The 57,671-nt window shown below is 53.8% G+C and carries 43 protein-coding genes (1 of these 43 only partly in view); 28 read left to right on the top strand and 15 right to left on the bottom strand.

Going from position 1 to position 57,671, the window contains the following annotated elements; translation table 11 throughout:
• Positions 1-86: 86 nt before the first annotated feature.
• Complete coding sequence (gene trxB, locus Y71_RS18030; protein ID WP_007374127.1) at positions 87-1,052, bottom strand: thioredoxin-disulfide reductase; 966 nt, start codon at positions 1,050-1,052, stop codon at positions 87-89.
• A gap of 523 nt (positions 1,053-1,575) precedes the next feature.
• On the opposite strand from trxB, the gene lrp reads away from it, so the two are divergent.
• The 6 genes from lrp to Y71_RS17995 all read left to right on the top strand — a co-directional run bounded on the left by lrp (position 1,576) and on the right by Y71_RS17995 (position 10,960).
• Positions 1,576-2,070, top strand: coding sequence for a leucine-responsive transcriptional regulator Lrp (gene lrp / locus Y71_RS18020; RefSeq protein WP_000228469.1), 495 nt, complete (start codon positions 1,576-1,578; stop codon positions 2,068-2,070).
• A 120-nt stretch (positions 2,071-2,190) separates the two neighbouring features.
• Positions 2,191-5,976 carry a DNA translocase FtsK 4TM domain-containing protein gene (locus tag Y71_RS18015; protein WP_035943234.1) on the top strand — a complete coding sequence of 1,262 codons (3,786 nt, stop codon included), beginning with the start codon at positions 2,191-2,193 and terminating at the stop codon, positions 5,974-5,976.
• Positions 5,977-6,095: 119 nt separating this feature from the next.
• Entirely contained in the window at positions 6,096-6,707 is a 612-nt protein-coding gene (lolA, locus tag Y71_RS18010; RefSeq protein WP_007374129.1) for an outer membrane lipoprotein periplasmic chaperone LolA, read from the top strand.
• Between the two features lie 9 nt (positions 6,708-6,716).
• Positions 6,717-8,060, top strand: coding sequence for a replication-associated recombination protein RarA (gene rarA, locus Y71_RS18005; protein WP_007374130.1), 1,344 nt, complete (start codon positions 6,717-6,719; stop codon positions 8,058-8,060).
• A 96-nt stretch (positions 8,061-8,156) separates the two neighbouring features.
• On the top strand, positions 8,157-9,449 hold the full coding sequence (gene serS / locus Y71_RS18000) for a serine--tRNA ligase (protein WP_007374131.1): 1,293 nt from the start codon (positions 8,157-8,159) through the stop codon (positions 9,447-9,449).
• Between the two features lie 362 nt (positions 9,450-9,811).
• Positions 9,812-10,960: an MFS transporter gene (locus Y71_RS17995; RefSeq protein WP_007374132.1), complete on the top strand. Its 1,149-nt coding sequence runs from the start codon at positions 9,812-9,814 to the stop codon at positions 10,958-10,960.
• Positions 10,961-11,035: 75 nt separating this feature from the next.
• Here the strand turns inward: Y71_RS17995 and pflA are convergent, their stop codons facing one another.
• The 4 genes from pflA to ycaO form a co-directional block, all read right to left on the bottom strand.
• On the bottom strand, positions 11,036-11,776 hold the full coding sequence (gene pflA, locus Y71_RS17990) for a pyruvate formate lyase 1-activating protein (protein ID WP_007374133.1): 741 nt from the start codon (positions 11,774-11,776) through the stop codon (positions 11,036-11,038).
• A 318-nt stretch (positions 11,777-12,094) separates the two neighbouring features.
• Entirely contained in the window at positions 12,095-14,377 is a 2,283-nt protein-coding gene (gene pflB, locus Y71_RS17985) for a formate C-acetyltransferase (protein ID WP_007374134.1), read from the bottom strand.
• A 51-nt stretch (positions 14,378-14,428) separates the two neighbouring features.
• Entirely contained in the window at positions 14,429-15,286 is an 858-nt protein-coding gene (gene focA, locus Y71_RS17980) for a formate transporter FocA (protein WP_035943235.1), read from the bottom strand.
• A gap of 405 nt (positions 15,287-15,691) precedes the next feature.
• Entirely contained in the window at positions 15,692-17,452 is a 1,761-nt protein-coding gene (gene ycaO, locus Y71_RS17975) for a 30S ribosomal protein S12 methylthiotransferase accessory factor YcaO (protein WP_007374136.1), read from the bottom strand.
• A gap of 138 nt (positions 17,453-17,590) precedes the next feature.
• Here ycaO and Y71_RS17970 point away from each other — a divergent pair, with 138 nt between their 5' ends.
• From Y71_RS17970 to Y71_RS17910, 13 genes are all read left to right on the top strand, one after another.
• On the top strand, positions 17,591-18,283 hold the full coding sequence (locus Y71_RS17970; protein WP_007374137.1) for a DUF421 domain-containing protein: 693 nt from the start codon (positions 17,591-17,593) through the stop codon (positions 18,281-18,283).
• 162 nt (positions 18,284-18,445) lie between these two features.
• On the top strand, positions 18,446-19,534 hold the full coding sequence (gene serC / locus Y71_RS17965) for a 3-phosphoserine/phosphohydroxythreonine transaminase (protein ID WP_007374138.1): 1,089 nt from the start codon (positions 18,446-18,448) through the stop codon (positions 19,532-19,534).
• A gap of 68 nt (positions 19,535-19,602) precedes the next feature.
• Positions 19,603-20,886 carry a 3-phosphoshikimate 1-carboxyvinyltransferase gene (gene aroA / locus Y71_RS17960; protein WP_007374139.1) on the top strand — a complete coding sequence of 428 codons (1,284 nt, stop codon included), beginning with the start codon at positions 19,603-19,605 and terminating at the stop codon, positions 20,884-20,886.
• A 167-nt stretch (positions 20,887-21,053) separates the two neighbouring features.
• Positions 21,054-21,737, top strand: a complete 684-nt coding sequence (gene cmk, locus Y71_RS17955; RefSeq protein WP_007374140.1) for a (d)CMP kinase — start codon at positions 21,054-21,056, stop codon at positions 21,735-21,737.
• 113 nt (positions 21,738-21,850) lie between these two features.
• Entirely contained in the window at positions 21,851-23,524 is a 1,674-nt protein-coding gene (rpsA, locus tag Y71_RS17950) for a 30S ribosomal protein S1 (protein WP_007374141.1), read from the top strand.
• Between the two features lie 182 nt (positions 23,525-23,706).
• The gene (gene ihfB / locus Y71_RS17945) at positions 23,707-23,991 is read left to right on the top strand and encodes an integration host factor subunit beta (protein ID WP_007374142.1); all 285 of its coding nucleotides are present in this window, start codon (positions 23,707-23,709) and stop codon (positions 23,989-23,991) included.
• Between the two features lie 214 nt (positions 23,992-24,205).
• The gene (locus tag Y71_RS17940; protein ID WP_007374143.1) at positions 24,206-26,467 is read left to right on the top strand and encodes a ComEC family protein; all 2,262 of its coding nucleotides are present in this window, start codon (positions 24,206-24,208) and stop codon (positions 26,465-26,467) included.
• A gap of 36 nt (positions 26,468-26,503) precedes the next feature.
• Positions 26,504-28,252, top strand: a complete 1,749-nt coding sequence (gene msbA, locus Y71_RS17935) for a lipid A ABC transporter ATP-binding protein/permease MsbA (RefSeq protein WP_007374144.1) — start codon at positions 26,504-26,506, stop codon at positions 28,250-28,252.
• Positions 28,249-29,226 carry a tetraacyldisaccharide 4'-kinase gene (lpxK, locus tag Y71_RS17930; RefSeq protein ID WP_007374145.1) on the top strand — a complete coding sequence of 326 codons (978 nt, stop codon included), beginning with the start codon at positions 28,249-28,251 and terminating at the stop codon, positions 29,224-29,226. Before msbA ends, lpxK begins: the two co-directional genes overlap by 4 nt.
• Positions 29,227-29,271: 45 nt before the next feature.
• A complete protein-coding gene (locus Y71_RS17925) occupies positions 29,272-30,501 on the top strand; it encodes a winged helix-turn-helix domain-containing protein (protein ID WP_007374146.1) in 1,230 nt (409 codons plus the stop codon).
• A gap of 53 nt (positions 30,502-30,554) precedes the next feature.
• Positions 30,555-30,737, top strand: a complete 183-nt coding sequence (gene ycaR / locus Y71_RS17920; protein ID WP_007374147.1) for a protein YcaR — start codon at positions 30,555-30,557, stop codon at positions 30,735-30,737.
• The gene (kdsB, locus tag Y71_RS17915; protein ID WP_007374148.1) at positions 30,734-31,480 is read left to right on the top strand and encodes a 3-deoxy-manno-octulosonate cytidylyltransferase; all 747 of its coding nucleotides are present in this window, start codon (positions 30,734-30,736) and stop codon (positions 31,478-31,480) included. The genes ycaR and kdsB overlap by 4 nt, the downstream gene beginning before the upstream one ends.
• 135 nt (positions 31,481-31,615) lie before the next feature.
• Positions 31,616-32,509, top strand: a complete 894-nt coding sequence (locus Y71_RS17910) for a YcbJ family phosphotransferase (protein ID WP_007374149.1) — start codon at positions 31,616-31,618, stop codon at positions 32,507-32,509.
• Here the strand turns inward: Y71_RS17910 and elyC are convergent.
• A complete protein-coding gene (gene elyC, locus Y71_RS17905; RefSeq protein WP_007374150.1) occupies positions 32,486-33,265 on the bottom strand; it encodes an envelope biogenesis factor ElyC in 780 nt (259 codons plus the stop codon). The two genes, Y71_RS17910 and elyC, sit on opposite strands and share 24 nt — an antisense overlap.
• A gap of 118 nt (positions 33,266-33,383) precedes the next feature.
• Between elyC and cmoM the strand changes: the two genes are divergently transcribed.
• The 7 genes from cmoM to Y71_RS17865 all read left to right on the top strand — a co-directional run bounded on the left by cmoM (position 33,384) and on the right by Y71_RS17865 (position 44,020).
• The gene (gene cmoM, locus Y71_RS17900) at positions 33,384-34,178 is read left to right on the top strand and encodes a tRNA uridine 5-oxyacetic acid(34) methyltransferase CmoM (protein ID WP_007374151.1); all 795 of its coding nucleotides are present in this window, start codon (positions 33,384-33,386) and stop codon (positions 34,176-34,178) included.
• Positions 34,171-35,493, top strand: coding sequence for a chromosome partition protein MukF (gene mukF / locus Y71_RS17895; protein ID WP_007374152.1), 1,323 nt, complete (start codon positions 34,171-34,173; stop codon positions 35,491-35,493). Before cmoM ends, mukF begins: the two co-directional genes overlap by 8 nt.
• Positions 35,474-36,178, top strand: coding sequence for a chromosome partition protein MukE (gene mukE / locus Y71_RS17890; protein ID WP_007374153.1), 705 nt, complete (start codon positions 35,474-35,476; stop codon positions 36,176-36,178). The genes mukF and mukE overlap by 20 nt, the downstream gene beginning before the upstream one ends.
• Positions 36,178-40,626 carry a chromosome partition protein MukB gene (gene mukB / locus Y71_RS17885; RefSeq protein WP_007374154.1) on the top strand — a complete coding sequence of 1,483 codons (4,449 nt, stop codon included), beginning with the start codon at positions 36,178-36,180 and terminating at the stop codon, positions 40,624-40,626. Before mukE ends, mukB begins: the two co-directional genes overlap by 1 nt.
• 184 nt (positions 40,627-40,810) lie before the next feature.
• The gene (ldtD, locus tag Y71_RS17880) at positions 40,811-42,619 is read left to right on the top strand and encodes a L,D-transpeptidase (protein WP_007374156.1); all 1,809 of its coding nucleotides are present in this window, start codon (positions 40,811-40,813) and stop codon (positions 42,617-42,619) included.
• Positions 42,620-42,807: 188 nt separating this feature from the next.
• On the top strand, positions 42,808-43,356 hold the full coding sequence (gene mepK / locus Y71_RS17870; RefSeq protein WP_007374157.1) for a peptidoglycan L,D-endopeptidase MepK: 549 nt from the start codon (positions 42,808-42,810) through the stop codon (positions 43,354-43,356).
• A 16-nt stretch (positions 43,357-43,372) separates the two neighbouring features.
• A complete protein-coding gene (locus tag Y71_RS17865; RefSeq protein ID WP_007374158.1) occupies positions 43,373-44,020 on the top strand; it encodes an MBL fold metallo-hydrolase in 648 nt (215 codons plus the stop codon).
• 45 nt (positions 44,021-44,065) lie between these two features.
• On the opposite strand, the gene Y71_RS17860 is transcribed toward Y71_RS17865, so the two are convergent.
• The 4 genes from Y71_RS17860 to pncB form a co-directional block, all read right to left on the bottom strand.
• On the bottom strand, positions 44,066-45,256 hold the full coding sequence (locus Y71_RS17860; RefSeq protein WP_007374159.1) for an amino acid aminotransferase: 1,191 nt from the start codon (positions 45,254-45,256) through the stop codon (positions 44,066-44,068).
• Positions 45,257-45,443: 187 nt separating this feature from the next.
• Positions 45,444-46,550: a porin OmpF gene (gene ompF / locus Y71_RS17850; RefSeq protein ID WP_035885850.1), complete on the bottom strand. Its 1,107-nt coding sequence runs from the start codon at positions 46,548-46,550 to the stop codon at positions 45,444-45,446.
• 602 nt (positions 46,551-47,152) lie between these two features.
• Positions 47,153-48,553 carry an asparagine--tRNA ligase gene (gene asnS, locus Y71_RS17845; protein WP_007374162.1) on the bottom strand — a complete coding sequence of 467 codons (1,401 nt, stop codon included), beginning with the start codon at positions 48,551-48,553 and terminating at the stop codon, positions 47,153-47,155.
• A 161-nt stretch (positions 48,554-48,714) separates the two neighbouring features.
• On the bottom strand, positions 48,715-49,917 hold the full coding sequence (pncB, locus tag Y71_RS17840) for a nicotinate phosphoribosyltransferase (protein ID WP_007374163.1): 1,203 nt from the start codon (positions 49,915-49,917) through the stop codon (positions 48,715-48,717).
• A gap of 264 nt (positions 49,918-50,181) precedes the next feature.
• Here pncB and pepN point away from each other — a divergent pair, with 264 nt between their 5' ends.
• The gene (gene pepN / locus Y71_RS17835; RefSeq protein WP_007374164.1) at positions 50,182-52,794 is read left to right on the top strand and encodes an aminopeptidase N; all 2,613 of its coding nucleotides are present in this window, start codon (positions 50,182-50,184) and stop codon (positions 52,792-52,794) included.
• A gap of 149 nt (positions 52,795-52,943) precedes the next feature.
• Here the strand turns inward: pepN and ssuB are convergent, their stop codons facing one another.
• Genes ssuB through ssuE form a run of 5 tightly spaced genes read right to left on the bottom strand, consistent with a single transcriptional unit; the run spans position 52,944 to position 57,182 of the window.
• A complete protein-coding gene (gene ssuB, locus Y71_RS17830; protein WP_007374166.1) occupies positions 52,944-53,720 on the bottom strand; it encodes an aliphatic sulfonates ABC transporter ATP-binding protein in 777 nt (258 codons plus the stop codon).
• The gene (ssuC, locus tag Y71_RS17825) at positions 53,717-54,505 is read right to left on the bottom strand and encodes an aliphatic sulfonate ABC transporter permease SsuC (RefSeq protein WP_007374167.1); all 789 of its coding nucleotides are present in this window, start codon (positions 54,503-54,505) and stop codon (positions 53,717-53,719) included. Before ssuC ends, ssuB begins: the two co-directional genes overlap by 4 nt.
• A 7-nt stretch (positions 54,506-54,512) precedes the next feature.
• On the bottom strand, positions 54,513-55,658 hold the full coding sequence (gene ssuD, locus Y71_RS17820; RefSeq protein ID WP_007374168.1) for an FMNH2-dependent alkanesulfonate monooxygenase: 1,146 nt from the start codon (positions 55,656-55,658) through the stop codon (positions 54,513-54,515).
• Positions 55,655-56,614 carry a sulfonate ABC transporter substrate-binding protein gene (locus tag Y71_RS17815; protein ID WP_007374169.1) on the bottom strand — a complete coding sequence of 320 codons (960 nt, stop codon included), beginning with the start codon at positions 56,612-56,614 and terminating at the stop codon, positions 55,655-55,657. The genes ssuD and Y71_RS17815 overlap by 4 nt, the downstream gene beginning before the upstream one ends.
• Positions 56,607-57,182 carry an NADPH-dependent FMN reductase gene (gene ssuE / locus Y71_RS17810; protein ID WP_007374170.1) on the bottom strand — a complete coding sequence of 192 codons (576 nt, stop codon included), beginning with the start codon at positions 57,180-57,182 and terminating at the stop codon, positions 56,607-56,609. The genes Y71_RS17815 and ssuE overlap by 8 nt, the downstream gene beginning before the upstream one ends.
• A gap of 247 nt (positions 57,183-57,429) precedes the next feature.
• On the opposite strand from ssuE, the gene pyrD reads away from it, so the two are divergent.
• Positions 57,430-57,671 carry the beginning of a quinone-dependent dihydroorotate dehydrogenase gene (gene pyrD / locus Y71_RS17800; protein WP_007374172.1) on the top strand. It continues 769 nt past the right edge of the window, so only the first 242 of its 1,011 coding nucleotides appear in the window; it begins with the start codon at positions 57,430-57,432; its stop codon lies beyond the right edge, outside the window.

The raw sequence follows: 57,671 nt of genomic DNA, 5'->3' as shown, positions 1-57,671 counted from the left end.
TTTTTAGCTTGCGCAATGTTACATCGGGGCAAAAATAAAGGCGACTTATAGTCGCCTTTTTTACCTTTGTTACTGACTTGTAAAGATTATTTACTTTCAGCCAGCCCATCGAGATAGCGTTCCGCATCCAGAGCCGCCATACAGCCCGTGCCCGCAGAAGTGATCGCCTGACGGTAGATATGATCCATAACATCACCAGCGGCAAAGACGCCCGGAACGCTGGTTTGCGTGGCGTTACCGTGAATACCGGACTGCACCTTGATGTAGCCATTTTCCAGCGCCAGTTGACCTTCGAAGATGCTGGTATTTGGGCTGTGGCCGATAGCCACAAACAGCCCCGCAACGTCCAGTGACTCCACGTTGTCTGCATTTTGCGTATCACGCAGACGCAGACCCGTGACGCCCATCTGATCGCCGGTGACTTCTTCCAGAGTGCGATGAGTATGCAGCACAATATTACCGCTCTCTACTTTATCCATCAGACGCTTAATGAGGATTTTTTCCGCACGGAAAGTATCGCGACGATGGATCAGATGCACTTCAGAGGCGATGTTGGCCAGATATAGCGCTTCTTCAACGGCAGTATTGCCGCCGCCAATCACCGCCACTTTCTGATTGCGGTAAAAGAAACCGTCGCAGGTTGCGCAGGCGGAAACGCCGCGACCTTTAAACGCTTCTTCCGAAGCCAGCCCCAGGTAACGCGCAGACGCGCCAGTCGCGATGATAAGCGCATCGCAAGTATATTCGCCGCTATCGCCAGTCAGGCGGAAAGGACGGTTTTGCAAATCAACGCTGTGGATGTGATCAAAAATGATTTCAGTATCAAATTTGGTGGCATGCTCATGCATGCGTTCCATCAGCAGCGGCCCGGTCAGATCGTGCGGGTCGCCCGGCCAGTTTTCCACTTCAGTGGTGGTGGTGAGCTGGCCGCCTTTTTCCATCCCGGTAATCAGCACTGGCTGCAGGTTTGCGCGTGCAGCATAGACCGCAGCGGTATAACCGGCAGGGCCTGAACCAAGGATGAGCAGCTTACTGTGTTTGGCCGTACCCATGAGATCCTCGTTGTTGTTTGGCAGACATTGAGCTGAATTGTAGGGAATTTAGCGTCGTAAAAAAAGGGCGCGCCAGTTTTGTTAACGATATGTGTAATAGAAATGACCGATGACGTGGGGGGATTTAGGCCAGAAATATAATAATTTCTACTGAAAATCGGCCTGTTATAAGGTGATAAAGTGAGGATTAGAGAGTGGTGTTGATGAATATCTGGCATGTTGTACTAAAAAAAGATGTTTTGCTTTGACAATCCCCTGCGCATTTGCGAAAACATCAAAAGAAGAAAAAAGCAGTGTTTCGCGCGTGATGCAAACTTACGCACGTAAATGCCATTTTTTACCGGGCTAGTGAAATCTACGCATGGCGTGGACAGACGCCATTCGTGATATCGATAGCTGCCTTTGGCAACGGTCTTCTTAATATTGCCTCCGCAATGCCGTAACGCGACGGGCAAAGACTCTGAACAGTGAAGTGCACAGGGTCAAGACAGGAGTAGGGAAGGAATACAGAGAGACAATAATAATGGTAGATAGCAAGAAGCGCCCAGGCAAAGATCTCGACCGCATTGATCGTAATATTCTGAACGAACTGCAAAAAGATGGGCGTATTTCCAACGTCGAGCTTTCTAAACGAGTGGGACTTTCCCCGACGCCGTGCCTTGAGCGTGTGCGCAGGCTGGAAAGACAAGGATTTATTCAGGGCTATACCGCGCTGCTAAATCCGCATTATCTGGATGCATCACTTCTGGTATTTGTTGAGATTACTCTGAATCGTGGCGCGCCCGATGTGTTTGAACAATTCAACGCCGCTGTGCAAAAACTTGAAGAAATTCAAGAGTGTCATCTGGTTTCAGGCGACTTCGACTACCTGTTGAAGACGCGTGTACCGGATATGTCGGCCTACCGCAAACTGTTAGGGGAAACCCTGCTGCGTCTGCCGGGCGTAAACGACACCCGCACATATGTGGTGATGGAAGAAGTTAAACAGAGCAATCGTCTGGTAATTAAGACGCGCTAATACGGAACAGGTGCACAATCGCTGTTTTTTGATTACACTCCTGTTAATCCATACAGCAACAGTGCCGGGGAGACCCGGCGCTGTTGTCCGTTTTAGCATCAAGGACCTGGAGAGCCTGTCTTGAGCCAGGAATACACCGAAGACAAAGAAGTCACACTGACCAAGCTTAGCAGCGGGCGCCGACTCTTGGAGGCGTTGCTGATCCTCGTTTCACTTTCTGCCGTCTGGTTGATGGCAGCGCTCTTAAGTTTTAACCCGTCTGATCCTAGCTGGTCGCAAACGGCCTGGCATGAACCTATCCATAATCTGGGTGGTGTGCCCGGCGCATGGCTTGCCGATACGCTGTTTTTTATTTTTGGCGTTATGGCCTACACCATTCCGGTGATCATCATTGGCGGCTGCTGGTTTGCTTATCGTCACCGCGCCAGTGAAGATTACATCGATTACTTTGCCGTATCGCTGCGCATGATTGGTGCGCTGGCATTGATCCTGACCTCCTGCGGTCTGGCCGCGATTAATGCCGATGATATCTGGTATTTCGCCTCCGGCGGGGTGATTGGCAGTCTGCTAAGTACTACGCTGCAACCTCTGTTGCGCAGCAGCGGTGGTACGCTTGCGCTGCTCTGCATTTGGGCCGCCGGGTTGACCCTATTTACCGGCTGGTCGTGGGTCACCATCGCCGAGAAAATCGGCAGTGTCATCCTTAATATTCTGACCTTCGCCAGTAATCGTACCCGCCGCGATGACACCTGGGTTGATGATGACGAGTACGAAGACGATGAAGAGTACGAAGAGGAAAAACCGCGAGAGTCGCGCCGTGCTCGTATTCTTCGTGGCGCGCTGGCACGCCGTAAGCGCGTGGCTGAAAAATTTGTCAACCCGATGGGGCGTAAAACCGACGAAGCGCTGTTCTCCGGTAAGCGGATGGACGATGAAGAAGATGAGATCGCATACAGCGCTCGCGGTATGCCGGCGGATGCTGATGACGTCCTGTTCTCCGGGCATCGCGCTACGGAAGCTGAGCAGGAGTACGATCCACTGCTGAACGGACACAGCGTCACTGAACCGGTAGTGGCAGCCGCAGCAGCGACAACCGCCACTGTGCAGGCCTATGCGGCACCTGCTGAACCTTACGTCCCCGCAATGCAGCAAGATGTTGAATGGCCGTATGCGCAGGCACCAGCAACTCAGGTACCACCGCAAGCGCCTTATCAGCCAGAGCAGTATGTCGAAGCTGCTCAGGAGGTCCCGTATCATTCCCCTCAGCATGCACTCCCCGAGTGGCAGCAACCTGCCGCAGAAGCTGTATGGATGCCGGATGCACCGGTAGCGCCACTGCCGCCGGAAGAAGAGGTTTATGCTCAGCAACTGCAGGAACCGTTGCCATGGCAAAGCGAACCGCAAATCGCACCGGCTCCGGAACCGATAATCACGCCTGAACCTGCACCGGTCGTTGAAGAAGTAAAACAGACTCGTCCGCCGCTTTACTACTTTGAAGAAGTGGAAGAGAAGCGTGCGCGTGAGCGTGAACAACTTGCCGCCTGGTATCAGCCAATTCCGGAGCCTGTTGTTGATGAACCCGCAGCAAAACCTGCTGTTTTCTCTGCGCCATCGGTTGCCGCGGTTGATCCATCTGTTGCTCCTGTCGCGGCTGGTGTACAACAAGCTACGGGCCATGTCAGCCCCGCAGCGGCAGGCGCAGCGCCTGTCTTTAGCCTGGCTGCTGGTGGCGCGCCGCGTCCGCAGGTTAAAGAGGGGATTGGTCCGCAGTTGCCCCGCCCGAACCGTGTTCGTGTTCCGACGCGCCGCGAGCTGGCGTCTTACGGTATCAAATTGCCTTCCCAGCGCATGGCCGAAGAGCGCGCCCGCGAGGAAGAAGTGCGTCAGCATGATGACGATGAAGCCGATATGCTGCAGCAGAACGAACTGGCACGCCAGTTTGCCGCAACACAGCAAGATCGCTATGGAAATCAATTCCAGCACGATGCGCCACAGTTTCATCCGCAGCATCCGGTAATGAGCGAGGAAGAAGCGGAAGAAGCTGAGCTGGCCCGCCAGTTCGCAGCCTCTCAGCAACAGCGTTATTCGGGAGAGCAGTCAGCAGGCGCTCCGGCCTTTATGCCTGAGGATTTTGCGTTTTCACCAATGAAAACGCTGGTTGATGATCGTCCGCACGAACCGCTGTTTACGCCAGGCGTGATGCCAGAGCCGGAGCCGCCAGTACAGCAGCCGCAGCATTATCAACAACCGACGTCGCCGCACCAGCAGCCAGCACAGCCGCACTATCAGCCGCAGGTTCAACAGACGGTTCAGCAGCCCACTATGCCGCCACAGCATCAGGCTGCGCCACAGCAGCAAGAGAGCCTGATCCATCCTCTGCTGATGCGTAATGGCGACAGCCGACCGGTGCAGAAACCGACGACGCCGTTACCGTCACTGGATCTGCTGACGCAGCCGCCAGCGGAAGTCGAACCGGTTGATACCTTTGCGCTTGAGCAAATGGCGCGACTGGTCGAAGCGCGTCTGGCCGATTTCCGCATCAAAGCCGATGTGGTGAATTATTCGCCGGGGCCGGTAATTACCCGCTTTGAGCTGAATCTGGCACCGGGGGTGAAAGCCGCACGTATTTCCAACCTGTCCCGCGATCTGGCGCGTTCGCTTTCCACCGTTGCCGTGCGCGTGGTGGAAGTGATTCCCGGTAAGCCTTATGTTGGCCTGGAATTACCGAACAAGAAACGTCAGACCGTCTATCTGCGTGAAGTGCTGGACTGCGTGAAATTCAGGGAAAGCCCGTCGCCGCTGACCGTAGTGCTGGGTAAAGATATCGCTGGCGATCCGGTGATTGCCGATCTGGCGAAAATGCCGCACCTGCTGGTTGCCGGTACAACTGGCTCTGGTAAGTCGGTGGGCGTGAACGCCATGATCCTCAGCATGTTGTATAAAGCGACGCCGGAAGAGGTGCGCTTTATTATGATCGACCCGAAAATGCTCGAACTTTCGGTGTATGAAGGTATTCCGCATCTGCTGACCGAAGTGGTTACCGATATGAAAGACGCTGCCAATGCGTTGCGCTGGAGCGTCAACGAGATGGAGCGTCGCTATAAGTTAATGTCGGCGCTCGGCGTACGTAATCTGGCAGGCTACAACGAGAAAATTGCTGAAGCTGCCCGTATGGGGCGTCCGATCCCGGATCCGTACTGGAAACCGGGCGACAGTATGGATGCTCAGCATCCGGTGCTGGAAAAACTGCCGTATATCGTGGTGATGGTGGACGAATTTGCTGACCTGATGATGACCGTCGGCAAGAAAGTGGAAGAGCTGATTGCGCGCCTGGCGCAGAAAGCGCGTGCCGCAGGTATTCACCTGGTCCTGGCGACCCAGCGTCCGTCGGTTGACGTTATCACCGGTCTGATTAAAGCGAACATCCCGACGCGTATCGCCTTTACCGTATCGAGTAAGATTGATTCGCGTACCATCCTCGATCAGGGCGGTGCGGAATCTCTGCTTGGGATGGGCGATATGCTTTACTCCGGTCCAAACTCTACCTCCGCGCCGGTGCGTGTCCACGGGGCGTTCGTCCGTGACCAGGAAGTGCATGCTGTGGTGCAGGACTGGAAAGCGCGTGGTCGCCCGCAATATGTCGATGGCATTACGTCTGACAGCGAAAGTGAAGGTGGTGCAGGCGGAGGTTTTGACGGTGCGGAAGAGCTGGATCCGTTATTTGATCAGGCCGTTAACTTCGTGACCGAAAAACGCAAGGCATCTATTTCCGGCGTTCAGCGCCAGTTCCGCATTGGCTATAACCGTGCGGCGCGTATTATCGAGCAGATGGAAGCTCAGGGAATTGTCAGCGAACAGGGGCACAATGGTAACCGTGAGGTACTGGCGCCGCCGCCATTCGAGTGATTGCAATGCTGGGTAAATAAGTAAAAATTCAGTCTTTTCTTCTGTCTCTCTTTGTATTCGGTGCTTAGAGTGACAGAAGTATTCTCCCACGTCGGGAGTGACGTATTTGAGGAATAACGATGAAAAAAATCGCCGTGGCGTATGCGTTAATGGGCAGTTTGCTGGCCAGCAACGTATGGGCGGATGCTTCCAGCGACCTGAAAAGCCGTCTCGATAAAGTCAGCAGTTTCCATGCCAGTTTCACTCAAAAAGTGACGGATGGCAGCGGAGCTGCGGTACAGGAAGGTCAAGGGGATTTGTGGGTTAAGCGTCCGAATCTGTTCAACTGGCATATGACTCAGCCGGACGAAAGCGTGCTGGTTTCTGACGGGAAAACCCTGTGGTTCTACAACCCGTTTGTTGAACAGGCTACTGCGACCTGGCTGAAAGATGCCACCGGCAATACACCGTTTATGCTGATTGCCCGTAATCAGGCCAGTGACTGGCAGCAGTACAATATAGAGCAAAAGGGCGATGACTTTGTTCTGACCCCGAAAGGTAACAACGGTAATCTGAAGCAATTCACTATCAATGTTGGTCGCGATGGCACCATTCATCAGTTCAGTGCAATTGAACAGGACGATCAGCGCAGTAGCTATCAACTGAAATCACAGCAAAATGGCGCGGTCGATCCCGCTAAATTCACCTTTACCCCGCCGCAGGGCGTAACGGTTGACGATCAGCGTAAGTAAGAGGCGCGGATGAGCAATATGTCGCTCGATTTCTCCGACAATGCGTTTCAACCTCTGGCCGCCCGTATGCGGCCAGAAAATTTAGCGCAGTACATAGGTCAGCAGCACCTTCTGGCGGCGGGCAAACCTTTGCCGCGCGCCATTGAGGCAGGGCATCTGCACTCGATGATCCTCTGGGGACCGCCGGGTACGGGGAAAACGACGCTGGCGGAAGTGATTGCCCGTTATGCGAACGCGGATGTTGAGCGCATTTCTGCGGTGACGTCTGGCGTGAAAGAGATCCGTGAAGCCATCGAGCGCGCGCGGCAGAATCGCAATGCCGGGCGGCGTACCATTCTGTTTGTTGACGAAGTCCACCGTTTTAATAAAAGCCAGCAGGACGCATTTTTACCGCATATTGAAGACGGCACTATCACTTTTATCGGCGCAACAACCGAAAACCCCTCTTTTGAACTCAACTCAGCGTTGCTCTCTCGCGCGCGTGTTTATCTGTTGAAGTCTCTCACGACGGAAGATATTGAGCAGGTTTTGACGCAGGCGATGGAAGATAAAGCCCGTGGTTATGGCGGACAGGATATCGTTCTGCCGGATGAAACCCGACGGGCGATTGCTGAACTTGTTGGCGGCGATGCTCGACGGGCGCTTAACACGCTGGAAATGATGGCCGACATGGCAGAGCTGGATGATGCCGGCAAACGCGTATTGAAACCGACCTTGTTGACCGAGATTGCTGGCGAACGCAGCGCGCGCTTTGATAACAAAGGCGACCGTTTTTACGATTTAATTTCCGCATTGCATAAATCGGTACGCGGCAGTGCGCCGGATGCGGCACTTTACTGGTATGCGCGCATTATCACTGCCGGAGGCGATCCGTTGTACGTGGCGCGTCGCTGTCTGGCGATTGCTTCGGAAGATGTCGGCAATGCCGATCCGCGCGCCATGCAGGTGGCCATTTCCGCCTGGGATTGTTTTACACGCGTTGGCCCGGCGGAGGGGGAGCGTGCAATCGCACAGGCAATTGTCTACCTGGCCTGCGCGCCGAAGAGTAACGCGGTGTATACGGCGTTTAAAGCGGCACTTGCAGACGCACGCGATCGTCCGGATTTCGATGTGCCTGTGCACCTGCGTAATGCACCAACAAAATTGATGAAAGAGATGGGGTACGGCCAGGAGTATCGTTATGCGCACGACGAACCCAATGCCTACGCGGCTGGCGAGGAGTATTTTCCGCAGGAATTAGCACAAACGCGCTATTATCACCCCACCAACAGAGGTCTTGAGGGCAAGATTGGCGAAAAGCTCGCCTGGCTAGCCGAACAGGATCATAAAAGCCCTATAAAACGCTATCGCTAGTGCGGGCGTTGCGGTAAGGTTACCGCTGTACATTATATCGATCGCAGGCAGCGATCGACTTCTTCTTTTTTACAATACAACAAGCACAGGAAAAGCATGCTCGATCCCAATCTGCTGCGTACCGAGCCAGACGCAGTCGCTGAAAAACTGGCACGCCGGGGCTTTAAGCTGGATGTAGATAAATTACGCGCGCTCGAAGAGCGTCGTAAAGTTTTGCAGGTTAATACTGAGAACCTGCAAGCAGAGCGTAACTCACGATCGAAATCCATTGGCCAGGCGAAAGCACGCGGGGAAGACATCGAGCCATTACGCCTGGAAGTGAACAAGCTGGGTGAAGAACTTGACGCAGCGAAAGCCGAGCTGGAAACCCTGCTGGCTGAGATCCGCGAAATTGCGCTGACCATCCCGAACCTGCCTGACGATTGTGTCCCGACAGGGCGCGATGAGAACGATAACGTCGAAATCAGCCGCTGGGGTACACCGCGTCAATTTGATTTTGAAATCCGCGATCATGTTACGTTGGGTGAAATGCACAGCGGGCTGGATTTTGCGGCTGCTGTAAAACTGACCGGCTCCCGTTTCGTGGTGATGAAAGGGCAAATCGCCCGTATGCATCGCGCGCTGGCGCAGTTCATGCTGGATCTGCACACCGAGCAGCATGGCTACGCGGAAAACTACGTACCGTATCTGGTCAACCACGACACACTGTATGGTACCGGCCAGTTGCCGAAATTTGCTGGCGACCTGTTCCACACGCGTCCGCTGGAAGAAGAATCTGATAGCAGCAACTATGCGTTGATTCCGACGGCTGAAGTGCCGCTGACCAACCTGGTACGTGATGAGATCATCGACGAAGATGATCTGCCGATCAAAATGACCGCTCACACACCGTGCTTCCGTTCCGAAGCGGGGTCTTACGGTCGTGATACCCGTGGTTTGATTCGTATGCACCAGTTCGACAAAGTTGAAATGGTGCAGATTGTTCGTCCGGAAGAGTCAATGGACGCGCTGGAAGAGATGACTGGTCATGCTGAGAAAGTGTTGCAACTGCTCGGTCTGCCGTACCGCAAAATTCTGCTCTGTACTGGTGATATGGGTTTTGGCGCATGCAAAACCTATGATCTGGAAGTATGGGTTCCGGCGCAGAATACTTACCGTGAAATCTCTTCCTGCTCTAACGTATGGGATTTCCAGGCGCGTCGCATGCAGGCACGCTGCCGCAGCAAGTCCGATAAGAAAACCCGTCTGGTGCATACGCTGAACGGTTCTGGTCTGGCTGTTGGCCGTACGCTGGTTGCCGTGCTGGAAAACTACCAGCAAGCCGATGGTCGTATCGAAGTTCCTGAGGTACTGCGTCCGTATATGAACGGTCTTGAGTTCATCGGTTAATACTTCTTTAGTGTTCCTGAAAAGCGCCTGTTGGCGCTTTTTTTATGTCCCGTTGCTGAGTAATCCTCCATTAACCAGTTTTTCTATGATATATGCGGACCTGCTAATTACTCCCGGGCCGGCCGGGTGAAATGTGGTTTTCTACCATGAAATTTTTCTACTGATCTCTTTACTGCTTCTGTGGCTTAGTACAATAAAAACAATCAGATGAATATTACCTGAAGTATCTTGAATTGATGCGGGATAAGTTTTTCAAATCGACAAGGCGCAATTCATGTCAGCCCGCTAATTCTGTGGATTGACTTTGCTTTTGCCAATGGCATGATGCGCACGCAATCTGAACTTCCTCACGGTTTGAATCCATGTCCACCTATACCCGGCCGGTGCTGTTATTGCTCTGCGGCCTGATGCTGTTGACGCTGGCGATCGCGACGCTGAATACGCTCGTGCCGCTCTGGCTTGCCCACGAAAACTTACCCACCTGGCAGGTCGGTATGGTGGGTTCGTCTTATTTTACCGGTAATTTACTCGGCACTTTATTGACCGGGCGTCTTATCCGCCGCCTGGGTTTTAACCGCAGCTATTACATTGCCTCGCTGATTTTCGCTGCTGGCTGCGTTGGGCTGGGGCTGATGGTGGGCTTCTGGAGCTGGATGATTTGGCGTTTCATTGCCGGTGTGGGCTGCGCAATGATTTGGGTGGTGGTGGAAAGCGCATTAATGTGCAGTGGCACCTCCCGTAACCGTGGCCGCCTGCTGGCAGCTTACATGATGGTTTATTATGTAGGCACCGTGCTGGGTCAGGTGATTGTCAGCAAATTGCCGACGGATCTGATGAGCGTACTGCCTTTGATGACAGGGCTGGTGCTGGCGGCGATCCTGCCGCTGCTGTTTACCCGTATTGTTAATCAACAGAGCGAGGAGCAAGCCGCGACTTCAGTATGGCCGATGTTGCGCCTTCGCCAGGCGCGCCTGGGGGTAAATGGTTGCATTATCTCCGGGATTATTCTCGGCTCGTTGTATGGTCTGATGCCGCTCTATCTTTCACATCAGGGGATCAGTGATTCCGGCATCGGTTTCTGGATGGCGCTCATGGTGAGCTCAGGCATTATCGGACAGTGGCCCGTTGGCCGTCTGGCCGATCGTTTTGGCCGGTTGCTTGTACTGCGTGTGCAGGTCTTTGTTGTGATCATCGGCTGTATGGGAATGCTGAGTAATGCGGCGATGGCGCCGGCGCTGTTTGTGTTGGGAACGGCTGGTTTTACTCTTTACCCGGTGGCAATGGCGTGGGCGTGTGAGAAAGTGGAACACCATCAGTTGGTAGCCATGAATCAGGCTCTGCTGTTGAGCTACACCATTGGCAGCCTTCTGGGCCCGACGCTGACGGCGATGCTGATGCAAAGCTATTCAGACAGTCTGTTGTTTATCATGATTGCGGGCGTATCGTTTATCTATCTGGTGATGCTGATGCGTAAAGCAGGGCACCATCCTACTCCGGTTGCGCACGCCTGAGTGCATCGGCGGAGAAACAACCCGGCATAAAAAAGCCACAACGAGGTGTTGTGGCTTTTTTGCTTTTACTGCGGCTCAGTACATCACTTTATGGCCGTACTGCTCCAGAATGCCTTTGACACGTTCCATGGTCTCTTTTTTCGGTGGATGGACGCCATCAAGCTTGTACTCTTCGCCCATGGCGACCCATTTGTGTTTACCCAGCTCATGGTAAGGCAACAGTTCTATTTTCTCGACGTTGCCCATATCACGGGTAAATTCACCGAGGCGGTGCGCGGAGTCGTCATCGTCTGACCAGCCCGGAACGACCACGTAGCGGATCCAGACCTTAATATTTTTCTTCGCAAGGTACTGGGCAAACTCCAGCGTACGGTGGTTAGAAACGCCGACCAGATTCTGGTGAATCTCATCGTTCATCTGTTTCAAATCGAGCATGACCAGGTCGGTAACTTCCAGAAGTTCATCAATCACCGGATCGTAGCGGCGCACAAAGCCGTTGGTATCGAGGCAGGTATGAATCCCTTCTTTTTTACAAGCGCGGAACCAGTCGCGGACAAACTCCGCTTGCAGGATAGCCTCACCGCCGGACGCGGTTACGCCACCGCCGGATGCGTTCATAAAGTGACGATAAGTCACCACGTCGCTCATCAGATCTTCAACCGTGATCTCTTTACCACCGTGTGTATCCCAGGTATCGCGGTTATGACAATAGAGGCAGCGCATCAGGCAGCCCTGGAAGAAAGTAATGAAGCGGATGCCCGGGCCGTCGACCGTGCCACAGGATTCGAAAGAGTGGATGCGACCAATAACTGACATTGCGGTGTTTTCTCCAGATGCGGCCCATCCGGGCCTGTGTCTGCGCAATTTATTTCCTTTTGCGCTAAGTCTGTTTTGTCAGATATCCAGCAAGTATAGACGTCTGACAAAGCGGACTTGAGTATTAAAAAGGCCCCACTTACGTGGAGCCTTTATTGTACGCTTTTTACTTTGCGATTTCAGTCAATACCCTTCGTCTTTCAAGCTGTATCTTTGCTGGCTGTTTTCACTCACCCAACTCACTTGACTTCAGTAAGCTCATCGGGATTCGCTCTCTTACCGGCCTCAATGCAGCCCGAAAACTCTTGGGTAGCACCATTACATGGTTTGAGTGAAGGTACGAGTAATAACGTCCTGCTGCTGTTCTTTAGTCAGGGAGTTGAAGCGTACTGCGTAACCTGAAACACGGATGGTCAGCTGCGGATATTTTTCCGGGTTTTCCATCGCGTCGAGCAGCATTTCACGGTTCATCACGTTCACGTTCAGGTGCTGACCACCTTCGATGGACGCTTCGTGATGGAAGTAACCGTCCATCAGACCCGCGAGGTTGGTTTTACGCACTTCGTCGTCTTTACCCAGCGCATTCGGAACGATAGAGAAGGTGTAAGAAATACCATCTTTAGCGTAAGCGAACGGCAGTTTAGCAACGGAAGTCAGAGAGGCAACAGCACCTTTCTGGTCACGACCGTGCATCGGGTTAGCACCTGGTCCGAACGGAGCGCCAGCGCGACGGCCATCCGGGGTGTTACCGGTTTTCTTACCATACACAACGTTAGAGGTGATGGTCAGAACAGACTGAGTCGGGATAGCGTTGCGGTAAGTAGTCAGTTTCTGAATTTTCTTCATGAAACGTTCTACCAGGTCAACTGCCAGATCATCGACGCGAGCATCGTTGTTACCAAACTGCGGGTATTCGCCTTCGATTTCGAAGTCGATTGCCAGACCGTCTTCGTCACGAATCGGTTTAACTTTCGCATATTTGATAGCAGACAGGGAGTCAGCAGCAACGGACAGACCGGCGATACCACATGCCATGGTGCGAATTACGTCACGATCGTGCAGCGCCATCAGAGAGGCTTCGTAGCTGTACTTGTCGTGCATGTAGTGGATAACGTTCAGTGCGGTGACATACTGTTTAGCCAGCCAGTCCATGAAGTGATCCATGCGTTCCATGACTTCGTCGAATTTCAACAAGTCGCCTTTGATAGGCTCAGATTTCGGACCAACCTGCATTTTCAGTTTTTCATCAACGCCGCCGTTGATTGCGTACAGCATGGTTTTCGCGAGGTTAGCGCGAGCACCGAAGAACTGCATTTGTTTACCCACAACCATCGGGCTTACGCAGCAAGCAATCGCATAGTCGTCGTTGTTGAAGTCAGGACGCATCAGGTCATCGTTCTCGTACTGCAGAGAAGAGGTGTCGATGGAGACTTTCGCAGCGAATTTTTTGAAGTTCAGCGGCAGTTTTTCAGACCACAGAACGGTGATGTTCGGTTCCGGAGACGGGCCCATGGTGTACAGGGTGTTCAGGAAACGGAAGCTGTTTTTGGTAACCAGAGTACGGCCATCAACGCCCATACCACCGATAGATTCAGTTGCCCAAATCGGGTCACCGGAGAACAGTTCATCATACTCAGGAGTACGCAGGAAGCGAACCATACGCAGTTTCATGACCAGGTGGTCAATCATTTCCTGAGCGTCTTTTTCAGTGATTTTGCCTGCTTTCAGGTCACGTTCGATGTAAGCATCCAGGAAGGTGGATACGCGACCGAAGGACATTGCAGCGCCGTTCTGAGATTTAACCGCAGCCAGGTAACCGAAGTAGGTCCACTGGATTGCTTCCTGAGCGTTAGTTGCCGGACCGGAGATATCGCAGCCGTATTTAGCCGCCATCTCTTTGATCTGACCCAGCGCGCGGTGCTGTTCAGCGATTTCTTCACGCAGACGGATAGTCGCTTCCAGATTTACGCCGTTTTCCAGATCGGATTGCAGAGACAGGAACTGAGCGTATTTGTCTTTCATCAGGAAGTCGATACCGTACAGCGCAACGCGACGGTAGTCACCGATGATACGACCACGGCCGTAAGCATCCGGCAGACCAGTCAGAACACCGGATTTACGGCAGTTCAGAATGTCTTTGGTGTAAACATCGAATACACCCTGGTTATGGGTTTTACGGTATTCGGTGAAGATTTTTTTCAGCATCGGGTCCAGTTCGCGATTGTACGCTTTGCAGGAACCTTCAACCATTTTGATGCCGCCAAACGGGATGATAGCGCGTTTCAGCGGAGCTTCAGTTTGCAGACCAACGATTTTCTCAAGCGCTTTGTTGATGTAGCCAGCGTCGTGAGAAGTAATGGTGGAAGCAACAGAGGTGTCAAAATCAACTGGCGCATGAGTGCGGTTTTCCAGTTTAACCCCTTCCATGACTTTGTCCCACAGGGCGGTGGTCGCGTCAGTAGCGCCAGCCAGGAAGGACTCGTCGCCTTCATATGGGGTGTAGTTTTTCTGGATAAAGTCACGTACGTTGACTTCTTTCTGCCAGTCACCTTTCGCAAAACCTTCCCAGGCTGTGGCTAATTTTTCATTAAGCTCGGACATGTAACACCTACCTTCTTAAGTGGATTTTTTATTTACTGCCTGAAACAACCATTAATGATGATCGTTGCCACGCAGATAAATGACCCAGTATGTCAACCCGACTAATAACCCACCACCTATGATATTCCCGATTGTTACCGGAATAAGGTTATCGATGATGAAATTCGTAATAGTCAGATGAGAAAAACTTTCCGGGCTGGAACCAACTGCGCTCCAGAACTCCGGGCTAGCAAAGTTACGGATTACGATACCCATCGGAATCATAAACATGTTTGCGATACTGTGCTCAAAACCGCTGGCGACAAACATCGCTACCGGCAGCACCATAATCATCGCTTTATCCATCAGGCTGCGACCGGAATAACTCATCCACACGGCCATACAAACCATCAGGTTGGCCAGAATACCCAGTGCAACAGCTTCGATGAAAGTGTGATGCACTTTATGGTCTGCGGTCTGCAGGACGTTTAAGCCCCAGCCACCATTGGCGACCATATATTCGCCAGACAACCACATTAGCAGGACAAACAGCAGCGCACCTACCAGGTTACCGAAGTAGACGTTAATCCAGTTACGGGCCAGTTGCCCCCAAGTGATACGCCCACTGGCTTTCGCCACGACAATCAGCACAGTCGAGGTAAAAAGATCCGCACCGCAGATAATGCAGAGGATCAACCCCAGGGAGAAACAGATACCCCCAATCAGTTTAGCAATACCGTAGGGCATTGCCGCTGTGCCGGTGGTGGCGGTGATATAGAAAACAAAAGCAATAGAGATGAACACACCTGCGGTGATAGCCAGGTAGAAAGTCTTCAGCGGATGTTTAGTCGCTTTATAGACGCCAGCTTCTTCGGCAACTTTGGCCATTTCGGCTGGAAGGATAAGATCAAAAGGGTTGTCAGCTTTCACACTAACTCTCTCTTTATTAAGTCGGCGACGAGATACTAACAAAGCATTATAGAAGAGAATTTGATATGGATCATATCTCGCCTGGCTTATAGGACCGCAAAGAGCGTGGTTTTTCTACGAATGCGGATTAACTTGTTGATTATATAAATAAAAATAAAGTTTAAAAGTTATAAAATGAGTTGAGTATTTTTATGAAGCCTCCGAAAAATCGTTAATTAAAATGGGGTAGTTGCCATTAGAAGTAACAATATTAGTTCGCAAGTAATAATACTATTTACCCATATTTAACTTAATTATTACAACTGACTGACATTGAAAAAATATAAATAAAAAGGGGCAATAAAATTGCCCCGTAATATAGCGTAGACCTGCTATGAAGCCTACATATTGTCGTGCTACTTGTCGTTATTTCGCCCAGAATGCCGTTTTGGCGCGTTGCAACTTTTCGTAAGCCGCTAACAGAGACTGATGTGCCGGGAACGCCTGCAGGGTACCGTCTGCCGGTTGCAGGTCATAGAACGGCGCTTCACCGCTCAACGCGGCGCTGGCTGCTTCAACTGCCTGCGCGCCGTACATGCGTACGAATGCATTCAGATATTGCAGCGGCTCGCGATCCTCTTCCTGCGCCAGCAGCAGTAGCGTTTGCAGGCAGCGGTAGTAGTTGGCGCGCTCCGCGCTGAAGATGGACGCGTTGAATTCCATGGTCCATTCGGTCCAGGCCAGCGCCTGATCCAGATCGCCGCCAGCCAGCGCCAGCATCGCTTTTAACTCGCCAACGCGCAGGGTGTACCAGCCATTGTCTTTACCGGTCGCCAGACCCAGCAACTCACGAACGCGGGTAAAATCATCGTGACCTTCATCGTCCAGTTGGGCGATAAGGTTGAGGTACTCCTCTTTCTCCCACTCGCTGCCTGGTAGTGACAGGATAGTTTCGCGCAGATGGCTGCCCATGGTGTTATTCGCCAGCCACAGATCTTCTGCCGGATAAATATCGGACATGCCCGGCACCAGAATACGGCAGGCGTACACGCCAAGGTGCTCGTAATCGGCGATATAGACCTCTTTATCTTCCGCATTGAAGATAGCCATCAGCGTGGCGAACTCTTCTTCGGTGGTCCCTGCGAAGCTCCAGTCAACGAACGGATAATCCGCATCTTGCTTAAACAGATCCCAGGAGATCAAACCGCTGGAATCGATAAAGTGAGTTTCGAGGTTAGCGTGTTCAGCCACTTCTTCGTCATCAAAGGTCGGCGGGGTAAAGACATCGAGATCTTTCAGACCGCGCCCCTGCAACAGCTCGGTGACTGTACGTTCCAGCGCAACGCCAAAATCTGGGTGTGCTCCAAAGGAGGCAAAGCAGGTGCCATTCGCCGGATTAAACAGCACGACGCAGATCACCGGATATTTTCCGCCCAGCGAGCCATCATAGGCAAAAATCGGGAACCCTTCGGCTTCCAGTTTAGCAATGGCTTCCTCCACACCAGGATAGCGGGCCAGCACTTCCTGTGGGATTTCCGGCAGGCTGATGCTCTCTGCGATGATACGGTTTTTGATATGGCGTTCGAACACTTCAGACAGACCCTGTACGCGGGCTTCGTTGCGGGTGTTACCGGCAGACATACCATTGGAAACATACAGATTGCCGACGATGTTCATCGGAATATAGACCGTCTGCTCATCAGACTGGCGGGTAAACGGCAGGGCGCAGATACCACGCTCATCATTCCCGGATTGCAGATCGACCAACATCCCGGCGGCCAATTCGTTCTGTGGATCGTAGAACGCGCGCAGACGAGTATCGAGGATCCCCTCGGGTAGCGAGTCATCTTCCGGCAGCGTGAACCACTTTTCGTTCGGGTAGTGAACGAACGGGCCTTGCGCAATGGCATCACCCAGCCAGAAGTCAGCGAAGAAGTAGTTGGTAGAAAGACGCTCGAAGTACTCGCCCAGCGCAGAGGCAAGCGCAGCCTTTTTCGTTGCGCCTTTACCGTTGGTGAAGCACAACGCACACTCTTTATCGCGAATATGCACAGACCAGACGTTCGGCACCGGATTCAGCCATGAGGCCTCTTCAATGTGAAAACCGAGGTCAGTGAGCTTTTGCTGGAAGCGGGCGATGGAGTCTTCCAGTGCGGCGTCTTTGCCGGGAATAAATGTTTGAGTCATGGCGGTCACTTTTTTCGTACGTAAAGCGCGCAATGATACGGGTTTTGCGTGACTGGCGCCATCTTCCGCGTCTGCCCGGCGAAAATAAAGCAGCAGTCTATGCTTAGGGAGAGTACCCGACTGTTCACGGATGGAAAAATGAAAGCGTTCGACCTTCATCGCATGGCACTGGATAAAGTTCCCTTTGATTTTTTGTGGGAAGTGGCACTGCGCAGCCTTTATACCTTCGTTTTAGTCTTTTTATTCCTCAAGATCACCGGCCGACGTGGCGTACGGCAAATGTCGCTATTCGAAGTCCTCATTATCCTGACGCTGGGCTCGGCAGCGGGAGATGTGGCCTTTTATGACGACGTTCCAATGCTGCCCGTACTGGTGGTTTTTATTACGCTGGCAGTGCTTTATCGTCTGGTGATGTGGCTGATGTCGCACAGCGAAAAGCTGGAGGATCTGCTGGAAGGCAAACCGGTTGTTATTGTTGAGAATGGTGAGCTGGCATGGGAAAAATTGCATGAAGAGAACATGACTGAATTTGAGTTTTTCATGGAATTGCGCGTCAACGGTATAGAACATCTCGGGCAGATTCGGCTGGCGATTATGGAGACCAATGGGCAAATCAGCGTCTATTACTTCCCCGACAACGAGGTTAAACCAGGGCTCTGTATTCTGCCGGAAGGATGCAGTGAACGATTTACCTCGGTGCCTGAATCGGGCGATTACGTTTGCGTACGTTGCAGTAAAATTGTCGCCTTACAGGCGGGCGAAAAGCGATCCTGCCCGCGCTGTGCAAATCCGGAATGGTCGAAGGCCAGCAGGGCAATACGGGTGACATAACAGGTTTTTTATCGGGCCCGGCTCGGCTGAACAAAACATTCTGCTATGTGACTGAGCGCACATTTCCCCCCGCGCGGCTATTACCCATTGCGGCGCGTGACGCGCAATGATAAAACCGATGTCACAGGAATAACTTATTGCTTTTTAGCGTGGTGAGGGGAAATGACTCAGGTCTTCAATTTTAGTTCTGGCCCGGCAGTATTACCGGCGGATGTGCTCAAACAGGCGCAACAGGAATTGTGCGACTGGCAAGGTCTTGGCACTTCGGTGATGGAAATTAGCCATCGTAGTAAAGAGTTTATCCATGTGGCTGAAGAGGCGGAGAAGGACTTTCGCGATCTGCTGAACATCCCCTCCAACTATAAGGTTCTGTTCTGTCACGGCGGTGGTCGTGGTCAGTTTGCTGGCATTCCGCTCAATTTACTGGGTGATAAAACCACCGCTGATTATGTTGATGCCGGTTACTGGGCAGCAAGTGCAGTCAAAGAAGCGAAAAAATACTGCGTTCCACACGTTATTGACGCGAAAATCACTGTTGATGGCCTGCGTGCTGTTAAGCCGATGAGCGAATGGCAACTCAGCAATAACGCGGCTTACCTCCATTACTGCCCGAACGAAACGATTGACGGTATCGCGATCGATGAAACCCCTGCGTTTGCCAGTGATGTGGTAGTAACGGCGGATTTCTCTTCAACCATCCTGTCGCGCGAAATTGATGTCAGCCGTTTTGGTGTGATTTATGCGGGCGCACAGAAAAATATCGGTCCGGCAGGTTTAACGCTGGTGATTGTACGTGAAGATCTGCTGGGCAAAGCTCATGCGGCCTGTCCGTCTATCCTCGACTACAGCGTGCTGAATGATAACGACTCTATGTTCAACACGCCGCCGACTTTTGCCTGGTATCTCTCAGGGCTGGTGTTTAAGTGGCTGAAAAAACAGGGCGGCGTCGCCGCAATGGAGAAAGTCAACCAGCAAAAAAGCGAACTGTTGTATGGCGTAATCGACCGCAGCGACTTCTATCGCAATGATGTGGCGAAGTCTAACCGTTCACGCATGAACATTCCGTTCCAACTGGCGGATAGCGCGCTGGACAAACTTTTCCTTGAAGAGTCGTTCGCTGCGGGTCTGCACGCCCTGAAAGGCCACCGCGTCGTTGGCGGTATGCGTGCCTCAATTTATAACGCGATGCCGCTGGCTGGCGTACAGGCGCTGACCGACTTTATGGTTGACTTCGAACGTCGCCACGGTTAATTGCTGTAGTCTGCATTCCCCGCAGTTGGACTGCGGGGTTTTATTTTGTCTGTAGAGAGTAAAGTTTCATGGAATCCCTGACGTTACAACCCATCGCGCGGGTAGATGGCACCATCAATCTGCCTGGTTCGAAAAGTGTCTCAAACCGCGCTTTGTTGCTTGCCGCATTTGCCCGTGGCACTACCGTTCTGACCAATTTGCTGGACAGTGACGACGTGCGCCACATGTTGAATGCCCTCAGCGCGCTGGGAGTTCATTATACCTTGTCTGCCGACCGCACCCGTTGTGAAGTGACCGGCGTGGGTGGTCCGCTGCACTCTGCGGAAAAACTGGAGCTGTTTCTTGGCAATGCCGGAACGGCAATGCGCCCTCTGGCTGCGGCGCTTTGTCTTGGGGCAAACGATTTGGTGCTGACCGGTGAACCGCGTATGAAAGAGCGCCCGATTGGACACCTGGTTGACGCGCTGCGTCAGGGTGGAGCGCAAATCGATTACCTTGAGCAAGAAAATTACCCTCCTCTGCGCCTGCGCGGCGGTTTTACCGGCGGTGACGTCAGTGTGGACGGCAGCGTTTCCAGCCAGTTCCTGACCGCATTGCTGATGGCAGCGCCGCTGGCGCCGCAGGATACGGTTATCACTATCAAAGGCGATCTGGTCTCTAAACCTTACATCGACATCACGTTGCATCTGATGGAAACCTTTGGTGTGTTGGTGGAAAACCAGCACTATCAGCGTTTTGTGGTTCGCGGCGGTCAGCAATATCAGTCTCCGGGCCAGTATCTGGTGGAGGGCGATGCCTCCTCGGCTTCTTATTTCCTGGCTGCAGGGGCGATCAAAGGCGGCACGGTAAAAGTGACAGGGATTGGACGCAACAGCGTGCAGGGCGATATCCGCTTTGCCGACGTACTGGAAAAAATGGGCGCAACGGTGGTCTGGGGTGATGACTACATTGCCTGTACGCGCGGCGAGTTGAACGCTATCGATATGGACATGAATCATATCCCGGACGCTGCAATGACTATCGCGACGGCTGCGCTGTTTGCCAAAGGCACCACTACGCTGCGTAATATCTATAACTGGCGAGTGAAGGAAACAGATCGTCTGTTTGCGATGGCGACAGAGTTGCGCAAAGTGGGGGCGACGGTGGAAGAGGGTGAGGATTTTATCCGCATTACTCCGCCGGAAAAATTGCAGTTTGCGGAAATTGGTACGTATAACGATCACCGTATGGCGATGTGCTTCTCGCTGGTGGCGCTGTCGGATACGCCGGTTACCATTCTGGACCCGAAATGCACGGCGAAAACCTTCCCCGACTATTTTGAGCAGTTAGCTCGCATCAGTACGCTCGCGTAATCATCTTTGCTCCGGGCTGGTGTAAATCAGCCCGGCCAGCCGCACATTTATTCTACACTCAGCTTCAGACCCTTCTGTTATTCGCACGCAGTAGTAACGATTGTGTGCATTGCCGCGTATAATGCGCGGCGTTTACGTAACGATATGCCTTGAGTAAGGAGAAAAAGATGACGGCAATTGCCCCGGTAATCACCATTGATGGGCCAAGCGGTGCGGGAAAAGGCACGCTTTGCAAGGCAATGGCGGAAGCGTTGCAATGGCATCTGTTGGATTCAGGCGCAATTTATCGTGTGCTGGCGCTCGCTGCACTGCATCACCACGTCGATGTCTCCTCGGAAGAAGTGCTGGTTCCGCTGGCGGCGCATCTGGATGTGCGATTTGTCTCAACCGACGGAAATCTGGAAGTAATCCTCGAAGGTGAGGATGTCAGCAGTGAAATTCGCACCCAGGAAGTAGCGAATGCAGCATCGCAAGTGGCTGCGTTTCCGCGCGTGCGTGAAGCGTTATTACGCCGCCAGCGCGCGTTTCGCGAAGCACCGGGTCTTATAGCCGATGGACGTGATATGGGGACGGTCGTTTTCCCCGACGCGCCGGTGAAAATTTTCCTTGACGCTTCTTCGGAAGAACGTGCGAATCGTCGCATGCTCCAGTTGCAGGAGAAAGGCTTTAGTGTTAACTTTGAACGCCTTTTGGCCGAGATCAAGGAACGTGACGATCGCGATCGTAATCGTCCTGTAGCGCCGCTGGTTCCCGCTGCTGATGCTTTAGTTCTGGATTCAACCAGTTTAAGCATTGAGCAAGTGATTGAGAAAGCGCTACAATATGCACGCCAAAAATTGGCTCTCGCGTAAGCGACCGAATTCGTAGTACCTGCTGCAATGGAATGTGAGCAGGCATGTGAAACAACCCCATCCGGCATGAAGCCAGGTGGACGTTAAATTGAAGAATCCTGAAGATTATCAATATGACTGAATCTTTTGCTCAACTCTTTGAAGAGTCCCTGAAAGAAATCGAAACCCGCCCGGGTTCTATCGTTCGTGGTGTTGTTGTTGCTATTGACAAAGACGTAGTACTGGTTGACGCCGGTCTGAAATCTGAGTCCGCCATTCCGGCTGAGCAGTTCAAAAACGCCCAGGGCGAACTGGAAATCCAGGTTGGTGACGAAGTTGACGTTGCTCTGGATGCAGTAGAAGACGGCTTCGGTGAAACCCTGCTGTCCCGTGAGAAAGCTAAACGTCACGAAGCCTGGATCACGCTGGAAAAAGCTTACGAAGACGCTGAAACTGTTACCGGTGTTATCAACGGCAAAGTCAAGGGCGGCTTCACTGTTGAGCTGAACGGTATTCGTGCGTTCCTGCCAGGTTCTCTGGTAGACGTTCGTCCGGTCCGTGACACTCTGCACCTGGAAGGCAAAGAGCTTGAATTCAAAGTAATCAAGCTTGACCAGAAGCGTAACAACGTTGTTGTTTCCCGTCGTGCAGTTATCGAATCCGAAAACAGCGCAGAACGCGATCAGCTGCTGGAAAACCTGCAGGAAGGCATGGAAGTTAAAGGTATCGTTAAGAACCTTACTGACTACGGTGCATTCGTTGATCTGGGCGGCGTTGACGGCCTGCTGCACATCACCGATATGGCATGGAAACGCGTTAAGCATCCGAGCGAAATCGTAAACGTTGGCGACGAAATCACTGTTAAAGTGCTGAAATTCGACCGCGAACGTACTCGTGTGTCCCTGGGCCTGAAACAGCTGGGCGAAGATCCGTGGGTAGCTATCGCTAAACGTTACCCGGAAGGCACCAAGCTGACTGGCCGCGTGACCAACCTGACCGACTACGGCTGCTTCGTTGAAATCGAAGAAGGTGTTGAAGGCCTGGTTCACGTTTCCGAAATGGATTGGACCAACAAAAACATCCACCCGTCCAAAGTTGTTAACGTTGGCGACGTAGTGGAAGTTATGGTTCTGGATATCGACGAAGAACGTCGTCGTATCTCCCTGTGCCTGAAACAGTGCAAATCCAACCCGTGGCAGCAGTTTGCTGAAACCCACAACAAGGGCGATCGCGTTGAAGGTAAAATCAAGTCTATCACTGACTTCGGTATCTTCATCGGCCTGGACGGTGGCATCGACGGCCTGGTTCACCTGTCTGACATCTCCTGGAACGTTGCAGGCGAAGAAGCAGTTCGTGAATACAAAAAAGGCGACGAAATCGCAGCTGTTGTTCTGCAGGTTGACGCAGAGCGTGAGCGTATCTCTCTGGGCGTTAAACAGCTCGCAGAAGATCCGTTCAACAACTACGTTGCACTGAACAAGAAAGGCGCAATCGTAAACGGTAAAGTCACTGCAGTTGATGCTAAAGGCGCAACCGTAGAACTGGCTGACGGCGTTGAAGGTTACCTGCGCGCTTCTGAAGCTTCTCGCGATCGTGTAGAAGATGCAACTCTGGTTCTGAATGTTGGTGATGACGTTGAAGCTAAATTCACCGGCGTTGACCGTAAGAACCGTGTAGTTAGCCTGTCTGTACGTGCGAAAGACGAAGCTGACGAGAAAGATGCTATCGCTTCTGTTAACAACAAACAGGAAGAAGGCAACTTCTCTAACGCTATGGCTGAAGCTTTCAAAGCAGCTAAAGGCGAGTAAGATCAAGAACCCGGAGTTATTTGCACGGTAACAGGACGAAAGTCACACAGTTGCCGTGCGAACGACGATGAGTTACTTGACAGATCACAGGATTCGTCCTGTAATCAATGACAAAGGGCGGCTACGGCCGCCCTTGTTAAAGCTATTAAGCGAATATTGCGTTGAAGGAAACCGGAGGAATCATGACCAAGTCAGAATTGATAGAAAGACTTGCAAGCCAGCAATCGCATATCCCGGCTAAAGCCGTGGAAGATGCTGTAAAAGAGATGCTGGAGCATATGGCCTCTACTCTTGCCCAGGGTGAGCGCATTGAGATCCGCGGTTTCGGCAGTTTTTCCCTGCACTATCGTGCACCTCGCACCGGGCGTAACCCCAAAACAGGCGATAAAGTGGATCTGGAAGGAAAATACGTTCCGCACTTTAAGCCGGGTAAAGAATTACGTGACCGCGCCAATATTTATGAGTAATTCTTAGCGAATAGCAAAGAATTACATGCGAGAAGGCACCTGAAAGGGTGCCTTTTTCATTTTCTGCTTTTCTTTTCCTGAAGCAGCCTCGCACATTTTTGCTGGTGCGATGTAATGCGATAAAAAACCAACAATTCACGCCGCAAACCTGAAAACATACGAAAGAAAATCAAGCCAGAGCCCCGCATACTTCTGATCCAACAAGGAGGTATGCATGGCGTTATCTACATTAGCTGCATGCATCATATTGGGTATTTTACCGCTGCTGTGGTTGCCGGTATTACCCGATATCCGCAGTATTTGGTGCGTCATCATTAGTGGATGCCTGCTGGCATGCGTACGACCAAGGCTTTTACGCTATGGGGGCACCACGTTACTCATTTTTGCCTGGGGCGTTTTGAACGCAATGCAGGCACTTTGGCCAACGGTGAACCTTCCGGGAGCGAACCGTCAGGTTGAAGTCATTATTACCGAAACAGACAATATGACCCGCCATCAGGCGAAGATAGTGCGTCTTAATGGCAAGCGCTTGTTCCCGGCCGCTGGCATAACACTCTATGGGCAATACTTACCTGTCCCGGTCTGTACAGGGCAGCGATGGGGGATGACCGTTCGTGTACGTGCGATGCACGGCCAGCTCAACGACGGAGGGTTTGATTCTCAGCGCTACGCACTGGCAAGCCATCTTCCTCTTAGCGGCCGCTTTAGCGATGCGCGGTTAATCGAGCCAACTTGTAGCTGGCGCGCTGATTATCTTCAGTCGCTGGTGCACACGCTTTCCCCTTATTCCTGGCGTCCGGTGATTCTGGCGCTGGGAATGGGAGAACGTTCAGCACTCGAAAGCCCGGTAAAAGAGATTATGCGCCAGACTGGAACTGCCCATTTGATGGCGATATCTGGCCTGCATATCGCTCTTGCCGCGATGCTTGGCGGCGTTGTTACCCGTGGAATACAGTTTTACTTCCCGGCCCACCGGATTAATTGGGCGTTGCCACTGCTCGCCGGAGTATTGTGTGCCATTGGATATGCATATCTTACAGGCTTACAACCCCCAGCATTGCGCACAGCCATTTCGCTTAGCGTATGGGCTACGCTACGTCTTTCAGGTCGGTTATGGTCGCCCTGGCAAGTCTGGCTCTGTTGTGTCGCAGCGATATTGTTTATCGATCCGCTCTCCGTATTGTCATACAGCCTGTGGTTATCGGCCTTCGCGGTGGCAGCATTGCTGTTCTGGTATCAGTGGTTACCGATGCCAGCGCAGCAACACTGGCTTATTCATAGCGGTATGAGCCTGGTCCATTTGCAAATTGGGATGACGTTATTACTGATTCCCTTACAATTATCTATGTTCCATGGAATCAGTCTGAGCTCGCTGGTCGCCAACCTGGTGGCGATCCCCCTGGTAACATTTGTCGCCGTCCCCCTGATTTTAACGGGAATGCTGCTGCACTTGACCGGACCCCCGCTAATTGAGGAAGCCTGCTGGTATCTTGCGGACCAAATGCTCGCCCTATTGTTTGCTTTTCTGCGATGGTTGCCCGCGGGATGGGTCAATATTGATGCGCGTTGGCAGGCAGCAGCCTGGGTACCATGGTTGATGCTGATCTGCTGGCGCTTGTCTCTGTGGTGTCGTATTCCTGCGCTGTGTCTGACTGGCCTGACGATGCTGTTATTACCGCTATGGCGGGCTGACCGGCCAGGGGAGTGGTCAGTACATATGCTGGATGTTGGGCAGGGGCTGGCAATGGTGATTGAACGCAATGGTAAAGCGATTCTCTACGATACCGGCGTTGCGTGGCCTGGAGGTGACAGTGGGCAGCAACTGATTATTCCGTGGCTGCGCTGGCACGCTTTGCAGCCCGAGGGCATCATACTGAGCCATGAACATCTGGATCATCGCGGTGGTCTGGCGTCCTTACTGAAAGCCTGGCCAGAATTGTGGGTACGCAGCCCATTAGGTTGGGCTGGCCACGCACCCTGTTTGCGTGGAGAGACATGGCAGTGGCAGGGGCTGACATTCAGCGCGCACTGGCCGCTACCGAAAGCGCAGATGCAGGGGAACAATCTCTCATGTGTCGTGAAGGTGGAGGATGGGAAACACAGTATCCTGCTAACCGGTGACATCGAAACGCAGGGAGAGATGGCAATGCTCAGCCGTTACTGGCAGCACCTGCAATCTACACTTGTGCAGGTACCTCATCATGGGAGTAACACCTCGTCGTCTCTGCCTTTCTTGCAGCGGGTAGAAGGCAAGGCGGCAGTGGCATCAGCATCGCGGTATAACGCCTGGCGCTTCCCTTCGCTAAAGGTCGTAAAACGTTACCGGGAACAGGGATATCGCTGGTATGACACTCCGCACCAGGGGCAGATAACCATCTCATTTTCTCCGCAGGGCTGGGAAATCCATAGCTTACGGGATCAACTTTTACCGCGTTGGTATCATCAGTGGTTTGGCGTCCCAAACGATAACGGGTAGAATATGCGGCTATTTCAACAAGTGCTGGTTTTCTGAATGCAGAACGATAAAGATCTCTCCACATGGCAGACATTCCGCCGACTATGGCCAACTATTGCGCCTTTCAAAACGGGTCTGATCGTGTCGGGGATTGCGTTAATCCTCAACGCAGCCAGCGATACATTCATGTTATCGCTGCTTAAACCGTTACTGGATGATGGTTTTGGTAAAACGGACCGTTCGGTGCTGCTGTGGATGCCGCTGGTGGTTATCGGGCTGATGATCCTCCGCGGTATCACCAGTTATATCTCCAGTTACTGCATTTCCTGGGTCTCGGGGAAAGTGGTGATGACCATGCGCCGCCGCCTGTTTAGCCACATGATGGGTATGCCGGTATCATTTTTTGATAAGCAATCGACTGGCACCTTGCTGTCACGTATTACCTACGATTCGGAACAAGTGGCTTCGTCTTCATCCAGCGCATTGATCACCGTGGTGCGTGAAGGTGCATCGATCATCGGCCTGTTCGTGATGATGTTCTGGTATAGCTGGCAACTGTCGCTGATCCTGATTGTGTTGGCGCCAATTGTTTCTGTCGCTATTCGCATGGTATCTAAGCGTTTCCGTAATATCAGCAAAAACATGCAGAACACGATGGGGCAGGTGACCACCAGCGCGGAACAGATGTTAAAAGGACATAAAGAGGTGCTGATGTTTGGCGGTCAGGAAGTGGAAACCCACCGCTTTGACAAAGTCAGTAACAAGATGCGTTTGCAGGGGATGAAAATGGTCTCTGCTTCCTCTATTTCCGATCCTTTGATCCAGTTAATTGCATCACTGGCGCTGGCATTTGTGCTTTATGCCGCCAGCTTCCCAAGCGTCATGCAGACGCTGTCGGCTGGTACGATTACCGTCGTCTTTTCTTCTATGATCGCCCTGATGCGTCCGTTGAAATCGTTGACTAACGTCAATGCTCAGTTCCAGCGCGGTATGGCGGCTTGCCAGACGCTGTTTGCTATCCTCGATAGTGAGCAGGAAAAAGACGAAGGAACGCGTGTTATCGAACGTGCTCGCGGCGATATTGAATTCCGCAATGTAACGTTTACTTATCCTGGCCGTGATACGCCAGCACTGCGCAATATCAACCTGACGATCCCGGCGGGTAAGACGGTTGCATTGGTGGGGCGCTCCGGGTCAGGGAAATCGACATTGGCCAGCCTGATCACGCGTTTCTACGATATTGATGAAGGGCAGATCCTGATGGATGGGTACGATCTGCGCGAATACAAGCTCACATCGCTGCGTGACCAGGTCGCGCTGGTCTCCCAGAACGTGCATCTCTTTAATGATACCGTTGCCAACAACATTGCCTACGCCCGTACAGATGTGTACAGCCGTGAGGAGATTGAGAAAGCAGCGAAGATGGCCTATGCCTTTGATTTTATCAATAAAATGGATGAAGGCCTGGATACAATAATTGGTGAGAATGGGGTGCTGCTTTCTGGCGGCCAGCGTCAGCGTATCGCGATTGCCCGTGCGCTGCTGCGTGACAGTCCGATCCTAATCCTTGATGAGGCCACGTCAGCGCTGGATACCGAATCTGAACGCGCGATTCAGGCTGCGCTAAATGAGTTGCAGAAAAACCGTACCTCTCTGGTTATCGCCCACCGCCTCTCAACCATTGAACAGGCCGATGAAATTGTAGTGGTGGAAGATGGCTGTATCGTTGAGCGCGGCAGTCATGCCGAGCTGCTGGAGCACCGTGGCGTTTACGCTCAGCTTCATAAAATGCAGTTTGGCGCATGATTGCACGTATCTGGTCCGGTGAATCCCCGCTGTGGCTACTGTTATTGCCACTCTCCTGGCTTTATGGCCTGGTGAGTGGCGCAATCCGTCTGGCTTATCGTCTGGGGCTGAAAAAAGCCTGGCGCGCCCCGGTTCCTGTGGTGGTGGTCGGTAACCTGACGGCCGGTGGTAACGGTAAAACACCGGTGGTTGTCTGGCTGGTTGAACAGCTTCAGCAGCGTGGTATCCGCGTGGGGGTAGTTTCGCGAGGTTATGGCGGGAAGGCAGAACGTTACCCGCTGTTACTGACGTCTGATTCCACCACGGAAGAGGCAGGTGACGAACCTGTGCTGATTTACCAGCGCACCGGTGCGCCGGTTGCGGTTTCTCCCAACCGCCGTGAGGCGGTGGAAGCCATTCTGGCACACCATTCCGTGCAGATAATCGTGACTGATGATGGCCTGCAACATTATCGCCTGGCGCGAGACAAAGAGATTGTGGTCATTGATGGCGTCAGACGTTTTGGCAATGGCTGGTGGCTTCCTGCGGGTCCGATGCGTGAACGCGCTTCACGTCTGAAGACGGTTGATGCGGTGATCGCCAACGGCGGCGTGGCAAGGTCGGGTGAGATCCCGATGCACCTGATTCCGGGGCTGGCAGTTAATTTGCGCACCGGTGAACGGCGCGAAGTACGCGAGCTGTCGCCTTGCGTGGCGATGGCTGGTATTGGCCATCCCCCGCGTTTTTTCGCTACGCTCAGTGAGTGCGGCGTGATGCCGGAGCAGACTTTTGCGCTCGCCGATCATCAGGCATTAACCCGGGCGGATGTTCAGGCGATGGTCAAACCGGGACAGACGCTGGTGATGACCGAAAAAGACGCGGTGAAATGTCGGTCCTTCGCTGAAGATAACTGGTGGTATTTGCCTGTGGACGCGCAACTGGAAGGCGAACAGGCGAACAAGCTGCTGCAGGAATTGCTTACTCTGGCGCGCTGACGATTGCTGCATCGGCTGCGCCCTGTTAACTGAACAGGAATACCCATGTCTGTGCCGCAACTCTCGTTAACATCTGCCCGTCATTTACATCTCGCCGCGCAAGGTTTACTGCGCAAACCAGCCAGACGTGCCACACCTTCCGATATCCTCTCTATGATCCAGCGCATGTCGCTGCTGCAAATCGACACTATCAACATTGTTGCCCGTAGCCCTTATCTGGTGCTGTTCAGCCGCCTCGGAGCGTATCCACAGCACTGGCTTGACGATGCGTTACGCCGCGGTGAACTGATGGAATACTGGGCACATGAAGCCTGTTTTTTGCCGCGTGATGATTTTGCCCTTATGCGCCACCGCATGCTGGCACCTGACAAGATGGGCTGGAAGTACCGTAAAGAGTGGATGCAGGAGCACGCTGAAGAGATTGAGCAGCTTGTTGCCCATATCGAGCAAAATGGGCCGGTGCGCTCAGCCGATTTCGAACATCCGCGTAAAGGCACCAGCGGCTGGTGGGAGTGGAAACCTCACAAGCGTCATCTGGAAGGATTGTTTACGGCCGGGAAAGTGATGGTTGTCGAACGCCGTAATTTTCAACGTGTCTATGATCTCACGCAGCGGGTGATGCCGCACTGGGATGATGAGCGGGACGTGCTGTCGCAGGAGGCCGCGGAGTACCGGATGCTGGAAAACAGCGCCCGCAGTCTCGGGGTGTTTCGCGCCCAGTGGCTGGCAGACTACTACCGTCTGCGTCAGCCTGCATTACCGTTGCTGCTGGAGCAGTTGCAGGAAGCCGGACAAATTTATCCGGTCAATGTTGAAACCCTGGGCCCAGCCTGGCTGCACGCCTCGCTATTGCCGCTGCTGGCAACGGCGCAGGAAGATAAACTCACCGCCACGCATAGCGCGGTGCTGTCACCGTTTGATCCGGTGGTCTGGGATCGCAAACGGGCAGAGCAGTTTTTCGATTTCAGCTATCGCCTGGAGTGTTACACCCCGGCGCCTAAGCGGCAATTTGGCTATTTCGTGTTGCCGCTGCTCCATTGCGGGCGGCTGGTTGGGCGTATGGATGCCAAGATGCACCGCAAAGAGGGCGTACTGGAAGTGATTGCGCTCTATCTTGAGGACGGGGTTAAGCCTGGCCGCACGCTGGAAAGGGGGCTGCAAAACGCCATTACGGAATTCGCTCGCTGGCAGGGGGCCCGGAGGATCACGTTTGCGCGTCTGCCGGATGGGCTGTTTTCTGCCTGCCGCAGCGGTCTGGAAATAGACGCGGTGTAAGAAATGAATGTGATAAGCTTAATTTATTAATTGTCGGTGTATCAGGAGGAAAGATGGATCACCGTTTGCTTGAAATTATTGCCTGTCCGGTGTGTAACGGCAAACTCTACTACAGCCAGGATAAGCAAGAGCTGATCTGTAAAATCGACAGTCTGGCCTACCCGGTGCGGGAAGGCATTCCGGTCTTGCTGGAAACCGAAGCGCGTTCGTTAACTGCGGAAGAGAGCCGGCCATGAGTTTCGTTGTGATTATTCCTGCGCGTTACGCCTCCACGCGTCTGCCGGGAAAACCGTTGGTGGATATCAACGGCAAACCGATGGTGGTGCACGTGCTGGAACGCGCGCGTGAATCCGGCGCCGATCGCATCATTGTGGCAACGGACAACGAAGAGGTAATGCGCGCGGTGCAGGCGGCTGGCGGCGAAGTCTGCATGACCCGCGCCGATCACCAGTCCGGAACCGAGCGTCTGGCCGAAGTGGTTGAAAAATGTGGCTTCAGCGACGATACGGTGATAGTGAATGTCCAGGGCGATGAGCCGATGATCCCGCCAGCGATTATTCGTCAGGTGGCTGAGAATCTCAGCATTCGCAATGTTGGTATGGCAACGCTCGCCGTACCCATTCACAGCGCGGAAGAGGCGTTCAATCCCAACGCCGTTAAAGTGGTGATGGATGCCGAAGGTTATGCGCTGTACTTTTCCCGCGCTACGATCCCGTGGGATCGTGACCGTTTTGCGCTTTCCTGCGAAACGATTGGTGACACCTTCCTGCGCCATATCGGCATTTACGGCTATCGCGCCGGGTTCATCCGCCGCTATGTCAGCTGGCAAACCAGCCCGCTGGAGCAAATCGAAATGCTGGAGCAGCTTCGCGTGCTCTGGTATGGCGAGAAGATCCACGTTGCCGTGGCAAGCGTTGTGCCGGGTACGGGTGTGGATACGCCAGACGATCTTGAACGCGTCCGTCAGGCGCTGCGTTAAGCCTTTCATCCCCTCTGTCCGGAGGGGATTTTCCGTTTCCCGCCAAATTCCTGCGCTGTTTTGATCTTACCAGGGTGACATCCGTCCTGCGGGCGCTCATTATAAAAGCAGTCGTTTTTGTGAGGGCATTCTGCTATGGAACAACTGCGCGCTGAACTGAGTCATCTGCTGGGAGAAAAATTGAGCCGCATGGAGTGTGTCAGCGAAAAGCCTGATTCTATACTCTGGTCGCTGTATGACAGCCAGGGAAATCCGATGCCGCTGTTGGCCCGGAGTTTCTCTACGCCAGGCATTGCTCGCCAGTTGGCCTGGAAGATCTCAATGCTGGCAAGGAGCGGTGCAGTGCGGATGCCGGTGGTATACGGGGTGATGACACATGAAGAACATCCCGGCCCCGATGTGTTGCTGATTGAGCGTCTGCGCGGCGTGCCTGTTGAAGCCCCGACGCGCACGCCGGAGCGCTGGGAACAGTTAAAAGATCAGATTGTTGAGGCGCTGCTTGCCTGGCACCGTCATGACAGCCACGGCTGTGTCGGCATGGTCGACAGTACCCAGGAAAATATCTGGCCGTCATGGTATCGCCAGCGCGTGGAGGTGCTGTGGACGACCCTCAATCAATATCAGAATACCGGGCTAACCATGCAGGACAAACGGCTGCTGTTCCGCACCCGCGAATGCCTGCCCGCGCTGTTTGACGGTTTCAATGATAACTGCGTACTGGTGCACGGCAGCTTTAATTTGCGCAGTATGCTGAAGGATGCCCGCAGCGATCAGCTACTGGCGATGGTGGGGCCTGGCATTATGCTGTGGGCGCCCCGTGAATATGAGCTGTTTCGTCTTGTCGATGGGCCGCAGGCGGAAGGGTTGCTCTGGCATTATTTACAGCGCGCGCCAGTGGCGGAGCCTTTCCTCTGGCGGCGCTGGCTCTATTTACTCTGGGACGAAGTGGCGCAACTGGTGAACACCGGCAGATTTAGCCGCGCCAATTTTGATCTCGCCTCGAAATCACTGCTCCCCTGGCTGGTCTGAACTGCCTTTCAGCCACTGCCAGATACGCCCCAGCGTTTCATAACCTACCCGGTCGCTGTGCATCAGCCAGACCGGGGAAGGAATAATGCGCTCCCACGGATTCAGCGGCGACTCAATCGCCATCTGGTTTGCCGGCGCGGGGAGCGGATGCAGCCCTGCATGCTGGAAGAAAATCATCGCTCGCGGCAAATGGGATGCGGAGGTCACCAGCAGAAATGGCGCATCGCCGATGGCCTTCTTCACCGCCGCCGCTTCTTCTTCCGTATCTTTTGGATCATTCAGCGTGATGATCTCGCTGCGCGGGACGCCAAGGCTTTCCGCCACACGCGCACCAGCTTCTGCCGTGCTGACCGGATTGGTTTTCGCTGCCGCGCCGGTAAAGATCAGTTTCGCGCCCGGATTGGCCTGCCAGAGGCGAATCCCTTCATTCAGACGGGGCAGACTGTTATTAATCAGGTTTGAGCTGGGCGCCCAGGCATCATTCCAGGTGTAACCGCCGCCGAGGACGACGATATACTTCACCGGCTGTGTGCCACGCCAGGTGGGATATTTCGCTTCGATAGGTTTTAGCAGACCATCCGCGACCGGTTGCAGGCTTAACAGCAGCAAAACCAGCCAGCCGAAAGTAATACATGTCTTACCCGTTTTCTGCCAGCGGCTGAACCAGACAAGCATAACCCCCAGCCCGATCACCAAAAGCAAAAAAGGCAGGGGAAGCAACAGGCCGCCCAGGAATTTTTTTAGGGTGAAAAGCACCGGAACCGTCTCCTTTTTGAGCATACAGCAAGTGATTTCAGCCGATCTTACACCAGATGGGTTCATTCTCGTCACGGCTGTGACAAAATAGCTGTTTTGCCAAAAGCGTGGAGCGTGCATGCAGGATCGTAACTTCGACGATATCGCGGAGAAATTCTCGCGCAACATCTACGGCACCACCAAAGGGCAGTTGCGTCAGGCGATCCTGTGGCAGGATCTTGATGCGCTGCTGGCAACGCGCGGCAAGGTTCCGTTGCGGGTTCTGGATGCTGGCGGAGGTGAAGGGCAAACGGCGATTCGGATGGCGCAGTTGGGCCACCACGTTACCCTGTGCGATGTGTCGAAAGAGATGATCGCGCGCGCGCAAACCGCAGCAGAGGCGAAAGGTGTGAGCGGTAACATGCATTTTGTACAATGCGCCGTTCAGGATGTGGCTGAGCATTTGGAATCGCCCGTTGATCTGATATTGTTCCATGCTGTGCTTGAATGGGTAGCAGAACCAGTATTTGCGTTAGAAATATTGTGGTCGGTACTGCGCCCGGGCGGCGCGTTGTCGTTGATGTTTTATAATGCCGACGGTTTGCTAATGCACAATATGGTGGCAGGGAATTTCGACTACGTGAAAGCAGGTATGCCAAAACGTAAAAAACGCACCCTTTCCCCGGACTATCCGCGTAATCCTGCGGACGTTTACGGCTGGCTCGAACAGATTGGCTGGCACATTACCGGTAAAACCGGCGTACGGGTTTTTCACGATTATCTGCGTGAAAAACATCAACAGCACGACTGTTTTGACGCATTGCTTGAGCTTGAAACACGCTTTTGTCGTCAGGAGCCGTATATCAGCCTTGGCCGCTATATTCACGTGACAGCACTTAAGCCGCAAATCGATGGAAGGACAAACGATGAGTGAATTTTCCCAGACAGTCCCCGAACTGGTTGCCTGGGCCAGGAAAAATGATTTCTCCATCTCGCTGCCGGTCGACAGGCTCTCTTTTTTGCTGGCTATCGCCACGCTCAACGGTGAGCGTCTTGATGGCGAGATGAGCGAAGGTGAACTGGTGGACGCGTTTCGTCACGTCAGCGAGGCGTTTGAGCAAACCAGCGAAACTATCATTCAGCGCGCCAATAACGCTATCAATGACATGGTGCGTCAGCGTTTATTAAACCGCTTTACCAGCGAACTGGTGGAAGGCAATGCGATCTACCGCCTGACGCCGCTAGGCATCGGCATCACTGATTACTACATCCGCCAGCGTGAATTCTCCACGCTGCGTCTCTCTATGCAGTTGTCGATTGTGGCAAGCGAGCTAAAACGCGCTGCTGACGCGGCGGAAGAGGGCGGTGACGAATTTCACTGGCATCGCAACGTCTTTGCGCCGCTGAAATATTCGGTGGCGGAGATTTTCGACAGCATCGATTTGACCCAGCGCTTAATGGATGAACAGCAACAGCAGGTGAAAGATGATATCGCCCAGTTACTGAATAAAGACTGGCGGGCGGCCATTTCCAGCTGTGAACTTTTGCTGTCAGAAACCTCCGGTACACTGCGTGAATTGCAAGATACGCTGGATGCCGCCGGAGACAAACTTCAGGCGAATCTGCTGAGCATTCAGGATGCCACCGTCGGCCGCGACGATCTGGAGTTCCTCGATCAACTGGTGTTCAACCTGCAAAGCAAGCTGGATCGCATCGTGAGCTGGGGCCAGCAGTCGATCGATCTGTGGATCGGTTACGACCGCCACGTGCACAAATTTATCCGTACCGCTATCGATATGGATAAAAACCGTGTCTTCGCTCAGCGTCTGCGCCAGTCGGTGCAGTCTTATTTTGATGCGCCGTGGGCATTGACCTACGCCAACGCCGACAGGCTGTTGGATATGCGCGACGAAGAGATGGCGCTACGCGATGAAGAGGTAACCGGCGAACTGCCGCCGGATCTGGAATTTGAAGAGTTTAATGAAATCCGTGAGCAACTGGCGGCAATGATTGAGCAGCAACTGGCGATTTATAAAACCAAAGGTGTGCCGCTGGATCTTGGGCTGGTTGCCCGCGAATATCTGACGCAGTATCCGCGTGTCCGGCATTTCGACATCGCGCGTATTGTCGTCGATCAGGCGGTACGTCTTGGCGTAGCGCAAGCAGATTTCACCGGACTGCCGCCGAAATGGCAGCCGATTAATGATTACGGAGCCAAGGTACAGGCGCATGTCATCGACAAATATTGAACAAGTGATGCCGGTTAAACTGGCGCAGGCGCTGGCTAACCCACTGTTTCCGGCGCTCGACAGCGCATTGCGCTCAGGACGGCATATCGGCCTTGACGAGCTGGATAATCACGCCTTTTTGATGGACTTTCAGGAGTATCTGGAAGAGTTTTACGCGCGTTACAACGTTGAGCTGATCCGTGCGCCGGAAGGTTTCTTCTATCTGCGCCCGCGCTCCACCACGCTGATCCCGCGTTCGGTGCTTTCCGAGCTGGATATGATGGTGGGTAAAATTCTCTGCTACCTGTACCTGAGTCCGGAGCGTCTGGCGAATGAAGGGATCTTCACGCAGCAGGAGTTGTATGACGAACTGCTGTCGCTGGCTGATGAACCGAAACTGTTGAAACTGGCCAACAACCGCTCAACCGGCTCCGATCTTGACCGGCAGAAGTTGCAGGAAAAGGTTCGCTCCTCGCTCAACCGTCTGCGTCGCCTTGGCATGATCTGGTTTATGGGCAATGACAGCAGCAAATTCCGCATCACGGAATCGGTGTTCCGCTTTGGCGCAGATGTCCGCTCCGGCGACGATCCGCGCGAAGCGCAACTGCGTATGATCCGCGATGGTGAAGCCATGCCAGTCGAAAACCACTTGCAGCTCAATGATGAGCCTGAAGAAAATCAGCCGGATAGCTCGGAGGAAGAGTAATGATCGATCGCGGTAAATTTCGTTCGCTAACGCTGATTAACTGGAACGGCTTTTTTGCCCGCACCTTTGACCTGGATGAGCTGGTTACCACGCTTTCCGGGGGGAACGGCGCCGGGAAATCCACCACCATGGCGGCGTTTGTTACGGCGCTGATCCCCGATCTGACGCTGCTGCACTTCCGTAACACCACCGAAGCGGGCGCGACCTCCGGCTCCCGTGATAAAGGGCTGCACGGTAAGCTGAAAGCCGGTGTCTGCTATTCGGTGCTGGATGTGATCAACTCCCGCCATCAGCGCGTGCTGGTGGGCGTGCGTCTGCAACAGGTCGCCGGGCGCGATCGTAAAGTGGATATTAAACCTTTCGCCATTCAGGGCTTGCCGACCTCCGTCCTGCCAACGCAGTTGCTGACTGAAACGCTGAACGAGCGCCAGGCGCGCGTACTGTCGTTACAGGAAGTGAAAGACAAACTGGATGCGATGGAAGGTGTGCAGTTTAAGCAGTTCAACTCCATCACTGATTACCACGCGCTGATGTTCGATCTGGGCATTGTCGCGCGTCGTCTGCGTTCCGCATCGGATCGCAGCAAATTCTATCGCCTGATCGAAGCCTCGCTGTACGGCGGGATTTCCAGCGCCATCACCCGTTCGCTGCGCGACTATCTGTTGCCGGAAAACAGCGGCGTGCGTAAAGCGTTCCAGGATATGGAAGCGGCGCTGCGCGAAAACCGAATGACGCTGGAAGCGATTCGCGTGACTCAGTCGGATCGCGATCTGTTCAAACATTTGATCAGCGAAGCCACCAACTATGTGGCAGCGGATTATATGCGCCACGCCAATGAGCGCCGCGTGCATCTGGATAAAGCGCTGGAGTTCCGCCGGGATCTGTTTACCTCGCGCCAGCAGCTGGCGACCGAGCAGTATAAGCATGTCGATATGGCGCGCGAACTGGCAGAGCATGCTGGTGCGGAAGGCGATCTGGAAGCCGATTACCAGGCGGCCAGCGATCACCTGAACCTGGTGCAAACGGCGCTGCGGCAGCAGGAAAAAATCGAGCGCTACGAATCGGATCTCGAAGAGTTACAGATTCGTCTCGAAGAGCAGCATGAAGTGGTGGCTGAAGCCGCCGAGCGCCAGGAAGAGAACGAAGCCCGCGCTGAAGCCGCCGAGCTGGAAGTGGATGAGCTGAAAAACCAGCTTGCCGATTACCAGCAGGCGCTGGATGTACAGCAAACCCGCGCTATCCAGTACAACCAGGCGTTGCAGGCGCTGGAGCGGGCAAAAGATCTGTGCCGTCTGCCGGATCTGACGTCGGAAACCGCTGCTGAATGGCTGGAAACTTTCCAGGCCAAAGAGCAGGAAGCGACCGAAAAACTGCTGTCGCTGGATCAGAAATTAAGCGTTGCGCAGACCGCGCACAGCCAGTTCGAGCAGGCTTATCAACTGGTGGCCGCCATCAACGGTCCGCTGGCGCGTAATGAAGCCTGGGAAGTGGCGCGCGAGTTGCTGCGCGATGGGGTAAATCAGCGCCATCTGGCTGAACAGGTGCAGCCGCTGCGCATGCGTCTGAACGAGCTGGAACAGCGTCTGCGCGAGCAGCAGGAAGCCGAGCGCCTGTTCGCCGAGTTCTGCAAGCGTCAGGGCAAACAGTATGACGTCGAAGAGCTGGATAACCTGCATCAGGAGCTGGAGGCGCAAATTGCTGCGCTTTCCGATAACGTTGCCGCTGCCGGTGAACAGCGTCTTGCGCTGCGCCAGGAGCTGGAACAACTGCAATCGCGCATTCAGACGCTAACCAAACGCGCGCCGGTATGGCTGGCGGCGCAGAGCAGCCTGACGCAACTGAGCGAGCAGAGCGGCGAAGCGTTCGAATCTGGCCAGCAAGTAACGGAATACCTGCAACAATTGCTGGAGCGTGAACGCGAAGCGATCGTTGAGCGTGATGAAGTTGGCGCGCGTAAACGTGCTGTTGATGATGAAATTGAACGTTTAAGCCAGCCTGGCGGCGCGGAAGATAGTCGTCTGAACGCGCTGGCGGAACGCTTCGGCGGTGTGTTGCTGTCGGAAATTTATGACGATGTCAGTATTGATGATGCGCCCTATTATTCAGCGCTGTATGGCCCGTCGCGTCACGCCATCGTGGTTCCTGATTTGTCGCAGGTGGCGGAGATGCTGGAAGGGCTGGAAGATTGCCCGGAAGATCTCTATCTGATTGAAGGGGATCCGCAATCCTTCGACGATAGCGTGTTCGCCGTCGACGAGCTGGAAAAAGCGGTGGTGGTGAAAATTGCCGATCGCCAGTGGCGTTATTCGCGTTTCCCGACGCTGCCGCTGTTTGGTCGTGCGGCGCGAGAAAGCCGTATCGAAAGCCTGCACGCCGAGCGTGAAGAGTTGGCCGAGCGTTTTGCGACGCTCTCTTTCGATGTGCAAAAAACGCAGCGTCTGCATCAGGCATTCAGCCGCTTTATCGGCAGCCATCTGGCGGTTGCCTTTGAGGACGATCCGGAAGCGGAAATCCGCACGCTCAACAGTCGCCGCGGCGAGCTGGAACGTGCTATCAGCAACCATGAAAATGACAACCAGCAAAACCGCGTGCAGTTTGAGCAGGCGAAAGAGGGCGTTGCCCAGCTTAACCGCCTGCTGCCGCGCGTGAATTTGCTGGCTGACGATACGCTGGCCGATCGTGTTGATGAAATACAGGAACGCCTGGACGAAGCGCAGGAAGCCGCGCGCTTTATTCAGCAGTTTGGCAACCAACTGGCAAAACTGGAACCGGTCGTTTCGGTACTGCAAAGCGACCCGGAACAGTTCGAGCAGTTAAAAGCCGATTATGCCGCATCCCAACAGGTGCAACGCGACGCTCGTCAGCAAGCGTTTGTGCTGGCGGAAGTGGTACAGCGCCGAGCGCACTTCAGCTACTCCGATTCGGCGGAGATGTTCAACGGCAATAACGATCTGAACGAGAAGCTGCGTCAGCGTCTGGAGCAGGCTGAAGCCGAACGTACCCGGGCGCGTGAAGCGATGCGCAGCCACGCCGCGCAGTTCAGCCAGTACAACCAGGTGCTGGCTTCACTGAAAAGTTCGTTTGATACCAAAAAAGAGCTGCTTAACGATCTGCAAAAAGAGTTGCAGGAGATCGGCGTGCGCGCCGACGGCGGCGCGGAAGAGCGGGCGCGTATTCGCCGTGATGAACTGCATACGCAACTTTCCACGAACCGTGCGCGTCGCAACCAACTGGAAAAAGCGCTCACCTTCTGTGAAGCGGAGATGGATAACCTGACCCGCAAACTGCGTCGCCTGGAGCGCGATTATCACGAAATGCGCGAGCAGGTGGTCACGGCAAAAGCGGGCTGGTGTGCGGTGATGCGCATGGTGAAAGACAATGGCGTCGAGCGCCGTCTGCACCGTCGCGAGCTGGCCTATCTCTCTGCTGACGAACTGCGATCCATGTCGGATAAAGCGCTGGGTGCGCTGCGTCTGGCGGTGGCGGATAACGAACATCTGCGCGATGTGCTGCGTATGTCGGAAGATCCGAAGCGTCCGGAACGTAAGATCCAGTTCTTTGTCGCGGTGTATCAGCATCTGCGCGAACGTATCCGTCAGGATATTATTCGCACTGACGATCCGGTTGAAGCGATCGAACAGATGGAGATCGAGCTGAGCCGTCTGACGGAAGAGCTGACCTCGCGCGAGCAGAAGCTGGCTATCAGCTCCCGCAGCGTAGCGAACATTATCCGCAAAACCATTCAGCGTGAGCAGAACCGTATTCGCATGCTGAACCAGGGGCTGCAAAGCGTTTCGTTTGGTCAGGTCAAAAGCGTGCGGCTGAACGTGAACGTGCGGGAAACCCACGCGACGTTGCTGACGGTGCTTTCTGAACAACATGAACAGCATCAGGATCTGTTTAACAGTAACCGCCTGACCTTCTCGGAAGCGCTGGCGAAACTCTATCAGCGTCTGAACCCGCAAATCGATATGGGCCAGCGGACGCCGCAAACCATCGGTGAAGAGCTGCTCGACTACCGCAACTATCTGGAGATGGAAGTGGAGGTTAACCGCGGTTCCGACGGCTGGCTGCGCGCGGAATCGGGCGCGCTGTCGACTGGTGAAGCGATCGGTACCGGGATGTCGATTCTGGTGATGGTGGTGCAGAGCTGGGAAGACGAAGCCCGTCGTCTGCGCGGCAAAGACATTTCACCGTGCCGACTGCTGTTCCTCGACGAAGCGGCGCGTCTTGATGCCCGCTCCATCGCAACGCTGTTTGAGCTGTGCGAACGTCTGGAGATGCAGCTGATTATCGCAGCACCGGAAAATATCAGTCCGGAAAAAGGCACCACCTACAAACTGGTGCGTAAAGTCTTCCAGAATCATGAGCATGTACACGTCGTGGGGCTGCGCGGTTTTGCCGCCCAACTGCCGGAAACGCTCCCTGGTACGGCGGATGCCTCTTAACGGTCGGGCAGATTACAAAGGCGACAGCGATGTCGCCTTTTTTATTACAGAAAGGGGCGCTGCGGCCTGTGTTTCATCTTTAAATTTCTTTACATTAGGCAAGGCAAATGCTTTTTTGTCTTTATATACTGAAAAAAGGTGACGCACACGTCACGAGCAATGTGAGAGAAACAGGGGGCAAGGGATGTTGCTTAAGAAGTTAAATGGTCGTCGGATGTCAGCGCTGAGTTTGTGCCTGGCACTGGCATTTGCTCCACTGTTCAGCGTACAGGCCGATGAGCCTGAAATGGTGCCGGTTGATAGTTCCGCCACGCCGGGCGATCAGCCGACCGTGTTACAGCAGCCGCAGGCACAATCGCCTGCTACCGCTATGTTAATCGGCGTGAAGCCTTATCCTGCCGATGTTTCTGTGGCAGATGTTCGCGCACAGTTGCAGTCGCAATTGCCTGCCAACTGGACACCCATCTATATGAATCAACTGGCGGCCCTGTATGCGGCGCGCGGCCAGAAACCCATGTGGGATAACCGCGATGCGGTGCAGGCGTTTCAACAGCAACTGGCGGAAGTGGCGATTGCCGGTTTCCAGCCGCAATTTACCACCTGGGTTGAGCTGTTAACCGACCCGGGTGTTTCCGGTATGGCGCGTGATGTGGTGCTCTCTGACGCCATGCTGGGCTATCTGCATTTTGTTGCCGGTATTCAGGCGAAAGGCCAGCGCTGGCTTTATAGCGACAAACCCTATGCGCTGGCAACACCGGCGATTTCAGTGATCAATCAATGGCAACTGGCGCTGGATAACGGTTCGCTGCCGTCATTCATCCAGAGCCTTGCGCCACACCATCCGCAATATGCCGCCATGCACCAGTCATTGCTGACGCTGGTGGGGGATTCTCGCCCGTGGCCGCAAATCGCCAGTAACGTCACGCTGCGACCAGGACAGTGGAGCAACGATGTTCCTGCGTTGCGTGAGATCCTGCAACGTACCGGCATGCTGGAGGGTGGGCCGAACATCGTGCTGCCAGGCGATCAGGTAGCGGTCAGCACATCCTCCCCAGCATCGACCAGGAAAAAAACACCGACGCGTGCTGCGGCTTACGATCGGCAACTGGTTGAGGCCGTAAAACGCTTTCAGGCCTGGCAGGGGCTGCATGCCGATGGCGTGATTGGTCAGGGCACACGTGACTGGCTGAATGTCAGCCCGTCGCAGCGCGCTGCATTACTGGCGCTCAATATCCAACGGCTGCGTTTGCTGCCGGCGACGCTTTCCACCGGCATTATGGTGAATATTCCGGAATACTCGCTGGTTTATTATCTCAACGGCAGCCAGGTGCTGGCGTCGCGGGTGATTGTCGGACGTCCCGATCGCAAAACGCCGATGATGAGCAGCGCACTGAACAATGTGGTGGTCAATCCGCCGTGGAATGTACCGCCGACGCTGGCGCGCCAGGATATTCTTCCGAAGGTTCTGAACGATCCGACATACCTTGAACGCCACGGTTATACCGTGCTGCGCGGCTGGAACAGCAAAGAGGCCATCGACCCGTCAATGGTTGATTGGGCGACGATCACGCCATCGAATTTACCGTTCCGTTTCCAGCAGGCGCCAGGCGTACAGAACTCCCTTGGCCGTTATAAATTCAATATGCCGAGCTCTGATGCCATCTATTTGCATGACACGCCGAACCATAACCTGTTCCAGAAAGAGACGCGGGCACTGAGTTCTGGCTGCGTGCGGGTGAATAAGGCGTCTGAACTGGCAAATATGTTGCTGCAGGATGCCGGATGGAACGATACGCGTATCTCCGATGCCTTAAAGCAGGGAGATACCCGCTACGTGAATATTCGACACAATATCCCCGTTAATCTCTACTATCTGACCGCGTTTGTGGGGGCCGATGGTCGCACGCAGTATCGTACAGATATTTACAATTACGATCTTACTGCGCGATCGGGCGCACAAATCTTGCCAAAAGCTGAACAATTAATCAGATAAATGAAGCAGTTTGGCAAATAGCATTGTCGTAATAACTGGCAATAAACGGGCTTTGTAAGCTCCAAAGCCCGTCGTTGCTGGGGGGAGGCTGCCTTGACGCGGCGTTTATAGCCCGGTAAGGTGCCTTTCGTGCGCTAAAGAAGTGCATAAATTACGTTTAACTTTGCTTATCTATAGAATTTATTATCATGGATAAATTTGACGCTAATCGCCGCAAACTGCTGGCGTTGGGTGGGGTTGCTCTTGGCGCCGCCATGTTACCAACGCAGGCGTTTGCTACCCTTTCCACGCCACGACCGCGTATTCTGACGCTGAATAATCTGAATACCGGAGAGTCTATTAAAGCTGAGTTCTTTGATGGCAGAGGCTATATTCAGGATGAATTAGCAAAACTGAATCATTTTTTCCGTGATTACCGCGCGAATAAAATTAAAACCATCGATCCTCAACTGTTTGACCACCTCTTTCGCCTGCAGGGGCTGCTGGGAACACGCAAGCCTGTGCAACTCATTTCCGGCTATCGTTCTGTTGATACCAATAATGAACTACGCGCGCACAGCCGCGGCGTGGCGAAACAGAGTTACCACACCAAAGGCCAGGCCATGGATTTCCATATTGAAGGGATTGCTCTGAGTAATATTCGCAAAGCAGCGTTATCTCTGCGCGCGGGTGGTGTAGGATACTACCCCAGCAGCAACTTTGTGCATATTGATACCGGGCCGGTGCGGCACTGGTAAACCTCAGAGGAGCAGTATGAACTATCGTATTATTCCGGTTACCGCGTTCTCACAGAATTGTTCGTTAATCTGGTGTGAACAGACTCAACTTGCCGCCGTGGTCGATCCTGGCGGTGATGCACAGCGTATTATCGCCGAAGTGGATGCTTCCGGCGTGACGCTGACGCAAGTTCTGCTCACGCATGGTCATCTTGATCATGTGGGTGCGGCAGCCGAAGTGGCGCAGCATTACGATGTGCCGATTATTGGCCCGGAAAAAAATGATGAGTTCTGGTTGCAGGGGCTGCCCGCCCAAAGCCGGATGTTTGGTCTGGATGATTGCCCGCCGCTGACGCCCGACCGCTGGTTAAATGAAGGCGATACGGTTACCGTCGGTAAGGTGACATTACAGGTATTGCATTGCCCGGGTCATACGCCGGGACATGTGGTGTTTTTTGATGCGCAGTCGCGTTTGCTGGTTTCTGGCGATGTGATCTTTAAAGGCGGCGTTGGGCGCAGCGATTTCCCGCAGGGGAATCATGCGCAGTTGATTGATTCAATCAAACGTAAATTGCTGCCTCTTGGCGATGACATCACCTTTATTCCTGGACACGGGCCAATGTCGACGCTGGGCAATGAACGGCTGCACAACCCGTTCCTGCAGGATGAATTACCGGTGTGGTAAATAAAAAAGGGTCGCTTCGGCGACCCTTTCTGCATGCGTGACATTTTACAGCACGGCGACAATTGCTTCGCACAGCGGCGACATATTATCCGGCGTCATACCTGCGACGTTAATACGCCCGGAAGCGACAGCGTAAATGCCAAACTCTTCGCGCAAACGCAGCACCTGCTCTTTAGTCAGGCCGCTGAACGAGAACATACCGTTCTGACGGGTAATAAAGCTGAAATCGCGATTAGCCCCTTTCTCCTGCAGCGTATTCACAAACAGCAGGCGCATACGCTGAATACGCTGGCGCATATCGGTCAGCTCCTGTTCCCAGATCGCGCGCAGTGCGTCATTGCTGAGAATGGTTGCCACGATAGAAGCGCCATGTGCTGGTGGATTGGAGTAGTTGGCGCGGATCACGGATTTCATCTGGCTGAAGGCGCGATCGGCGCTTTCTGCATCCGCCGCGACCAGCGTACAGGCGCCGACACGCTCGCTGTAGAGACCGAAGTTTTTGGAGAATGAGCTGGCGACGAGAAATTCTTTATGCAGCGCTGCGAACGCACGCAGGCCTTCAGCATCTTCTTCCAGACCGCGGGCAAACCCCTGATAGGCGAAATCGAACAGCGGCAACCAGCCTTTCTCAATGGAGAGTTTCGCCAGTGTTTCCCACTGCTCAAGTGTAGGATCGATACCCGTCGGGTTATGGCAGCAACCATGGAACAGCACCACATCGCCAGCTTGCGCATTGTTCAGGCTCGCCAGCATGCCGTCGAAATCCAGCGCATGGTTCTGCGCATCGTAATAGTTATATTCGCAGACTTCGAGGCCAGCGGAGTTAAAGACGCCTTTATGGTTCGGCCAGCTTGGATTGCTTACCCAGACGCGCTTAACGGAGGTGTTTTTGGCAAGGAAATCTGCCGCGACGCGCAGCCCGCCGGTGCCGCCCGGAGTCTGTGCGGTACGTGCACGTTTGTCATTGATAATCGCGCTGCCTTTGCCGAACAGCAGTTCCTGGGTGCAACGGCCAAACTCAGGAATACCATCAATGCTGAGGTAGTTCTTGGTGGCTTCATTTTCCAGCAGGTACTGTTCTGCTTTCTTCACGCTGGTTAATACCGGGGTCTTGCCGGTTTCATCTTTATAAACACCGATCCCTAAGTTGATTTTATTGGGGCGTTCATCGGCACGAAACAGATCGGCCAGACCCAGAATAGGGTCGGCAGGGGCAGCGGTTATATTCTCAAACATGACGAGGTTCCATTTTGATGACAGAAGGGAGATCCGCTATCAGGGTAACGGCTGACGCAAGAATTGCCAACCGTTTGCGATAAAAAGCGCGATGCTTTTCAAAAGTCGTCGGCATTTTTGTTTCAGGCATAAAAAAACAGGGCCGGAGCCCTGTTTGATATGCATATAACAGTCGAGGGGTGACTGATTAGAACTGGTAAACGATACCAACTGCAACGGTGTCGTCAGAACCTACGCCCAGTTTGTTGTCTTTATCAATCTGGTTGATGATGTAGTCAACATAGGTGGACATGTTTTTGTTGAAGTAGTAGGTTGCGCCCACTTCTACGTAGTTGATGAAGTCTTCGCTACCAATACCGTCAACATCTTTCGCTTTAGATTTGTAGTAAGCGATGGACGGACGCAGACCGAAATCGAACTGGTACTGTGCAACAACGGAGAAATCCTGAGTTTTGTTCAGGAAGCCATTCTGTGCAACACCGCTTGGCAGCGTGGTATCCAGACGAGTCGCGTTGCGGGTTTCTTCGTACATAGCAGCCAGGTAGATGTTGTTAGCGTCATATTTCAGACCAACAGCCCACTGCTCAGCTTTTTCGCCGGAGGTACCAAAGGCGGTCAGAGCTTGCTGAGCGTTAGTACGGTCAGCCGCGCCATAAGCACCAACGATACCGAAGCCTTCGAAGTCATAGCTTAAAGAAGTCGCCCAGCCGTCGCCGTTGGAACGAGTTGCGTCAGAACGCTCGTTTTTGCCCAGGTACTGGACACCGAAGTTCAGACCGTCAACCAGACCGAAGAAGTTGCTGTTACGGTAAGTAGCCAGACCACCCTGACGACCAGAGAAGAAGTTGTCGCTGTTGCTGGTATCACCACCGAATTCTGGCAGCATATCGGTTACACCGATTGCATCGTATACCAGACCGTAGTTACGACCGTAGTCGAAAGAACCTGCGTCGCCAGCTTTCAGACCAGCAAATGCCAGACGGGTTTTGTTACCATCTTGAACATCAGTACCACCTTCAGAGTTGTTACCCTGGAAGTTGTATTCCCACTGGCCGTAGCCGGTCAGCTGGTCGTTGATTTTGGTTTCGCCTTTAAAGCCCAGACGAGCGTAAGTTTTGTCACCATTGCCAGCGTAGCCATCGCTACCGTTGTCTTTGGTGAAGTAGTGCAGACCTACAGCTTTACCGTAGATATCTACTTTGTTGCCATCTTTGTTATAGATCTCAGCAGCGTTAGCTGCACCCGCTACCAGCAGGGCAGGGATAACCACTGCCAGGATATTGCGCTTCATCATTATTTATTACCCTCATTGGTTTTTTTGGACACCTGCCACTGCCGCCAATAATTTCCGTCAATAAAAATTTACGGAACTATTGATGAGAGTTTGGTGTCTTTCTGTGTCTGAGAGGCATCTTTCCAAACATATAATCGTTTCGCTAGCCTGAAAGTGCTACAAATGTCTTAAAGCGGTAACAAAAAGAAATATTGTGTAAAAAAGTATGAATTTAAGGGAACTTTGTGAACCATCTCAAAGTTCAGCACCAACCGCTGATAAAAACGGCACTCCCATTCCTATTTATATGAATTACTTATATTTAATTGAGATAATAGCTTTTCCTGGTCCGGAACCATTCTCATCTTGCTTTTTCTTATGACAGAGTTTAGCCATCCGGATAGCTGTGTGTTTTTTGTCCAAATGTGCTAATTAACAGCCAGACATATCCCGCAATAACTCCGCCGGTCGTTTTTTGTTCAGACTTATTTCAGGCGTAAAAATGTGCAAAGAAAGGTAAGGGGGGGAGGGATTGCCGACGAGGATGTCGAAAAGTTGTTAACGAAAGTTGACAGGAAAAGGATAAGAAAAAAGCCAGCGTTGAAGCTGGCTTTTTATGTTTATCAGAATGTCGCGCTGCGCGGCGTGCGCGGGAACGGAATCACGTCACGAACGTTCTGTACACCAGTGACATAGGCGATCAGACGCTCGAAGCCGAGACCGAAACCAGAGTGTGGAACCGTGCCGTAACGACGCAGATCGCGATACCACCAGTAGTCTTCTTTATTCAGACCCATTTCGGCCATACGCGCATCCAGCACATCAAGACGCTCTTCACGCTGTGAACCACCGATGATTTCACCGATGCCCGGCGCCAGCACGTCCATCGCGGCAACGGTTTTACCGTCATCGTTCAGGCGCATATAGAATGCTTTAATATCTTTCGGGTAGTTTTTCACTACCACCGGCGCTTTAAAGTGTTTCTCTGCCAGATAGCGTTCATGCTCGGAGGCCAGGTCAACGCCCCAGTAAACCGGGTTCTCGAATTTCTCGCCGCATTTTTCAAGAATAGCGACAGCATCGGTGTAGTCCACCTGCGCGAAATCCGCTGCGATGAAACGCTCAAGACGGCCAATTGCGTCTTTATCTACGCGCTCCTCGAAGAACTTCAGATCGTCGAGACGCTCTTCCAGCACTGCTTTGAAGGCATATTTCAGCATGGCTTCTGCCAGACGGGCGTTATCGTCGAGATTGGCAAAAGCGATTTCCGGTTCCAGCATCCAGAACTCTGCCAGGTGGCGGCTGGTATTGGAGTTTTCAGCGCGGAAGGTCGGGCCGAAGGTATACACTTTTGACAGCGCGCAGGCATATGTTTCGGCGTTCAACTGGCCAGAAACGGTAAGGAAAGCTTCTTTGCCGAAAAAGTCCTTATCAAAATCGACTTTGCCTTCTGCGGTACGTGGCAGGTTTTCCATGTCCAGCGTGGAGACGCGGAACATTTCGCCGGCACCTTCGGTATCCGATGCGGTAATCAGCGGTGAGGAGACCCAGAAAAAGCCCTGCTCGTCGAAGAAACGATGCAGCGCCTGCGCCAGCGTATGGCGAACGCGGGCCACCGCGCCAATCAGGTTGGTGCGCGGACGCAGGTGCGCAACTTCACGCAGATACTCAATGCTGTGGCGTTTTGCCGCCATCGGATAGGTATCCGGATCTTCAACCCAGCCGGTCACTTCAACAGAGGTGGCCTGAATTTCCAGACTCTGACCTTCCCCCGGAGATGCAACCACTTTACCGGTGACGATCACTGAGCAACCGGTGGTCAGACGCAAAACGTCCTGATTGTAATTGGGCAGAGAATTATTAATAACGGCCTGTACAGGATTAAAGCAGGAGCCGTCATAAACGGCGAGGAAGGAGATACCAGCTTTAGAATCTCGGCGGGTGCGTACCCATCCGCGCACGGTGACTTCACTGTCAACGGCAACGCGGCCATGGAATACGTCGGCTACAGGCACAACGCTCATAATATTCTCTCTATTAATAGTCGGAAAAAATAAACACTTTGTCCGCCCAAAAAGACGGGGTTTTCTATGTTACCTGGCGTGCGCCATCAGACAAGCAGAATTAGCAAGGAAGCATTAATAAATTATCGGAAAAAAGAAGGGAGCCGTCGGCTCCCTTGTGATTAGCTGGCCTTTCTGACTTGCGGCAGGTCGAAGGCTTCGCGCAGCGCGCGGACGAAGGCTTTATCGTGGCAGATGGTTTTGCCGGGGCTGTCAGATAGTTTCGCCACCGGTTTTCCATTGCACTCCACCAGCTTGATAACAATATTGAGCGGCTTCACGCCCGGAATATCGCAGGTGAGACGCGTCCCGATACCAAAACCGAGTTTAACGCGGGAGGCAAAGTGACGATAGAGGTCGAGTGCTTTCGTCAAATCGAGGTTATCGGAGAAGATTAGCGTCTTCGACAGCGGATCGATGCCGAGTTTTTCATAATGAGCAATGGCTTTTTCGCCCCATTCGACCGGATCGCCTGAATCATGACGCAGGCCCTGGTAACGCGTGGCGAATTCTGCACCGAAGTCGCGTAAAAACGCATCCATCGTAATGCAGTCGGTCAGCGCAATCCCCAACTGGTTGGGATACTCCTCCAGCCATGCAGCTAACGCCGCGCGCTGGCTGGTGGCCAGATCCGGGCTGATTTGCTGGTGCGCCTGGAACCATTCATGTGCCTGTGTACCCATCGGCGTCAGCGACAGGCGACGCGCCAGATCGTAATTACTGGTGCCAATAAACCACGGTTCCTGTTGCAGACGTTCCACAATCGCTTGCTGCACATCGCGGGAGAAGCGACGGCGGGTGCCGAAATCCATCAGCCGGAAACCGGACATATCCAACTGTTCTGAGCGAACAGCAAAATCAGCCAGTTTTTCTTCCAGATGCAGCAGAGCCTGCTGCACGCCAGCCTGCGGCGAGCGGCAGCGGTGAACCACTTCACTGATCACCGCCAGCAGCGGAACTTCCCACATAATGACTTCACGCCACGGCCCGGAAAGGCGGATATGCAGCTTGCCGTTATCATTGGTGATCGTTACCTGTTGCGGATCGTAACGAAACTCCCGCAGCCAGTTGAGGTAATCGGTTTTGAAGAAGGGGAGGCCGGAGAGCCACTGGTACTCGTCATCCTGCAAGCGCAGATGCTGCATCGCATCAACTTGTTCGCGGATAGCATCGGCGTAGATACCCAGCAGATCGTCGCCGCGGCAGCGGAATTCAGCCGTGACGTGCACGTCATAATAATGATGGAACACCGCTTGCTGCATATGCAGCTTATAGGCGTCGGTATCCAGCAGCGTTTGCAGACCAGGGAAAGCGAGTTGAGTCATGGTGCGCAGTAGCATCCTCTTACAGGAGCGTTTAGTACAATAAACAAAGCAGGTCGTCGCTGGAGTATACCTTGTTTACCAGGTTATTGAACCCTGATCACACCATATCGTGCTGAAAGGGTCGATGGCATTTTGTGCCTCTTGTTATAAAAATGTAGCAAGCAGAGCTTTTCCCTCTGAAAAGATGAACATTCTACATGGCGCGATTTGGGCAACCGGAATAGACTGGAGTCGTAACCAAACAGAAGATGCTAAAGGTTTTTTATGACACAACAGCCACAAGCCAAATACCGCCACGATTACCGTGCGCCGGATTACCTGATTAGCGATATTGACTTGACCTTTGATCTTGATGCCGCAAAAACCGTCGTTACCGCATTAAGTACCGTGTCACGCCATAGCGCCTCTGCGACGCCGCTGCGCCTTGATGGCGGCGAGCTGAAACTGATTTCAGTGCATGTTAATGATGAACCCTGGACCAACTATAAAGAAGAAGGCTCCCAGCTGGTTCTCGATGGCCTGCCGGAACGCTTTACTCTGCGCATTGTGAATGAGATCAGCCCTGCGGCGAATACCGCGCTGGAAGGGCTTTATCAGTCCGGCGAAGCGCTGTGTACGCAGTGTGAAGCCGAAGGTTTCCGCCATATTACCTGGTATCTCGATCGCCCGGACGTGCTGGCCCGCTTTACCACCAAACTGATCGCCGATAAATCCCGCTACCCGTTCCTGCTGTCGAACGGCAACCGCGTGGCGCAGGGCGAGCTGGAGAATGGCCGTCACTGGGTACAGTGGCAGGATCCGTTCCCGAAACCGTGCTATCTGTTTGCGCTGGTGGCCGGTGATTTTGACGTCCTGCGCGATACCTTTACTACCCGCTCCGGGCGTGAAGTCGCGCTGGAGCTGTATGTCGATCGCGGCAACCTCGATCGCGCGCCGTGGGCGATGACCTCGCTGAAAAACTCGATGAAGTGGGATGAGCAGCGTTTCGGTCTGGAATACGATCTTGACATCTATATGATCGTCGCTGTCGACTTCTTTAATATGGGGGCGATGGAGAATAAAGGGCTGAATATCTTCAATTCTAAATACGTTCTCGCCCGCACCGATACCGCTACGGATAAAGATTATCTCGATATTGAGCGCGTTATCGGCCACGAATATTTTCACAACTGGACCGGTAACCGCGTGACCTGCCGCGACTGGTTCCAGCTCAGCCTGAAAGAGGGGCTGACAGTCTTCCGCGACCAGGAGTTCAGCTCCGATCTGGGTTCCCGCGCGGTTAACCGCATTAACAACGTTCGCACCATGCGCGGCCTGCAATTCGCCGAAGACGCCAGCCCGATGGCGCACCCGATCCGTCCGGACAAAGTTATCGAGATGAATAACTTCTATACCCTGACGGTGTATGAAAAGGGTGCGGAAGTGATCCGCATGATGCACACGCTGCTTGGCGAAGCGAATTTCCAGAAAGGGATGCAGCTCTACTTTGAACGTCATGACGGCAGCGCAGCGACCTGTGACGACTTCGTGCAGGCGATGGAAGATGCGTCGAATGTCGATCTGTCGCATTTCCGCCGTTGGTACAGCCAGGCCGGTACGCCGATTGTAACGGTGTCTGACGATTACAACCCGAATACCGAGCAGTACACGCTGACCATCAGCCAGCGCACACCGCCAACGGCCGAGCAGCAGGAGAAACAGCCGCTGCACATTCCGTTCGATATCGAACTGTACGATAACGAAGGCAAGGTGATCCCGCTGCAGAAAGATGGCCACCCGGTTCATCATGTGCTGAATGTCACTCAGGCCGAGCAGACCTTTATTTTCGACAATATCTACTTCCAGCCGGTACCCTCGCTGCTGCGTGAGTTTTCCGCGCCGGTGAAACTGGAATATAAATGGAGCGATCAGCAGTTAACCTTCCTGATGCGTCATGCCAGCAATGATTTCTCGCGTTGGGACGCGGCGCAAAGCCTGCTGGCTACGCACATCAAACTGAATGTTGCGCGCCATCAGCAAGGCCAGGCGCTGTCGCTGCCGCTGCATGTTGCCGACGCGTTCCGCGCCATTTTGCTTGATGAGCAGATCGATCCGGCGCTGGCCGCTGAGATCCTCACGCTGCCATCAGCGAATGAAATTGCCGAACTGTTTGACATCATCGATCCGCTGGCGATTGCTGCCGTTCGCGAAGCGTTAACCCGTACGCTGGCGACAGAGCTGGCTGATGAGTTCCTGGCGATTTATCACGCTCACAAACTCGACCGCTACCAGGTTGAACATGCCGATATCGGCAAGCGTTCCCTGCGTAACACCGCGCTGCGCTACCTGGCGTTCGGCGATGCACAGCTGGCCGACAAGCTGGTCAGCCAGCAGTACCACGATGCGGACAATATGACGGATGCGCTGGCCGCGCTCTCTGCTGCTGTTGCCGCGCAGCTTCCGTGCCGCGATGCGCTGATGCAGGAGTACGATGACAAGTGGCATCAGGACGGTCTGGTGATGGATAAATGGTTCATCCTGCAGGCGACAAGCCCGGCGGATAACGTGCTGGAAACAGTACGCAGCCTGCTGAAACACCGCTCGTTCTCTCTGAGCAACCCGAACCGTATTCGCTCGCTGATCGGCGCCTTTGCTGGCAGCAACCCGGCGGCGTTCCACGCGCAGGATGGTAGCGGCTATCAGTTCCTGGTGGAAATGTTAACCGAGCTGAACAGCCGCAACCCGCAAGTGGCATCGCGTTTGATTGAGCCGCTGATCCGCCTGAAACGTTATGACAGCAAACGTCAGGCGCTAATGCGTGCAGCACTGGAACAGCTGAAAGCGCTGCCGAATCTCTCCGGCGATCTGTTTGAGAAAGTCAGCAAAGCGCTGGCGTGATGCTGTATGGCCCGGTGGCACAGTGTTTACCGGGCCTCTATCGGTTGGATAAGACGCAGCCGTCATCCGGCTGCTATTCAGCGTGGCAGGCTTTCTGCCTGCCCATTTCGTAAGTCCGATAAGCATCGCGCCATCGGGCAAAAAGCGGGCTAAGCGTGGCGAGTCCGGGGCAATGCACTCTGTTCCGACTCGCCGCGTTTCATCACCCGGTTCAGTACCTCTTCTTCCAGTTCCGCCAGCCTTACCGAACCCAGGCGGCGCGGGCGCGGCAGATCGATGGTCAAATCGAGGCCGATTTTCCCTTCCTCTATCAATAACACGCGATCCGCCATCGCCACCGCTTCACTGACATCGTGCGTCACCAGCACCACGGTAAAACCATAGCTTTGCCACAATTCAGTGATCAGCGCCTGCATCTCCAGCCGGGTTAAGGCATCCAGTGCGCCTAACGGTTCATCCAACAATAACAATCCCGGTTGATGCACCAGCGCGCGAGCCAGCGCGACGCGCTGTTTTTGCCCGCCCGAAAGGGCGGCAGGCCACTCACTGGCCCGTTGTTCCAGCCCCACTGACTGTAACGCTTGTTGTGCTGCTTCGAGCCAGCGGCCTTTCAGCCCCAGCCCGACATTATCAATCACCGATTTCCATGGCAGCAGACGCGCATCCTGAAACATCATGCGCGTGTCATGCTGAATTTCTGCAAGCGGTGTATTGCCAGCCAGCAACTCTCCGCCGTTCGGCGACTCCAGACCGGCCAGCAGGCGCAGCAGGGTGCTTTTCCCGCCGCCGCTGCGGCCCACCACGGCAATAAACTGCCCGGCGGCGATATGCAAATCCAGCGCATTCAGCACCAGGTTGTTGCCGTAACGTTTGCTGACGCCGTTGAGTAACAACGGGATCCCCTGATTCAGTCGGGCAGTATTCATGCGGTGACCTCTTTGGTGTGGTAAGCGGGATGCCAGCGCAGCCACAGGCGCTCCAGCAGTTGTGCGCTGACATCTGCCAGTTTGCCAAGCAGGGCATAGAGAATAATGGCGACCACTACGACATCGGTTTGCAGGAACTCGCGGGCGTTCATCGCCAGGTAACCGATCCCGGCGTTGGCTGAAATGGTTTCCGCCACAATTAATGTCAGCCACATCAAACCGAGTGCAAAACGCACACCCACCATTATTGACGGTAGCGCGCCGGGCAGAATCACATGGATGAAAAGGCTGAAACCCGAAAGGCCGTAGCTGCGCGCCATCTCCAGCAGACCCTGGTCAATATTGCGGATGCCATGCCAGGTGTTGATATAGATGGGGAATAGCGTACCGAGGGCCACGAGGAATATTTTGGCACTCTCGTCGATACCGAACCATAAAATCACCAGCGGGATCAGCGCCAGATGCGGCACATTACGCAGCATCTGAATGGACGTATCCAGCAGGCGTTCTCCCCAACGCGACAGGCCGCTGATAAGCCCGAGCGTCAAGCCAATCGAACCGCCGATGGAGAAGCCAATCACCGCCCGCCACGAACTGATGGCCAGATGCTGCCACAACTCGCCGCTGGCGCTCAGCGTCCAGAACGCTTTTACGACGCCTTCCGGTGAAGGCAGGATGCGCGTAGATAACCAGCCGGTAGAGGAGGCGATTTGCCAGACCACCACAATCCCGGCGGGCAGCAGCCACGGAGCGAGGTGCAGTAACCATCTGTTTTGTTGAGCCATAGAAACCTCAGCTTTGCGCCACTTTGCGGGGAATGAACTCATTTGCCACCGTTTCGCCCTGCAATTTCAATGACTGTGGCTGCGGGATCTCCGGAATGGCGACATCGAGATGCGGGAACAGCAGCTCGCCCACCCGGTATGCCTCTTCCAGATGCGGATAGCCGGAAAGGATAAAACTGTCGATCCCCAGCGCGGCGTATTCATTAATCCGCGCGGCAACCGTCGGGCCATCGCCGACCAACGCTGTTCCTGCGCCGCCGCGTACCAGACCGACGCCCGCCCAAAGGTTAGGGCTGATCTCCAGTTGATCACGCTTACCGCCGTGTAGCGCCACCATGCGTTGCTGGCCGACGGAATCCTGACGCGCAAAAGTAGACTGCGCTTTGGCGATGGTCTCTTCATCAAGATGAGAAATCAGGCGATCCGCTGCCTGCCAGGCTTCGGCAGTGGTTTCACGAACGATGACATGCAGGCGAATACCAAACCGCACCTTACGGCCATGGGCTGCGGCTTTGGCGCGCACCTGGGCAATCTTCTCTTTCACCCGCTCCGGCGGTTCACCCCAGGTGAGATAGAGATCGACCTGTTCCGCAGCCAGATCCTGCGCCACATCCGAGGAGCCGCCGAAATAGAGCGGCGGACGCGGCTGCTGCACCGGTGGAAAAAAGAGCTTCGCCCCGCGAACATGAATATGTTTGCCTTCGTAATCCACCGTGTCACCCTCCAGCAGGCGGCGCCAGACATGGGTGAATTCGGAGGAGACTTCATAGCGTTCGTTGTGATCGAGAAAGACGCCATCACCGGCCAGTTCCTGCGGATCGCTGCCGGTGACCAGGTTAAACAGTGCACGGCCGTTAGAGAGCCTGTCCAGCGTTGCCGCCTGACGCGCCGCGACGGTCGGCGAGACCACGCTTGGACGCAACGCGACCAGAAATTTTAAGCGCTGAGTGACCGGAATCAGCGAGGCGGCCACCAGCCACGCATCTTCGCACGAACGGCCAGTAGGAATTAACACACCGCTAAAACCCAGCCGGTCGGCAGCCTGCGCGATTTGCTGCAAATAGTTATGATCCACCGGGCGTGAGCCCTCGTCGGTGCCAAGATAGTGGCCGTCGCCGTGCGTCGGTAAAAACCAGAACAGATTCAGACTCATGATTTCGCTCCTTCTTTGGTCGGCTGCCAGATACGGGTACGGATGTCGACCTTCTTCGGCACCAGGTGGTTGTCATAAAAGAGATCGGCGGTTTGTTGCTGCAACGCTGCAGTGGCTTCATTAACTGGTGCGATTTTGGTTGGCGGGCGATGATCGAAATAGGTGGAAATCACCGCAGGCGGCAGCCCCATGGTTTTTGCCAGCAGCGCCACGCTTTCGTCGCGGTGGCTAATGGTTAAGGCATCGGCTTCGCTAAAGGTATCCAGCACGCCCTGCAGGAATTCACCGTTCTTTTCTGCATACGGGCGAGCGGCTAAATAGAAGGAACCGGTCTGTTTGAGTGTGGTGCCGTCTTTCAGTACCCGTACGCCACCCTGCAACAAGGCCGCAGAGTAGTAAGGATCCCAGATTGCCCATGCATCCACATTCCCTTGCTGGAAAGCAGCGCGTGCATCGGCAGGCGTCAGAAACACCGGTTGAATATCACTGAACTTCAGCCCGGCCTGTTGCAGGGCGCGCAGCAGCAAGTTATGGGAGCTGGAGCCTTTCTGGAACGCCACTTTATGTCCTTTCAGATCGGCCACCGTCTTGATTGGGCTGCTTTCCGCCACCAGAATCACTTCGGCTTTCGGTTTCGGCGGCTCTACCCCGACATACACCAGATCCGCGCCTGCTGCCTGCGCAAAGATGGGGGGAATATCGCCGGTGCTGCCAAGATCAATACTGCCGACATTAAGCGCTTCCAGCATCTGCGGACCTGCCGGAAATTCGACCCAGGAAATTTTGGTGTTCGGGTAGCGTTTTTCCAGCAGCCCATGGCTTTTTGCCAGCACCATACTGACGCTGCCTTTTTGGTAGCCAATACGCAGCGCGTCCGGTGCGGGATCTGCGGCCTGCGATAAAGCGGAAAACGACAGCAGCCCGGCCAGCGCCAGCCAGGGGAAACGATTAAACATGAGCAATTCCTTGTGGGCGGTGAAAATCCGGTGCCTGAATCTCCCGGCGGTGCAGCGCCTGCCAGAAAGTTTCCAGCGCGTTATCAAGGCGCATTTGCAGGTTCGGCGTCAGGCTGGGTTTGTGCTGGTAATCCAGCACCTGGGTATCGTCGGCAAACACGCCGTGCAGGATCTCTTGCGCCTTCAGCGCGCTGAGCACCGGTTTCAGGGCGTAATCCACCGCCAGCATGTGCGCCACGGTGCCGCCGGTCGCTAACGGTAATACGACTTTGCCTTCCAGCGCCCGCTCAGGGAGCAGATCAAGCAGGGCTTTCAGCGCTCCGGCATAAGCGGCTTTGTAAACAGGCGTGGCAACAATTAGTCCGTCTGCTTCTTTTAGTTGTTCAATAAAGGTTTGCAGGGCAGGGCTATCGAAACGCGCATAAATGAGATCTTCCGGCGCGAAGTTTTGCAGATGCCAGTGGCACACTTCGACGTCTTGCGCGTTGAGGCGCTCGCGGGCATATTCCAGCAGCGCGCTGGAGCGGGAGGGGAAGCGTGGGCTTCCCGCCAGGGTGACAACTCGCATAATCGCTCCTTATAACCAATTGTTTTCTTTTAGATAACATTCATAACAATTTCCTCCAGTGTGGCAGAGGCGATTTATTCCACTAAATGATTTATTCGAAGAAAAATTGCTGAAAAATGCATAAAGCAAAACGAGGAGAGAAAACGATTGCGTCGGATGCGCTTTTTTTGCCACAGGTCAATTCCCTTTCGCGGCACTTTCACTGATAATACGCCCCCGGTTTGCACCCGGGAATTCAGGAGAGTTCATGTACTACCCTTTCGTTCGTAAAGCCCTTTTTCAGCTCGATCCAGAGCGCGCCCATGAATTGACCTTCCAGCAGTTGCGCCGTATTACCGGAACGCCTTTTGAGGCACTGGTTCGTCAGCGCGTGCCGGAAAAACCTGTGCAGTGCATGGGACTGACGTTTAAGAACCCGCTGGGATTGGCGGCCGGGCTGGATAAAAACGGTGAATGCATCGATGCACTGGGGGCAATGGGTTTTGGCTC

Source organism: Kosakonia radicincitans DSM 16656, assembly GCF_000280495.2.
Taxonomy (GTDB): domain Bacteria; phylum Pseudomonadota; class Gammaproteobacteria; order Enterobacterales; family Enterobacteriaceae; genus Kosakonia; species Kosakonia radicincitans.
The sequence above is the reverse complement of the archived record's forward strand: the minus strand, read 5'-3'. Positions and strand labels throughout refer to the sequence as shown.

What these genes read in the sequence shown, in the direction of transcription:
- pncB (WP_007374163.1), bottom strand. Translation starts at nt 49,917, where the DNA reads ATGACTCAACTCGCTTTCCCTGGTCTGCAAACGCTGCTGGATACCGAC.
- cmoM (WP_007374151.1), top strand. Translation starts at nt 33,384, where the DNA reads ATGCAGGATCGTAACTTCGACGATATCGCGGAGAAATTCTCGCGCAAC.
- ompF (WP_035885850.1), bottom strand. Translation starts at nt 46,550, where the DNA reads ATGATGAAGCGCAATATCCTGGCAGTGGTTATCCCTGCCCTGCTGGTA.
- kdsB (WP_007374148.1), top strand. Translation starts at nt 30,734, where the DNA reads ATGAGTTTCGTTGTGATTATTCCTGCGCGTTACGCCTCCACGCGTCTG.
- rpsA (WP_007374141.1), top strand. Translation starts at nt 21,851, where the DNA reads ATGACTGAATCTTTTGCTCAACTCTTTGAAGAGTCCCTGAAAGAAATC.
- ssuB (WP_007374166.1), bottom strand. Translation starts at nt 53,720, where the DNA reads ATGAATACTGCCCGACTGAATCAGGGGATCCCGTTGTTACTCAACGGC.
- rarA (WP_007374130.1), top strand. Translation starts at nt 6,717, where the DNA reads ATGAGCAATATGTCGCTCGATTTCTCCGACAATGCGTTTCAACCTCTG.
- serS (WP_007374131.1), top strand. Translation starts at nt 8,157, where the DNA reads ATGCTCGATCCCAATCTGCTGCGTACCGAGCCAGACGCAGTCGCTGAA.
- ssuD (WP_007374168.1), bottom strand. Translation starts at nt 55,658, where the DNA reads ATGAGTCTGAATCTGTTCTGGTTTTTACCGACGCACGGCGACGGCCAC.
- ldtD (WP_007374156.1), top strand. Translation starts at nt 40,811, where the DNA reads ATGTTGCTTAAGAAGTTAAATGGTCGTCGGATGTCAGCGCTGAGTTTG.
- lrp (WP_000228469.1), top strand. Translation starts at nt 1,576, where the DNA reads ATGGTAGATAGCAAGAAGCGCCCAGGCAAAGATCTCGACCGCATTGAT.
- mepK (WP_007374157.1), top strand. Translation starts at nt 42,808, where the DNA reads ATGGATAAATTTGACGCTAATCGCCGCAAACTGCTGGCGTTGGGTGGG.
- msbA (WP_007374144.1), top strand. Translation starts at nt 26,504, where the DNA reads ATGCAGAACGATAAAGATCTCTCCACATGGCAGACATTCCGCCGACTA.
- ycaR (WP_007374147.1), top strand. Translation starts at nt 30,555, where the DNA reads ATGGATCACCGTTTGCTTGAAATTATTGCCTGTCCGGTGTGTAACGGC.
- Y71_RS17865 (WP_007374158.1), top strand. Translation starts at nt 43,373, where the DNA reads ATGAACTATCGTATTATTCCGGTTACCGCGTTCTCACAGAATTGTTCG.
- pflB (WP_007374134.1), bottom strand. Translation starts at nt 14,377, where the DNA reads ATGTCCGAGCTTAATGAAAAATTAGCCACAGCCTGGGAAGGTTTTGCG.
- ssuC (WP_007374167.1), bottom strand. Translation starts at nt 54,505, where the DNA reads ATGGCTCAACAAAACAGATGGTTACTGCACCTCGCTCCGTGGCTGCTG.
- ssuE (WP_007374170.1), bottom strand. Translation starts at nt 57,182, where the DNA reads ATGCGAGTTGTCACCCTGGCGGGAAGCCCACGCTTCCCCTCCCGCTCC.
- asnS (WP_007374162.1), bottom strand. Translation starts at nt 48,553, where the DNA reads ATGAGCGTTGTGCCTGTAGCCGACGTATTCCATGGCCGCGTTGCCGTT.
- Y71_RS17995 (WP_007374132.1), top strand. Translation starts at nt 9,812, where the DNA reads ATGTCCACCTATACCCGGCCGGTGCTGTTATTGCTCTGCGGCCTGATG.
- serC (WP_007374138.1), top strand. Translation starts at nt 18,446, where the DNA reads ATGACTCAGGTCTTCAATTTTAGTTCTGGCCCGGCAGTATTACCGGCG.
- Y71_RS17925 (WP_007374146.1), top strand. Translation starts at nt 29,272, where the DNA reads ATGTCTGTGCCGCAACTCTCGTTAACATCTGCCCGTCATTTACATCTC.
- lpxK (WP_007374145.1), top strand. Translation starts at nt 28,249, where the DNA reads ATGATTGCACGTATCTGGTCCGGTGAATCCCCGCTGTGGCTACTGTTA.
- mukE (WP_007374153.1), top strand. Translation starts at nt 35,474, where the DNA reads ATGTCATCGACAAATATTGAACAAGTGATGCCGGTTAAACTGGCGCAG.
- cmk (WP_007374140.1), top strand. Translation starts at nt 21,054, where the DNA reads ATGACGGCAATTGCCCCGGTAATCACCATTGATGGGCCAAGCGGTGCG.
- ihfB (WP_007374142.1), top strand. Translation starts at nt 23,707, where the DNA reads ATGACCAAGTCAGAATTGATAGAAAGACTTGCAAGCCAGCAATCGCAT.
- lolA (WP_007374129.1), top strand. Translation starts at nt 6,096, where the DNA reads ATGAAAAAAATCGCCGTGGCGTATGCGTTAATGGGCAGTTTGCTGGCC.
- trxB (WP_007374127.1), bottom strand. Translation starts at nt 1,052, where the DNA reads ATGGGTACGGCCAAACACAGTAAGCTGCTCATCCTTGGTTCAGGCCCT.
- Y71_RS17860 (WP_007374159.1), bottom strand. Translation starts at nt 45,256, where the DNA reads ATGTTTGAGAATATAACCGCTGCCCCTGCCGACCCTATTCTGGGTCTG.
- pepN (WP_007374164.1), top strand. Translation starts at nt 50,182, where the DNA reads ATGACACAACAGCCACAAGCCAAATACCGCCACGATTACCGTGCGCCG.
- pflA (WP_007374133.1), bottom strand. Translation starts at nt 11,776, where the DNA reads ATGTCAGTTATTGGTCGCATCCACTCTTTCGAATCCTGTGGCACGGTC.
- aroA (WP_007374139.1), top strand. Translation starts at nt 19,603, where the DNA reads ATGGAATCCCTGACGTTACAACCCATCGCGCGGGTAGATGGCACCATC.
- Y71_RS17815 (WP_007374169.1), bottom strand. Translation starts at nt 56,614, where the DNA reads ATGTTTAATCGTTTCCCCTGGCTGGCGCTGGCCGGGCTGCTGTCGTTT.
- Y71_RS17910 (WP_007374149.1), top strand. Translation starts at nt 31,616, where the DNA reads ATGGAACAACTGCGCGCTGAACTGAGTCATCTGCTGGGAGAAAAATTG.
- mukB (WP_007374154.1), top strand. Translation starts at nt 36,178, where the DNA reads ATGATCGATCGCGGTAAATTTCGTTCGCTAACGCTGATTAACTGGAAC.
- mukF (WP_007374152.1), top strand. Translation starts at nt 34,171, where the DNA reads ATGAGTGAATTTTCCCAGACAGTCCCCGAACTGGTTGCCTGGGCCAGG.
- ycaO (WP_007374136.1), bottom strand. Translation starts at nt 17,452, where the DNA reads ATGACTCAAACATTTATTCCCGGCAAAGACGCCGCACTGGAAGACTCC.
- Y71_RS17970 (WP_007374137.1), top strand. Translation starts at nt 17,591, where the DNA reads ATGAAAGCGTTCGACCTTCATCGCATGGCACTGGATAAAGTTCCCTTT.
- Y71_RS17940 (WP_007374143.1), top strand. Translation starts at nt 24,206, where the DNA reads ATGGCGTTATCTACATTAGCTGCATGCATCATATTGGGTATTTTACCG.